This is a genomic window from Collimonas sp. OK412, assembly GCF_900112135.1.
In the GTDB taxonomy this organism is placed as follows: Bacteria; Pseudomonadota; Gammaproteobacteria; order Burkholderiales; family Burkholderiaceae_D; genus Collimonas; species Collimonas rhizosphaerae.
In genome coordinates, this window is sequence record NZ_FOLC01000001.1 from 57,672 (window position 1) to 113,961 (window position 56,290).

Sequence of the window (56,290 nt, forward strand, 5' to 3'; positions counted from 1 at the left end):
AAGCCGCAGTGGCACGTTGTGTCGAGCTGGTCCGGCCTGATTTACTACCTGAGATAGCCCCCTGAATCACCCGGCACAGCCTATGCGATATTCTCATCGTAAATGGCTAAAACAGAAAAGAACGAAGATGGAACTTGGAAACACCTTGCATTGCAAACCGAGCATATCTTAAGCCGTTTGATTATCGCTCGATGAGCAAAGGCGAATCTGCAAGCCACATTTTAGAGAGATGTTCAGGGATACTTTCAGGGATAGTTAGGGGTATTTCAGGGGGGGGGCGCGGGCGAGACTTCTCTATGACGCCTGCCCTTGAGTTCCCCCTGAAATCCCTTTAATACGGGTTCGAAACTTGTACTTCCCACCAGAATTCCTGTTTTAAATCAATAAGTTAAGCCGGTCATGAAAGTCCCGAGGATATTCCGTCGGAATTTTCATCGATCCGAGCGTCGATTTTATTCATTTCCCGCTCGTCGTCCAGGCGATTGAGCCGCCCCATATAGTCCCCGTAAAATACATCCGGGCCGCGCCAGGCTGCGGGGTCATGTATGCTGCTTGTGCGCCCCGCGTCAATCTTGCACTTCGTACGTCGTCCTTGCCCCTCCAGTCCCCAACCATTCCAAGGGAGTGTTGCATATGGCAGTCAAGCGTGCACTGGAACCAGCGCCAACCCAATCCCTGCATTCGACGAGTGAAGAGCATGATAGCCAGGCGCCGGTAAGCGAAGGTGTATTTACCGCGCCGTTCGGCAATTACAATTACTCGCCAAGTCCTTTGCGGCGCCGCCAGGTTGACGACGATGACGGCGCGCGATGGTCCGCCGTGGCCGGCCATGGCCGCGCCGGGCTTCCGCATCAGTCCGGCAATACCGGCTTGCCGGACCAACTGAAGTCTGGCGTCGAGAATCTGTCCGGCCTCTCGCTGGATAACGTCAAAGTCCATTACAACTCGCCTCAGCCTCTCCAGTTGAATGCCCTGGCTTATACGCAAGGGACGGAGATTCATGTCGCGCCGGGACAAGAGCGGCATTTGCCGCATGAGGTCTGGCATGTGGTGCAGCAGAAGCAGGGACGGGTTAAGCCGACGGCGCAGATGAAAGGCGGGGCGGATATCAACGACGATACTGGATTGGAGAAGGAGGCGGATTTGATGGGGGCTAGAACCCTGCAAATGATCGCTGGAAAAAATACTCCTCCTTCGACCAAGCAGGCGGCATCACCACGTTTTTTGAATGTTGGCCTTCCCAATTTTGGGACCGTTCAACGCATGAAATTTAATGATGCAGGCGATGCAATAGCTGATGCTTGGGATGATGAAGAGGAATTTTCACATGACACTGAAGATGCTCAACAATTTGACGCATGGCTGCAAACCTTGGATGTACCCGCCAGCAGAAAAGTATTTGACGCTTTAGATGCATTGGACGCACCGCAACGCAACGAGGCTATAGCGAAAAGCAAAGCCATGTTAAAGATAAGCAGCGGCGAAACCCAAAATTTCAATAATCCGCTTCTGCGAACTATCCCGGAAACCCAATGGTGGAAGCTGTTTATTGATAAAGGGGCTCAAAATGCGGACGAGTCGAATTCAGTCAACGCATTGCGCTTCGATAATGAAAGTTCACCTGGATACCTGTCTGCCATGGTGAAATCGTTTGGGGAACATGTTGCTACCGCGGTGCCTGGAAATAGAGATCCGATAGGCGCGGCCGAGTACGCAGAAATGCATCGGCAAGTGGCCGCGGGAACCTTGAAGCAGGAAGACGATGGTTTCATCCAGATGCCTCAAGCCAGGAGTGGAATGAACACTTCGTTCGGGGTTTTAAGTTCACCCGGAGATTACGTGCATGAGCATGAGTTGAACCTGCCGTCACTCAGGGGGTTTCGGGAAATGGTGGCTGAAGGTTTAACCGGCACGCGGGTGGATGTGCCGCAAGGGGCGGCACCTGCCGCCGATGCACCAAGTATTGGTAAATATAATTACAAGGCAAGGAGTTCCACTGATGCGCGAGGGGCCGGCTATCGTCCGATCACGCGGATCAATAGCCTGGGAGATAACTTCAGGGCAAATACAAATTATGCTCAAGACGGCGGCGCCGCTTTAATCCAGGGGATTCTTGATCGCTACTATGTCGAGATAGCTGCTTCAGACACTCCAGAGAGGAAACTTCAATCAATTGTCAAAGCCATCCGGGCTCTCCATGTAGGGCATTTTTTCGAAGATGCAAATGGACGGCTCAATACGATGACGTTGTTAAACAGGTTCTTGATTGAAGAAGGGCTCCAACCCGTCATCATGGACAGCACCGCCATATTCGGAGGCGGTTTCAGCATTGATCAACTGGTTGGGCAAGTTGTCAGGGGGATGAGAACATTCGGGGCAGTCGCGGGAGTCGGCGAGGGTTATTTGCCTGCTGTGGATGTGCGGCGGGTTTACCAGAATGGCGGCGCAGGATTCGTGTTTGCCGACGAGATGGTAGATGAGGGAATTGGCTTCCATGTTTCCGAGGTAAGGAAATACACTATTGGCTACACCAACTTGCCCGGGAAAGCGCAAGAAATTATCCATCACTACGTTGCATTGGCCGAGAGCCAGGCGGGAAACGACACAACTGGAAAATTATTCTTCCTGGATCCAAAAATTGCTGAGCGCCTGGAACATCAGCTTGAAGCGCAAATTCTTTAGATGGTTCCTGTTAACCCAGCTCAGGGGCTGCTTGCGCGTATCCGCCATGGCGGCACCGGCCCGAACTGCCGGATCGCATATTCGATGAATTTCTTCGCCCGTGCCGACATGCCCTTGCGCTGCGGCACCAGCGCGATGACATCGGCCGGCGCCAGGTTCCATTGCGGGAGAAGGGCGACCAGCTTGCCGCGCCGGATATTTTCCGCGACGTCCCATTCGGAACGGATCATGATGCCTTTTCCCATCAGGGCCCATTGATGCACCACTTCGCCATCGTTGGAGCTCAGGATCGGATCTACGCGCACGCTATGCTGAAGCGCTCCCTTGGAAAACTTCCACAAGCCCACGTCTTCGTCGTTCTCCTGCAGCACCAGGCATTGATGCCGGGCCAGCGACTGCGGATCGGCCGGCGATCCCGCGCGCCGGATATAAGATGGGGACGCGCACAGGATCCTGGCGTTGGCGCCGATCTTGTAGCGCACCAGGCTGGAATCGGCCAGGGCGCCGATGTGGAACGTGATGTCGGCCTTGTGTGCCTCGCCGGCGCTGATGCGGTCGAGCAGGGTCAGTGAAACCTTGACGCCGGGATGGTCGCTCTGGAACTGCGCCACCAGCGGCGTCAGGTAGCGGCGGCCAAAGCCGAACGGGGCGTTGATGCGCAGGTGCCCGGCAACAATGCCTTGCCGTGCTTTCAGTTTTTCAAACAGGATATCGTTCTGCTCGCAAATCGCCGCGCCTTCTTCCGCCAGCAGCTGGCCCTCGTCGGTGAGGCACATGTTCCGCGTGGAGCGGTCGACCAGGCGCACTCCCAGCCTGGCTTCGAGCTGCTGCAGGCGCTGGGTCACGGCCGAAGCGGTCACGTTGATCTCGCGCGCGGCGGCGGCAAGGCTGCCGGTTCTCACCACGATCATGAAAAAGCGGATATCGTCGATCGGTATCATTATTAAGTAAAACTTAAGTTAGCCATGTATTTCATTTAACCACAGTCTTGAAAATACGATCGATAATTTCGCCATACCAACTGGATCGAGGCTGACATGGCGAAAAAATATCAGGCAATCTTGTTTGACCTGCTGACCGCATTGCTGGATTCCTGGTCGGTCTGGGACCGTGCCGCCGGATCGGAACAGGCGGGGCGCGCCTGGCGTGCCGAATACCTGCGGCTGACCTACGGCTGCGGCGCTTACCAGCCGTATGAAGAGCTGGTGGCGCAGGCTGCGCAGAACGTCGGGCTGACGGCGGACCTGGCGCAGCAGCTAGAACAGAACTGGCTCGATCTCCAGCCTTGGCCGGATGCCGCCGCGACACTGGTCCGCCTGCGGCAGGATTATCGGCTGGGCGTGGTGACCAATTGCTCCGCCAGGCTTGGCCGGCTGGCGGCCGACAGGGTCGGCGTTCCGTTCGAGGTGGTCGTGACGTCGGAGCAGGCCGGGTTTTACAAGCCTGACCCGCGGCCGTATCGGCTGGCGCTGGAGAAACTGGGCCTGCCGGCAGAGCGCGTGCTGTTTGTCGCCGGCTCAGCCTATGACATGTTCGGCACGGCGCAAGTCGGCCTCGATACCTTCTGGCATAACCGTATCGGCCTGGCCGCGCCGGCCGGCGCGCCGGCGCCGCTGGCAGAGTCGGCGCGGATAACAGACCTGCTTGAGTTTGTCGATATCAAATAAATCGGGGAAATGACATGAATGACGCCACAATAAACCTGCCGCGCCGCCTGAGCGATCTTGAAACCCCGGCGCTGGTGCTCGACCAGGACCGCATGGAGCAGAACATCGCCCGCATGCGCGCCAGCCTGGCCCGTTTCGACGTGGCGTTCAGGCCGCACGTCAAGACCAGCAAATCGATCCAGGTAACGCGCGCCACGCTAGGCCAGGCCAGCGGGCCGATCACGGTGTCGACCCTCAAGGAAGCGGAATATTTCGCAGCCAATGGCTTCACGGATATCCTGTATGCGGTCGGCATTGTGCCGGGAAAATTCGATCATGTGACCAGGCTGCGGCAGCAGGGAATAAAGTTGACGGTCGTGCTGGACAGCCTGGAAATGGCCCAGGCCCTGTGCGACAGGGCGCGCCGGGAAAATACGCGCTTCGACGTGATGATCGAGATCGACTCCGACGGCCACCGCTCGGGCGTGGTGCCCGATGCGCCGGAACTGCTGGATATCGGACGTTGCCTGGCCGCTGGCGGCCAGCACCTGGCCGGCGTCATTACCCATGCCGGCAATTCCTACAACTGCCGCTCGATACCTGCCATCAGGCAGATGGCGCAGCAGGAGCGCGATGCAGCCGTCGGCTGCGCAGAACGCTTGCGCGCGGCCGGCATCGCCTGTCCTGCGGTCAGCATCGGTTCGACCCCGACCGCCATGTTTGCCGGCAACCTGGATGGCGTCAGCGAAGTGCGCGCGGGCGTGTTTGTGTTCGGCGACCTGGTCATGGCCGGCCTCGGCGTTTGCCGCCAGCAGGACATCGCGCTATCCGTGCTCACCACGGTGATCGGGCACCAGAAGGAAAAAGGCTGGATCATCACCGACGCCGGCTGGATGGCCATGTCGCGCGACCGCGGCACCAGCAGGCAGGCGGTGGACCAGGGTTATGGCCTGGTCTGCGATCTCGGCGGGGCACTGCTGCCCGATGTGCTGATGGTGGACGCCAACCAGGAACACGGCGTGATCGCGCACCGCTCCGGCGATCCTGCGCAAACACCGGACCTGCCCATCGGCACCATGCTGCGCATCGTGCCGAACCACGCCTGCGCAACCGGCGCGCAGCATTCCCGCTACCATGTCGTCAGCCGGGATGCCGCGGATATCCTGGATGTCTGGGAACGATTCCGCGGCTGGTAGCAACGGTTCTTGTCCCATCACGTACCTCTACAACACAAATCGACCATGAAAATCATCCATGCCCCAGCCGTGCCGGCGCCGCGCGGCCACTATTCGCAAGCAGTCGAGCAGAGCGGTTTTATCTTTTTGTCAGGCATGCTGCCGGCATCCGATACGATCGATCCCGCCACCCACGATTTCCGGCAGCAGTGTGAAGCAGTGTTCAGCCAGTGCCAGGAAGTCCTGCGAGCCGCAGGCTGCGGCTTTGGCGATGTAGTCCAGGCGACGGCGTATCTGGTCGGGGTTGAAAACTGGGGGTTGTTCAACGAGATCTACGCCAGCTACCTGGGCGCGCACAAGCCGGCGCGCGCCGTGGTGCCGGTGCCGGCCCTGCATCACGGCTATGCGGTCGAGCTGCAGCTGGTTGCTTTCGTTCCCGGCGGGGTTCAGGCATGCTAAATTAGCGTTTCGCAATTGATGCCTCCTTAGACAACAAGGAAAAACCATGTGGACTCATGAAGAGAGCATTGAAACCAGCGCCACGCCGGCGCGGATCTGGCAGCTGTTTGCAGACGTGGAAGGCTGGAAGAAGTGGAACCAGGGAATCGACAACATCCAGATCCATGGCGCATTTGCGAATGGCACGACATTCACGATGCAGCCACCCGGTGAAGACGTGTTTACCACTACCTTGATCGACGTCAAGGAGAACCAGGGTTTTACCGACGAAACGATCATAGACGGCACCCGCGTGCTGGTGCACCACAAGATCGTGCCGCTGGCGTCGGGCGGCTGCAAGGTCATCTACAGCACGGAAATCACCGGGCCGGCCGCGGCGGATTTCGGGCCGATGGTGACCGCGGACTTTCCCGATGTGCTGGGCGCGCTGAAGAATATCGCAGAAGCTTAGCCGGCGGCCAGGGCTAGCAGCTTGCTTACCGTATTGATGTTGCGGACGGTAGCGATGCCGGTCGATGCGGGCAGCTTCAGCTTCGATCTGCCCATGCCTTCGGGATAGTGGATATAGATTTCTTTTTTCCCCGGCCGGACTTGTTCTGCGCCGGGAATCAGCAATAGCTCAAGCCAGCCCTTGGGCAGGCTTGAACTGCAAAAAACCACGGCGACTTTCGACGGCTCCGCATCCGGGAAAGGATTGGCTTTCAAGATGGCGTGCAGCTCTGCCGTTGTGCGCAGCAAGACATCGACCGGTTTGCCCATCTTTTTTGCCAGCGCCTGCGCCAGTTCCTGGCCGACGGCGTCCTTGCCTAGCGTACTGTCGAAGACTACGTTGCCGCTCTGGATGTAGGTGCGGACATTGCCGAAGCCCAGTCCGCTGCACAGCGCGGCCAGTTCTTTCATCGGCAAGACGCTGTTGCCGCCGACATTCACCGCGCGCAGAAGCGCCGCATAAACCGTCATTCTCATGCTCCCGTCAATAGAGGGTGGCTTTGACCCGCGCCGGCAGTTCGCGGTCGTAAGCATCGGCATCGAAACCACCGCTGCTCAGGCGTTTCAGCATGGCGCCAGGGCTGGGGAAGCTGGTGCGTTCAATTTGCTGCGCGGGGTCCCACAGTTTCGAGCGCACCAGCGCTTTTGAACAATGGAAGTAGGTCGCTTCTATCTTGACGGTGATGACAGTGCGCGGCAACTTGCCATCTATCGCGAATTGCTGGAGCAGGGCCGGCTCCGCTGAAATCTCGGCGCGGCCGTTGACGCGCAGGGTTTCACCGATGCCGGGCACGATGAACAGCAGGGCGATGCGTGGATCGGCGATCAAGTTGCGCAGGGTGTCGATACGGTTGTTGCCGGGACGGTCGGGGATCGCCAGCGTACGGTCGTCGAGGATCTTGACGAAGCCCGGCGCATCTCCCTTGGGCGAGCAATCCATTCCTCCCGGACCGTGAGAGGAAAACACTACAAATGGCGAGGCTTTGACGAAGGACCGGTAGTCCTCGTTCAGATGATCGATTTCTTTCCACAAGGACCGCTCATGCGGTTTGCCGTAGATTTCCTCGAGCTGCTCGACGGTGGTAAGCATATCTGTTCCCGGACGTTGGTTTGACGCCGATTTTACCGGGAAACCATCGCCTTCGCAGGCCCCAATGGCGTCCATGGATAGCAGCCGCGTCGCCGCAATCGTCAGAACAGCAGGGTCGAGGCGTCTGCCTGCGCGCCGATCCAGGCGCAAGCGTCTTGTACCTCGGTACGCCTGGCTTCCGGATACACCAGGTAGAAGGCATAGTTGCTGAGCACCGGACCGAACGGCTGCACCAGCAAGCCGCTTTGCAATTCCGGCTCGATCAATGCCGTGCTCAGCAGGGCCACGCCTTGTCCGGCGATCGCCGCCGAGATGGCATGGCTTTCGTCCGAGAACACGATGCCGCCTTGGCTGTCCAGGCTGCTGAATTTGGCGCGCTTTGCCCAGGCGCGCCAGGTCGAGGCATTACGCAGCGAAGCCTGCCATTCGTTATGGATCAAGGTGTGCTTGAGCAGGTCCTTGGGTTTCTTCACTTTCAGCAAAGGACTGCAAACCGGCGCGATGCGGTCATCGAACAATTTTTCCGCCACCAGTCCCGGCCAGGAACCGAGGCCGTAGCGTATCGCGATATCCGCGGTATGGCCGTCCAGCGGCGCGATTTCCACTGAAGTGTGGAGCCGCAGGTCCTGTTCCGGATGCGCGTTCCTGAACGCGCCTAGCCTGGGCAGCAGCCAGCGTGCTGCAAACGCCGGCGTAGTGGTGATGGTGAGCAGGCGCGCTGCATCGCGCGGCCGGATGCGGCCGATGGCTGCGGCAAACAGGTCGAAGCCGTCGCGCAGCGCCACATACAGTTCCGATCCGGCAGACGTCAGGCGCAATTGCCGGGGCAGGCGCTGGAACACGGCGACACCGAGGCTGTCTTCGAGGCGCCTGATCTGGTGGCTCACCGCAGTCGGCGTGACGGACAGTTCTGCCGCCGCAGACTTGATGCTCAGGTGGCGCGCCGCGGCCTCGAACGCTTTCAGCGCGGCGAGCGGAGGCAGGCGGCGTGCGGCCTGGTTATCCAATGGATGAGTTTTATTTTCCATGAACAGGCAAAACTTGTCGTTTGTCCAAAAAATATATGGGGATTACAGTTTATCCGGAAAGCTGATGCATGAATTTAATTCACAAGGATAACTGAAATGACTACCTTGCTACACCTGGACGCCAGCGCGCGCGAAGGACAATCCGGCCTGCAGCCGCACGGCTCCCATACGCGCAGGCTGACGCATCGTTTCATCCAGCAGTGGCTGCAGCAGCGGCCAGGCGACCTGGTCCGCGTACGCGATGTCGGCCTCAATCCGCCGTCGCCGGTGAGCAGTGCATGGATACACGCCGCCTTTACCGCGCCTTCGTCGCGCGAAGACTGGATGCACAAGGCGCTGGCGGAAAGCGATACGCTGGTCGATGAAATCCTGGCGGCCGATATCCTGGTGCTAGGCGTGCCCATGTATAACTTCAACGTGCCGGCGCAATTCAAGTCCTGGATCGACAATATCGTCAGGGTGGGCCGCACCTTCGGCTTTGATCGCCAGCGCCAGGGCGAGCCTTACTGGCCGATGCTGAAGGACGCCGGCAAGCGCGCGGTGGTGCTGTCGTCCAGGGGCGACCACGGTTACGGGGCGGGGCAGAGGATCGCCGCCATGAACCATGTCGAGCCCAGCATCCGCAGCGCCTTGGCGTACATCGGCATTGGTGAGCTGCACAGCATCGCGGTCGAATACGATGAGTTCGGCGACGAACGCCTCGCGGCGTCCATTGCCGCGGCGGAGGAGGAGATTGCCAGCCTGGTCAGGCGGATGGCAAGCGAGATAGCTTAGGTTGCGGATTGCCGGCAGGCGCCCTCGACTGCGTTGTGATGGCGAACATGATTGCTGCATAATAATTGCGGGCGCAAGGATTTATGCCTTGCCAAAAAAAATAAAGGAAATCCATGCAATTGTCGAAAGCGCAGGTGAGTGCCGCCATCCTGTATTCCCTGCTTCTGTTTGCGTCATCTGCAACAACAGCCCTGGCTCAAGACGGGCAAGAGGCGGCCCCGGCCTGTCTCACCGGGGCCTACCGCTCGCCCGCCGGCGAGATCGTGACGCTGACGCAGCGGCCCGGATTTCCGGCCACCCTGCTGGCCAGCAGCTTCGATGGCCGTATCGGCACCTTCGAGACCGATGCGGAAAATGCCATGAGCGCGGCAGCAGATGCCAACGACCGGTCCAGGCTAGCGGGCCACTTGCGTTACGCCGGGTGCCAGGATAAGCCTGTCGTTTTCCAGTTCGAGGGTGGTCCGGAGCAGCAATGGTCGCGCCTGCCGTTGCGCATTACCCGCACCCGGTTCATATCCGGTGTCCTCAGGCTGAATGGCGAATTGATCGAGCCTCTGACGCCTGTGGACAAGCCGCCGCTGTTCGTGCTGGTGCACGGTTCCGAATCGACCGCGGCGGTAGATGCAAGCAATCGCGCTTTCCTGATGGCGAGCCAGGGTATCGCCGCATTCGTGTTCGACAAGCGCGGCACCGGGCAGTCGGAAGGCGCCTATACCCAGGATTTCGTGAAGCTTGCGGATGATGTTGCAGCTGCCGTGGTCGAGGCGCGCCGGCTCAGCGCAGGGCGCGTCGGCCGCGTCGGCGTGGCCGGGTTCAGCCAGGGCGGCTGGGTGGCGCCGCTTGCGGCGACCAAGGCGCCGGTCGATTTCATGGTGGTGGGTTACGGTGTCATAGGCACGCCGATAGAGCAGGACCAGTGGCAGGTCGACTATCAGCTGCGTAACCTCGGTTACGGCGAGGATGTGGTCGGCAAGGCGCGTTCGCTGACGGCGCTGGCCGGCACGGTAGCGGCGTCGAATTTCCGCGCCGGCCTGCCGCAGCTGCAGCAAGCCAAAGGCAAATACGCAAGCGAGCCGTGGCTGGACAAGGTTGACGGCCAGTACACGGGCGAGCTGCTGCGCGGCGAAGTGGAAAGGGCGCGCGGTGAAAGTCCCGGCGTGATCTGGCATTACGATTCGGAGGCGGCCTTGCAGCGTCTTGCGATTCCACAGTTATGGATATTTGCGCAAGATGACTCGGTAGCGCCGAGTGCGCCGTCGATTGCGCGCCTGGAGCGTTTCAGGGTTAGCCGCAAAGCGATCGATATCGCTGTCTTTCCCGGTTCCGACCACGGTATAAGGACCTTTACGGCCAAGCCTGACGGCAGCCGCAAATATGGCGGTTATGCTGCGGGATACAACAGCCTGATGGCCGGCTGGATGAAGGGCCAGCCGCCGGCGCCTGACGCCCGGGACAAAATGCTCGGGGCGCAGGATTTCCGCTGAGGTCAGGCCTTGAACTTGTTCTTGAGGGCATCAAGTTTCGAGCTTGATGCGGCTTGTGCCGGGGTGTCGTCGGCCTCGGCGTCCTGCTCGTCGGCAAATTCGTCGGCGAGGTTTTTCCAGCCCTTGCTTGCCGCGAAGTCATTGAATTCTTCCGGCGCTTCCAGCACAATCAGCTTGTCATCTTGCAAACCAAGGTCGCCGTGGCCGAAATCCGGGCCGGCATAGCCGCTGCGGCGCAACTGGGCCAGGACCTGGGCGATCAGCACCTTGTCTTCGTACAGCCGGTCCTTGCCGACCGCTGCGGCGAAATCGACATAGACGTCGATGATGCCGTAACCTTCGTCGAAGATGCGGATTGCTTTAATGTTATGAGTACGCCCGGCAGCGTCGGTGACGCTGAATGGCCCGCTGAGTTGGATGTCGGTTTCGCTGTTCATCCGAGGAGGATACACCAAATGCGGCTGAACCTAAGGCCCTGGCTAGCGTCAGAACAGTGACATCAGGTGCGAATCACCGGTAGACTGACGGATAGCAAATTTGGTTGAGAGGCGCTGCAGCGTCCGCAGAGAGAGGTTCGCAAAACCGGCCCGAAGGAGACAAAATGCGTGATATCTCATACAACAGGTCGAACAGGTCGGCGGAGCAATTTTCCTGCGATCCCGCGGTGATTGAAAAATCGCACCAAAGATCGAGCGCCTACGGCCTGGGGCAGCACGACAAGCCGGACATCATGCCGCTGGACCGCAGCTCCCTGTCGCTGCTGCTGGAGCAGAACAGGGTCTTGCATACGCATGCCTTGCCGGTCATGGAAACTTTGTACGAGCAGATCGTCAACACCCATAACATGGTGATCCTGACCGACGCCAACGGCGTGATCGTGCACGCGCTCGGCGACGACGATTTCCTGGTCAAGGCCAATCGCGTGGCCCTGAATCCGGGCGTGGCCTGGTCCGAGCAAAGCAAGGGCACCAATGCGATCGGCACCGCCATCGCGGAGGGCGCGCCGACCACGGTGCATGCCGACGCCCATTATCTTTCAGCCAATCATTTCCTGACCTGTTCGGCAGCGCCGATTTTCGACTACCAGGGCAATATCCTCGGCGTGCTGGATGTCAGCGGCGACCGCGGCAGCTATCACAAGCACACCATGGCGCTGGTGCGCATGTCGGCGCAGATGATCGAGAACCAGTTGTTTACGGCGGCATTCGAGAATGCCGTCACGCTGCATTTCCATAGCCGGCCCGAATTCATCGGCACGCTGGTGGAAGGCATCGCCTGCTTCACCCCCGGCGGCCGTTTCCTGTCGGCCAACCGCAGCGCCTTGTTCCAGCTGGGTTTGTCGCAGGCGGCGTTGCAGTCGCATACCTTCAGCTCGCTGTTCGGCTTGCCGCTGTCGACCTTGTTCGACCACTACCGTGCTGCCGCTCCGGGCCTGCTCAGCCTGTGCCTGCACAGCGGCGTCAAGGTCTATGCCCGCGCTGAATTGAGGCTGGCCAACAGCGTGTTCCAGCATTACAGCGAACAGCCGCCCCTGCCGGCGGCTGCTGCGCCGAAAACGGCGCCGCGCCGCCTGTCCAGCTTGCGTTACCTGAATACCGGCGATCCGCACATGGCGACCCTGATCGGCAAGCTCGAGAAGGTGGCGGGGCGCGACATCCCGGTCCTGATTACCGGCGAGACCGGCACCGGCAAGGAATTGCTGGCGCAGGCGATCCATAACGACTCGCCGCGCAAGGACAATGCTTTCGTCGCCGTCAACTGTGCTTCGATTCCGGAAACGCTGATCGAATCAGAACTGTTCGGTTACGAAGAAGGGGCGTTTACCGGCGCCCGCAAAAAGGGCGGGAAGGGCAAGCTGTTGCAAGCCAACGGCGGTACGCTGTTCCTGGATGAGATCGGCGACATGCCGCTCGGCCTGCAAGCGCGCTTGTTGCGCGTGTTGCAGGAGCGGGTGGTGACGCCGCTGGGCAGCACCAAGGCGATCCCGGTCAACCTCGCGGTGATTTGCGCCACCAACCGCAACCTGCGCGAATTGATCGCGGCCAATCTGTTTCGTGAAGACCTCTATTATCGTTTGAACGGCCTGGTGGTCAAGCTGCCGGCCTTGCGCGAACGCAGCGATCTCGATGTCATCGTCGACCGGCTGCTGGCGGAAGCCGGCAGCGAGGGCCGCAGCTGCAGCGTCGCGCCCGACATCATGGACCTGTTTCGCAGGCACAGCTGGCCGGGGAATTTCCGCCAGCTGAGCAACCTGCTGCGGACCGCGGTAGTCATGGCCGAGGATGGCGGACTGATCCGGCTGGAGCACCTGCCCGACGACTTCCTGGAGGATGTGCAGCCTCAGCCGCCGGTCGCGGTTGCCGTGGCCCCGGATAGCGGCGCCGGCAGCCTGGAAGACCTGGCGCAGGCCGCAGTCAGGAAAGCCTTTGCCGCCAGCGGCGGCAACGTCTCCGCTACCGCCAAGGCGCTGGGAGTTTCGCGCAATACCGTGTATCGCAAATTGAACTTGCGTTAGAAGGTGAGTTAGAAGGTGACAGTGGCGACGACGGTGTCGGTATATGTCGTGGCGACACCGGTTTGTCCCGACGGCACGCGGGCGTATATCGTCAGCGGCGTCGCCGTGCCTGTGGCGCTCACGGCTGCCGGCGCGGTGGCTGCGGTGTTGCCCCAGGTCGTGGTGCGTCCGGAATCCGAGAACAGCGAATAATTGAGATAGGTCGGCGTGCCGCCGCCGCTGGATACCCGCCGCAACGGTGCGGCGTCGGTGGAGCCGGTATTGGCGTTGGCGCCTTGCCCCAGCGTAATGACGGGCGCGGCGCCGGGAGTGCAGGTGGTGGTGACGCTGGCGGTCACGTCCTGGTTGGTCGTGGCGTTGGTCACGATCGGATCGTAGGTGGTGGTAAAGCCGAGGGTGGCGATGCTGCAGTTGCTGGCGACGGTGACCGTGTTGGTCATGGTCGCGGTGGCTGTCGCGGCAAAAGCGCTGGCTGCGCTGCATGCCGATGCGACAAGCAAGATCAAACCCTGAGTAGTATTTTTCATGACGAATCTCCCGATTGCCACTGCCTGGTTATCCGGGACGGACCACGCTTGACCTGCGTTTGCTAGCTGTATCTATAGCACATAAATTTCTTTATGGAAATATTTATTTGCCGATTCCAGCCATCTGCAACTTGCACGGCAAGGCCGTGCAAGTTGTCATCAAGGCATTACAGCGTTGGTAAAACCAGCGTCGATTGCTGGCTAGGGCTGAATTCAAAGCGCACGCCAAACCGTTCGCCCAGGTTCACCGGCGAAGCGTACAGGCTGTCGGCGGTATCCAGCACCACGCCGATGTGATGGCCGGCCGGCACGTCATAGGCGGTAGCCGAGAACTCGATCGGGAAATCCACGGTCTGGCCGGGCGTTGCCCAGTGCAGGGTAGTGGCGCCATGAGTGATCAGGATCCCGGTGCCGATCGCATCCACGTCATACAGGTAAGCCACCACCTGGGCGCGCGCCTGCGACGGCGTGGCGCGCAAATTCAGCTTCGGGATGCCGCGGATTTTCTGCGTGGCGCTGAGCGCCGGCGCTTCGTAGCGGACGCCGGCAGCGAGGCTGACCGTGAGCAGTGAATTGATCACCGGCAGGTTGACGGTTTCGCCCAAGGTGGAGAGGATCGGGATCAGGCCGCTGCTGGCGGTAGTGTCGAACAGGTTCTGGATCAGGTCGGAGCCGGCGTTCTGGTTTGGCGTGGCAGAGATGTAGCCTTTGTCGCCTTTGCCGCAGAAGCAGCTGAGATCGAAACGGACTGCGCCGCGCGGCGCCAGGTAATAAGTCTTGTTGCTCAGTTCAGGAGCGGGCCAGGTGGCAAACGATTCGCGGCGGTCGCTGAACTTGATCTGCATGGAAACCTGCGGTTCGGTATCGACACCGTTTTTCTCGCCTTTCAGCCAGCGGTTGAACCAGCGGTGAGCCTGGTCGTAAGGATAGTTGGGAGCGCCCAGCAGGGCGCCGGTCAGTTCTGCCGAAGCGTGGATGCCGGCATTGAGCAGTATCTTCTTGGGCCCGGTCAGCGCAGCGAACATCGCCAGCGAAGAGTTCGGCGTGAACATGTCGTCCTGGAAGTTCTTGCTGAGGAACACAGGCGCGTTGCGCTTGTTGATGGCGGCGACATAAGTGGATGGCGAGCGCGGTTTTGCCCAGGCGGTGATTTCGGCAATCCTGGCGGCGCTGGTATTGGGATCAAGCAGGGCCAGTATGTTCTGGTTCACCTCGGGCGCAGGGCGGCCGGTGACGCTGCCGGCCAGGCCGAGTACTGTGGCCCAGGTCAGGTTGGGCGAACCGGACGTGTACAGCTGATCCGCCAGGGTGGCCCAGCCGGATAGCGCAACCGCGGTCTTGAAGCGCGGATCTTGCCCGAGCGCGATCAGCGACAGTCCGGCGCCGTAGGAAATGCCGCTGGCGGCGACATTGTTGATATCGATAGGCGCATTCGCTTGCAGCCAGTCGAGCACCGACGAGACATCGCGCGCATCTTCCGGCGCGGCGACGTCGACCTGGCCTTCGGACAGGTAGAAGCCGCGCGCGGTATAGCTAGCCACGACATAACCGTCTTGCGCCAGCTTCTGCTGCTGGCCGATATATTCGACGCGGCCGGGCGCCGCCCAGCTGGCGATCATGACGATCGCGGGAAATTTCTGGTCGCTGCTGCTGCGTTTCGGCAGGAACAGGTTGGCCGCCAGTTTGGTGCCGTCGAAACTGGTGATGGTCATGGCGGGGATCCAGCAGGTGCCGTCGACGGGCGAGACGATCCCCGGCGATTGCATGGGAGTGGTGTAGCCGGCCGCTTCCGCCGCACTGGCGCTGCGGCACAGTTCGGCATTGGCGGCGGAGGAAGCCAGCCCTAGCGTCAGGATGATTCCGGACAGGGTAAGCAGAGACGAGATGCGCATGCGACGTTCTCCTGAATTTATGGTTGAATGTTTTGTGCCAAAACAAGGCGGGGGACTGGCAAGGTTTGAAGCAAGGAACTGCTGGATGATGATTGCAGCGGTAGTCAAGACTGCTTGCTTCGGGAAAGCGCGGAAAGCGAATGATCGTTATCTTGCGAGCCGTTTTCCCAAGGCGTTTGAGGCAGTGGAAAGTGCGTTAATGCATAAGTGAACGATCGTTCTTTTTCTGTCTTTTATTAACCCACGCATCGCGTTGCAGCATCAACGAAAAGATTAGAAGATAGCGACTAATGATCAATGTGCACTGGCGATAGCGAAAGAGAATCGGAGGACGGCGATGTTAAAACGGGTTGATGCGGGCGTTCTTAATGTTACCTACGAGGAGAGCGGCGATGCCGGCGGCCGCGCGGTTTTCCTGATGCATGGCTTTCCATACGATATCCACGCTTACGATGAAGTGAGTGCATTGCTGGCAGCGGCCGGCTGTCGCGTCATCGTGCCGTATTTGCGTGGCTACGGCCCGACCCGCTTCCTGTCGCCCGATACGCCGCGCTCCGGCCAGCAGGCCGCGCTCGCCCACGATCTGTTATCGCTGATGGATGCGCTGGCGATCCCCGATGCGGTGCTGGCCGGCTACGACTGGGGCGGCCGTGCCGCCTGCATCGTTGCCGCGCTGTGGCCGGCGCGCGTGCGCGGCCTGGTGTCGGCGGGCGGTTACAACATTCAGGATATCGCCGCATCGGCAGCGCCGCAGGCGCCGGAAAACGAATGGCGCTACTGGTACCAGTATTATTTCCATGGCGAGCGCGGCAGGGCCGGGCTGGCGCAAGACCGCTACGCATTTTGCAAACTGCTGTGGCGCCTTTGGTCGCCGAACTGGCGCTTTGACGAAGAGACCTACCGGCGCAGCGCCGCCTCTTTCGATAATCCCGATTTTGTCGATGTCGTCATCCATTCCTATCGCCACCGGTTTGGGCTGGCGCCAGGCGATCCTGCGTACGAGGACACCGAATCATTGCTGGCCGCGCAGCCGCGGATCAGCGTGCCGGCCATCGCGCTGGACGGCGGCGGCGACGGCGTCAGCCCGATCGGCGGTTCGGAAGGGCATGGCAGGTTTTTCAGCGGACCGTACCAGCGCCGGGTGATCCCGGTTGCCGGACACAACTTGCCGCAAGAAGCTGCGCAGGATTTTGCCGGTGCTATATTGGCGCTGCCCTGATCATTTTTTGAAAGGCTGCCTTATGCTGCGTCTGGTGCTGCTGCTGTTGGGTGTCGATTACTTGCGCGACCGCTGGCGCGGATTGCGGATCATCGGCTGGATATGGGCGGTCGCCGGGGTCGTGATTTTTGTCGACGCCCTGGATAATGCACTGTATTTCCCGATCAGTTTTTTCGCCTATTTCTTGCTGGCCGAAGGAATCGCGACGTTGGCGGTGGCGTGGACCGGGGTCGCCGGGCAGCGCATCTTGCGCAACATCAAAGGCGCGGCGTTTATCGTCGCCGCGCTGCTGATCCTGGCGGGGCACCATCACGGCAATTTCATCCTGTCGATGATTTTCGGCACGCTGTTCCTGGCGGACGGATTGCTGCAATCGATCTCGGCGGCGGTGGTGCGTTATCCGCGCTGGCGGCTGGCGTTCGCCGGCGGCATCGTCGAGTGCGGCATCGCGATTTTTTTCTACCAGCCTTATCCGACCCACTACGTAGGCACCGTGCCTTACTGCATCGGGCTGGGCCTGGCGTTCGGCGGCTGGCAGATGCTGCTGCTGGCGTACCGGGTGCGCCGCTTGTCGGCCAAGGCGACGGTCGAGTCGGTGCTGCAGAGGGCGGAGACCGGCTCGGCCCAGCAGTATGCGGGAGAGGCCGCCGAGAACGCCGCGCGGGAATGGGACGGGCCGCCCGCTGCCGGCGAAAAAGCCTTGACCGTCCATGTCTGGACGCCGGTCGGTTCGTCAAGGGCGCCGGCGCAGCGGCTGCCGATCATCGACCGTTATATTGCCGCGGTTGATTCGGAAGGTGTCATTTCAACCGGCCATGCGGCGCTTGAGACGCCCGAAGGCGTCTACATCAGCCTCTATCCCGGCGTTGAAATCGACAGGTCTCCGGATGAATTCGGGCGCCTGCTGCGGGCGACGCATGACAACGATGTGCCGGGACTGTTCCAGCCGGACTATCCGACCGAATCGCGCGCATGGTGCGAATCCACCGTCAAGGTCAGGATCAGGAACTATAGCGCGCAGCGGCTGGCGGCTTTTTGGGAAAGCTACAGGCAGGACAGCACCTATAACCTGACCTACCGCAATTGCTCGAGTTCGGTAGCGCGTGCGCTGGAAGCGGCGCTTGAAGGCGCGGCCGGCAGGATCCGCGGCGGCAACGGCTGGGGCGCTTTTGTACGGTTGTTCCTGACGCCGGAATTGTGGGTCGCCGCGCAGATCCGCAAGCGCGCCAAAACCATGGCGTGGACGCCGGGGCTGACCCTGGACTATGCGCGCGCCATGAGCATGCTGGCGGACCCGAGGCCGTTCGGCTGGCTGAAGATGGCGCGCCTGGCAGTGCGGACCATGTCGCGTTCGCGCCGGACATGGCGCCAGGAGCAGGCAAAGGCCAGGAGGCCAATGCCGGGCAATCAAGAAAACCCCTATCCCTGAAAGCCTGGCGCGGTTTACTGCCTACAGCCGGCTTGCCTCTATCTTGCCTAGCAGCCACTGCAGGCCGGCCAGGTGCTGCTGGTCGTGGCTGCACAGGTAGTGCGCCAGGCTGCGCAGCGTCAACCGGCCGTACCCTTCGAATTCGGCGCTGCGCCTGAACTGTTCCTGATCCAGGCCGGACAGCAGTTCGACCGTCTTGGCGCGCGCCGCGCGGAACGACATGAAAACTTCAGCCGGATCGGCGGCGGCGTAATTGCGTTCCTTGGCAAGGATGTTGCTGTCGATCGACGCCAGCAGCGGATTGGCTTCATCCAGGGTGCGCCGGAAGCGCAAGTGATAGCCGTCGATTTCGATGTCGCGCACATGGCAGATCTGTTCGATGGCGGTGAACGGTTCGCTTGGCACGCCTTCCCAGGACGCTGGCGCCCAGTGCCGGAACTCGGCGGGAATGGCGGCGTAGTGCGCTTCCAGCTGCGGCGGAAAAGCGGCGAGGGCGGCGATCGTGATAGGGTGCATTGCTGGCGTGCCGGGAGGCATGGGTTTTCGGACAGGCAATTATATGGCAGCGCCAAAAATGCGTTGCGGCGCCGCCCTTTTTTGCCATGCCGCCGCACGGCCCGCATGGCCGGTCCCGGCTACGGGGTCTTTCTTTTGTCGCCCAGGAACGACGACAGCAGGTCCATCGGCAGCGGGAATACCACCGTGGTGTTCTTGTCGGCGCCGATCACCGTCAGCGTTTCCAGGTAGCGCAACAGGATTGCCTGCGGCTCTTGCGCCAGGACGTGGGCCGCCTGGTAGAGTTTCTCGGAAGCTTGCAGCTCACCCTCGGCGTGGATCACCTTGGCGCGCCGTTCGCGTTCTGCTTCGGCCTGGCGGGCGATGGCGCGTATCATCGATTCGGTCAGGTCGACCTGCTTGATTTCGACATTGGATACCTTGATGCCCCACGAGTCGGTTTGCGCGTCAAGCGCCTGCTGGATGGCGAGATTCAGTTTTTCGCGCTCGGCCAGCATGTCGTCCAGCTGATGTTTGCCCAGCACCGAGCGCAGCATGGTTTGCGACAGCTGGCTGGTGGCGTTGAAAAAGTTGGCGACTTCGACGATGGCCTTTTTTGGATCGACGACGCGGAAATACACCACGGCGTTTACCCGCACCGAGACGTTGTCGCGCGAGATGACGTCTTGTGTCGGCACCTCCAGCACGACGGTGCGCAGGTCGACCCTGACCAGTTGCTGGATCGCAGGAACCAGCAGCACCAGTCCCGGGCCCCTGACGCCGGAAAAGCGTCCGAGGGTGAACACTACGCAACGTTCGTATTCCCGGAAAATGTAAATTGCCGCGTTGAGCAGGATGAGCAGGACGAAGATGATTGCGGCTAGTCCGAACCAGGCGAAATTCCAGGGCATTTTGTGCCTCCTTCCTTGTCGAGGATGGCCTGCGCCGGCTGCCGCGTCACTGCGGGGCCGCGCCGACAGGCCATGCTTTCAGTATAGGTCACCGCACGCCACTTAAACATCTCCACGCTCATGAATCGCCGGTAGCCGCCATGGACCGGGCTTTCTCATTTCATAACAAACCGGCATCAGGCCGGGCGCCGCCTGAACCAGCCGGCAAGCGACATGCGGTCGCGCGTCGCGGGCAATACCTCATGCAGCATGTCGGCCGACAGGAACAGCACCAGGCGGCTGCCCAGCGGTGCAATGTCTTCGGTGCATTTCCCCAGCGGATGCAGGCGCAGGGCGCCGCCTTGTTCCGGCAGCCAGTCCTGGTTCAGGTAAATGACCACCGATACGGTGCGGCAATCGTCGTCGCGAAAGCGGTCCAGGTGGGCCTGGTAGCCGGCGCCCGGCGCGTAAAACGCGAAATGGCTTTCATATTCGTCCAGCCCCAGGTAGAGCTCGCGGTTTAACGTCATGCGCAAGTTTTCCATGATCTGCAGGTAGCGGTCGCACGCCGGCGACTGTCCCGCTTGCAGCCAGAGGATGCGATCGCCGCGGATGTCCGCGCGCAGCAATTGCGCCGCGCCTTTGCCTATGCCGGCCGGATTCAATGCGCCGCTGTCCGCCAGCACGCGGCATTCCGCGGCCAGTTCCAGCGTCAGCTCGGGCGACAGGAAAACATTGTGCTGCGACCAGCCGTGTTCGGCCAGGCCATCGGCCATGTGCGGCGGCAGCGCCGCGTTGGAGTGCTCGGGGAAGGCAGGGGACTGCATCGCTACCACTCTTGGGAAACATGCTTTAACTGCAGATCGTCAATATTCCAGGAGCGCTGTTTCAACGATGCCGCCAAACGAATCCAGACCAGCGGATTGCGGGGCTAACCGATCCATCATAACACCGCGGCGGGCGCCGCGGAGACCGGTCCTCAGGTCTCGCTCCATTGCCGCATCAGGTTGTGGTAGCAGCCGATCAAGGTGCGGCGCGCCTGTTCGTCGGCGTTGGTCTGGTTCAGTTTCTGGATGGCGTTGTCCATGTCGAACAGCAGGCTGCGCTGGGCATCGTCGCGCACCAGGCTTTGCACCCAGAAGAAACAGGCGCTGCGCACGCCGCGCGTGATCGGGGTGACCTGATGCAGGCTGGTGGCCGGATAAACCACCATGTCGCCGGCCGCCAGTTTGACCGAGTGCATGCCGTAGCTGTCTTCAATCTGCAGCTCGCCGCCGTCATACGACGCCGGGTCCGACAGGAACAGGGTGGCGGAGATATCGGTGCGCAGCTTGCGGCCGTCATGCGGATGGATCCGCACGCTGCCGTCGACGTGGGCGCCGAAGGCCATGCCCTCGCCGTAGCGGTTGAACATCGGCGGGTAAACAGTATTCGGCAGCGCCGCGCTGATAAAGCGCGGGTGGCGCTCCAATGCCTCCAGGATGATCTGCTGGCATTGCAGCGCCACTTCGGAACGTTCGTCGATCTGCTGGTTGAACTTGACCGCCGCTCCCTGGTAGCCGGCCGTGACGCGGCCATCGATCCATGCCGCGCCGGCCTGGTCCAGCAGCTGGCGCACCGCGTCCAGCTGGCGGGCGTCGAGTACCTTGGGAATGGCGATCAGCATAGGCTTCTTCTCTTACATGCGATAGTTGAGCGACAGCATGGCGGTGCGGCCGCTGCCTGGCACCGAACGGCCGCCGTCGGACTGGATCAGCGCATCGTAATACATCTTGTTGGCCAGGTTGAACAGATTCAGGCGGATGTCGTATTTCGGTTGCGTATACGCCACCGTTGCGTCCCAGCGCGTATAGCCGCCGACCTGCACGGTGTTGGTGGGGTTGGCGTAGCGTTCCGACATGTAAGTGGCGCCGCCGCCGATTTCCCAGTGCGGCGCGACCTTGTAGGTAGACCAGGTGGTCAGCGTATTCTTCGGCGTGTTGACCGGGATCTTGCCCAGCGTGCCGTCGAGCGCGGAAGACTGGATCACCTTGGCGTTCAGGTAGGTATAGCCGAGCGCGACTTGCCAGTCCTTGGTGATGTTGCCGACCGCGCCGGCACGGGCGCCGTTGACCCTGACCGTGCCGTCCAGCTCATACACGCCGGTGCTGATCTGGCTGCGCGCGTTTTCCTTCTTGATCTGGAAGATGGCCGAGTTGAGCGACAGCCTGCCGTTGGCCAGGTCCCATTTGCCGCCCAGTTCGTAGGAGCGGTTCTTTTCCGGGTCGAGGTTTTGCTGGCCGCTGGTGCCGGTCAGCTGTTCCAGCGACGGGTTGAACGAGGTGCCGTAGGACAGGTAGTACGATTGCTCTGCGCTTGGCTGCCAGATGCCGCCCAGGCGCACGCTGGTGAAGTTGACGGTCTGCTGGGCCGAGGCGAGGGTGGTGTTCTTGGCGGCAGCCGGGGCATTGGTCACGTTCAGCGAATTGGTGATGCTGGCGATGTAGCGGTCGAAGCGCAGGCCGCCGACCAGCTTGAACTGGTCGTTGAGCGTCACGGTGTCGTTGAGATAGGCGGCGATGGTATTGGCGGAGCCGCCGGCGCGGTTGCCTGCCTGGCTGGCGACACTGCTGCCGGCTGTGCTGTAGCCTGGATTGACCAGCGGCACGCAGTCGTTATAACCGGCGACCGTCGAGGTCGGATTCAAGGCCTTGCCGTTGCAGCTGCCGTTGCGGTAGTAGCCCTGGTTGTCGTAGCCGTCATGGCCGAGCTCGAAGCCGGCCAGCAGCTCATGCTTGATGCTGCCGGTGCTGAGTTTGGCCGACAGTTCGGTCTGGTTGAAAATCGAATAGTCGCGAATGTCGCGGTCATGGCTCTGGCTGCGGACATACAGGCTGCTCAGGGGCAGCGCGCTGACTGCCGACGGCGTCAGCGCCGTAAAGCCGGCGGCGGAAACCGTGCCGATGGTGTTCGGCGCGGTTTCGACCGCGCTGGTGCGTACGTAATTGAATTGCGTCTGGTTGCGCAGCACGATGTCGGGCGTGATCTTGTGGCGCACGGTGGCGTTCAGCGACGCCACGTCCTGGTTGGTATGGTCGCTGTTGAGGCCGTAGGCGGTATTGCGGTCGACCGGCGCCGGATGGCCGTTGAGCGGCGGCAGGCCGTAGTCGGGCATGTCGTGGTTGTGCTGGACCAGGGCCGACAGGGTGATTTCGGTCGGGGTGCCGATGCCGAACACGTAAGAACCGGCCAGGCCGAAATCCTGGACATCGGTCTGGTCGCGCGTGGTGGCCTTGCCGTTTTGCGCCATTGCAGACAGGCGGAGCGCCGACGTATCCGACAGCGGATGGTTGTAGTCAGCGGTGGTGCGGACCAGGCCGTTGGTGGTGGCCGCCGCCGAGACTTCAGTGGAGGCGTGCAGATTGGCTTTTTTTGTCACCTGGTTGATCACGCCGCCGGTGGAGCCGCGGCCGAACAGCATCGACGACGGGCCCATCAGCACTTCGACCTGGTCGATGGCGAAAGTGTCGCGATAATACTGGCCGCGATCGCGGAAGCCGTCCAGGTAGATGTCGGTGCGCGCGGAAAAGCCGTTCAGGTTGATATTGTTGCCGATCTGGCCGCCTTCGGCGCCGCCCAGGGTGATGCCGGCCACGTTGCGCAGGGCGTCGGCCAGCGAAGTCGCGCCTTGCGACTGCATCAGCGCCTTGTTCACCACTACCACCGATTGCGGCACGTCATGCAGGTCGGCCGCCAATTTCGTGAGGGAAGTCGCGTTGGCGTTGAAATCGCCGCGGCTGCCTGCTACCACCACTTCCTGCAAGCTGGTCTCTGATTTCGGGGCGGGGGTTTGTTGTGCGTACAAGGGCAGGGGAGCGGCGAACACTGCGACCAGGGCAGCGGCAATCGGGTTAAGGCGGATCATTGTTTTAGTTATCAAAGGTTTGGCTTCAGGAAAGAAGCAGAAATTTTGGCTGGCTAATACGGCTATCCCCGTTTTGCTGGCTTTCAGGTATTGCAAATATTACAAATCAGGTACTGCAAATGAGAGTGATTATGTAATCGATTCTTATTTAGAGTTAATTGGCGACGCAATTATAAATGAGTCCTAACGTAAATTAATAGTCGGGAATTGTAAGAAGCACTTTATAGCAACAGTTTTCCGGCTCTTCCATTGTTCTTTTAAGGGATATATCAAGGCGCCAATTATTGATGTGAGATCAAATATCATTTGAGCATATATGTATTTTTCACAATAAAAAATGCGTGCACAGTACGTCTTTCGCTAACCGGCGTAAATGTCGGCCGTTATGCCCGCGTCATACCAGCCGACTCGCACTGTCTCTTTCAAAGGAATTCCATGACTACCAGCATCCCCAACATCGGCCTCGGCACTTTCCGTCTGCAAGGCCAGGTGGTGATCGACTCGGTCCGCACCGGCATCGAAGTCGGTTATCGCCATATCGATACCGCGCAGATCTACGGCAACGAGGCCGAAGTCGGCCAGGCGATCGCCGCCAGCGGCATCGCCCGCGACGAACTGTTCGTCACCACCAAGATCTGGATCGACAACCTGGCGCCCGGCAAGCTGATCCCGAGCCTGAAGGAAAGCCTGCGCAAGCTGCGCCTGAAGCAGCTGGACCTGACCTTGATCCACTGGCCGTCGCCGAAGGATGCGATCCCGGTCGCGGACTACATGGCGGCCCTGGCCGAAGCCAAGGCGGCGGGCCTGACCAGGCTGACCGGCGTTTCCAATTTCACCAATGCCCAGCTGGCGCAGGCCATTGCAGCCGTCGGCGCCGCCGAGATCGCGACCCAGCAGGTCGAGATCCATCCGTTCCTGCAAAACCGCAAGGTGGCGGAATTTGCCCGCAGCCAGGGCATCCATGTCACGGCTTACATGCCGCTGGCGTATGGCAAGGTGATGCAGGAACCGGTGATTGTCCGCATCGCCGAGCGGCACCGGGTCAATCCGGCGCAGATCGCGCTGGCCTGGGCTTTGCAGCAGGGTTTTGCCGTGATCCCGTCGTCGACCAAGCGCGCCAACCTGGAACACAACCTGAAGCTGCAAGGCATCGTGCTGTCGGCGGACGACATGGCGCAGATCGCCACGCTGGAACGCAACGAACGCCTGGCCAATCCGGAAGGCCTGGCTCCTGCCTGGGATTGAATCATGTCATCTGCCCTGTCTGCATTGGGCGCCGGCGGTTTCAGTGCCGGCGCAATGGCTTGATCGATCAGCTGGCGGCGAAGCAGGCCGCCAAAGCCGCAACTGTTTAATCTACGAAGGAAATATCATGCGTATCAATTTACCCGGCAAAGTCGGATTCGGCACCGCTCCTTTAGGCAACATGTTCCGCGATATCCCGGCGCAGGAAGCGCTGGATACGGTAGAAGCGGCGTGGCAGAACGGCATCCGTTATTTCGACGCTGCGCCTTTTTACGGCGCCGGCCTGGCCGAACTGCGCCTGGGCGAGGCGCTGGCTGTTCGTCCGCGTGAGGAATATGCGCTGAGCACCAAGGTCGGCCGCCTGATCCTGGATGAAATCGAAGACACCGGCTCGCGCGACATGGGCGAGAAGGGCGGCCTGTTCGTGCACGGCTTGCCAAACAAGGTGGTCTACGATTACAGCGCCGACGGCACCCTGCGCTCCATCGAAGACAGCCTGAAGCGCTTGCGCACCGACCGCATCGACTATGTGTGGATCCACGACATCGCCCAGGATTTCCATGGCGAGAACTGGCTTGAAGTATTTGGCATCGCCATGAACGGCGCGGCCAAGGCGCTGACGCGTTTGCGCGAAGAAGGCGTGATCAGGGGCTGGGGCCTGGGCGTGAACAAGGTTGAACCTTGCATGCTGACCTTGCAGCAGGCCGATCCCGACGGTTTCCTGCTGGCCGGCCGCTATACCTTGCTTGACCACCAGCATGCGCTGGAGCAGCTGATGCCTGCCTGCACACAGCGCGGGGCCGGGATTGTCGTCGGCGGACCGTACAACTCCGGCATCCTGGCCGGCGGCGAGCACTTTGAGTATCAAAAGGCGACGCCGGAAATGATCAAGCGAGTCCAGCATCTGCAGGCTATCGCCGCGCAATACAAGGTCGACATCAAGGCCGCGGCCCTGCAATTCTCGCTAGCCCATCCGGCGGTGGCGGCGGTGATTCCTGGCGCCAGCCGTCCCGAACGCATCGCGGAAAACCTGGCGCTGGCGGCAGCGCCCGTTCCTGCCGAATTCTGGCTGGCGCTGCGCGAGCAAGGGCTGGTTGCAGCCAATGCGCCGCTGCCAGGCATCTGATTTTCAATCAGGAAGATCCGGCGGCCCGGCGCTATTCCAGCAGGAAATTGCGTTCGGGCTGTTGCAGTTTGCCGTGCTCGCTTGCGGTTTCGTCTTTCAATTGCACGCCGGACAATTGGCGCTGGCGCGCTTGCGCCAGCAGGTAGTGCAACTTGTAGGCCGCTTCCGCATAAGACAAGCCGGCCGGCCTGACGTTGGAAATGCAATTGCGGCTTTCATCGGTCAGGCCGACGCGCGGCGCCCAGGTCAGGTACAGGCCCATGCTGTCCGGCGAACTCAGGCCGGGCCGTTCACCGATCAGCACCACTACCATTTTTGCACCCAGCAGCTGGCCCACCTCGTCGCCGATGGCGACCCGTCCCTGGCGCACGATGGCCAGCGGCGCCAGCGTCCAGTGTTCCGGCTCCAGCCTTTGCTTGAGGGCGCTGAGGAAAGGCAGGGCGTTTTGTTCGATGGCCAGTGCGGACAGGCCGTCGGCGATGACGATGGCCAGGTCGTAACGGCGCGAGGCGCTGTGCGGCTGGTCAGTCAGCGCACTGCGCGAGGCGGCGTCGAGGCGGCGCCCCAGGTCCGGGCGCTGCAGATAGATGTCGCGCGTTTCAGCGGCGCTGGACAGGGTAATGCAGATGTCGCCGCTGTTGTTCAAGGCTTGCCTCAGCGCCTGGGTATCGAGCGCCAGGTGCACGGCATCGCGCGCCCGCGCATGGGCCAGCTGGAACTCCAGCTGCGCCGAAGTGGGCAGGCTGACGCCGCTGCGGCCCAGGGCGATCCGGGCCGCGGTGAATTGCCGCAGGGCCTGCCAGGGATTGTCTACTACAGTAGGATTCGAATCGCTCATGTGCATGCCTCAGGACAAACGCAGCAGGGCGTGCTGGAACGCCGGCGGCAGTTCGTCGCCCAGTTTGACCTGGCTGTCTTCAGTAAAGATTTTCATGGTTTTCAGCCATGCCTCGAATTCCGGCGCCGGTTTCAGCCCAAGCACGCGCCGCGCATAGAGCGCGTCATGGAAAGAGGTGGTCTGGTAATTAAGCATGATGTCGTCCGACCCCGGGATGCCCATGACGAAGGTGCAGCCGGCGGCGCCGAGCAAGGTCAGCAGGATGTCCATGTCGTTCTGGTCGGCTTCGGCATGGTTGGTGTAGCAGACATCGCAGCCCATCGGCAGGCCGAGCAGCTTGGCGCAGAAATGGTCTTCCAGGCCGGCGCGGATGATCTGCTTGCCGTCGTACAGGTATTCGGGGCCGATGAAGCCGACCACGGAATTGACCAGCAGCGGCTTGAACTCGCGCGCCACGGCATAGGCGCGCGCTTCGCAGGTCTGCTGGTCGACGCCGTGATGGGCATTGGCCGACAGCGCACTGCCCTGGCCGGTCTCGAAATACATGACGTTGTTGCCGACGGTGCCGCGCTGCAGCGACAGCGCCGCATCATGCGCTTCGGCCAGCAGCTTGAGGCTGATGCCGAAACTCTGGTTGGCGGCTTCGGTGCCGGCAATCGACTGGAACACCAGGTCCACCGGGGCCCCGCGGTTGATCGCCTCTATGGTGTTGGTGACGTGGGTCAGCACGCAGGATTGGGTAGGTATCTGGTAGCGGTCGATGATGTCGTTGAGCATGCCGACGATCTTGATTACCTGCGGCACATTGTCGGTAGCAGGATTGATGCCGATGACCGCGTCGCCGCTGCCGTACAGCAGGCCGTCGAGGATGCTGGCGGCGATGCCGGTGGCGTCGTCGGTCGGATGGTTCGGCTGCAGGCGGGTCGACAGGCTGTGCGGCAGGCCGATGGTGTTGCGGAAGCGCGTCACCACCCGGCATTTTTTCCCGACCAGGATCAGGTCTTGCACACGCATGATCTTGGATACCGCGGCCGCCATTTCAGGGGTGATGCCGGGCGCCGCCGCGGCCAGCACGATGTCGTCGACCTGGTCGCTCAGCAGCCAGTTGCGGAAATCGCCCACCGTCAAATGCCTGATGGCGGCAAAGGCGGCGGCGTCATGGCGGTCGATGATCAGGCGGCTGATTTCATCCTGTTCATACGGCACCAGCAAGTCGTTCAGGAAGGTCGACAGCGGCAGCTCGGCCAGCTTCATCTGGGCCGCTACCCTTTCCTCCGCGCTGCCGGCGGCCAGCCCTGCCAGGTAATCGCCGGAGCGGGGCGGGGTGGCCTTGGCCATCAAGTCTTTCAGGTCGCGGAACAGATAGGTCCTGGCCCCGACGATATGGCTGAACTGATGCGTTCGGTTATTCACTGACAGCGTCCTCCAGGCAGATGGCCGCACTGCTTTTTACGCAGCCCTTACGCAATATCATAGGCGCTTTGCTCGGCGCTGCGGCTGTTTTTCGTCATCAGGAACACCGCATAGCCAAAAGCCAGGAAGGCAGCGAAGATGCCGAAGATCAGCGCATTGTAATAAATCATGGTGGCCATGCAGACGCAGGCGCCGACCAGCGCAAACGCCGGGAACCATGGATACAGCGGCGCGCGGAACGGCCGCGCCATGTCGGGCGCGCTGCGGCGCAGGCGGAACAGGCTCAGCATGCTGATGATGTACATGGTGATGGCGCCGAACACCGACATGGTGACGATGTTGGCGGTCAGGGTCTGGCCGCCGAGCTTGATCAGTTCGTCGCTGTAGATGGCGGCGATGCCGATCACGCCGCCGGCCAGGATCGCCCGGTGCGGGGTCTTGAAGCGCGGATGGATCTTGGCGAAATAGCCGGGCAGGTAGCCATCCCGGGCCAGCGCGAAAATCTGCCGCGAATAACCGAGGATGATGCCGTGGAAGGAGGCGATCAGGCCGAACAGGCCGAGCCAGACCAGCATGTGCAGCCAGCTGCTGTGTTCGCCGACGATCAGTTTCATCGCCTGCGGCAGCGGATCGTTGATGTTGGCCAGCTTGGTCCAGTCGCCGGCGCCGCCGGCAAACACCATGACGCCGATGGCCAGCAGCACCAGGGTGATGATGCCGGTGATGTAGGCGATCGGGATCGAACGCTTCGGATCCTTGGCTTCTTCGGCCGCCATCGCCACGCCTTCGATCGCCAGGAAAAACCAGATGGCGAACGGGATCGCGGCAAACATGCCGGGAATGGCGGCCAGGCTGAAACTGTCCTGGCCGGACCAGCCGCCCTTGACGAAATGCGCCACCGAAAATCCTGGCGAGACCACGCCCATGAACACCAGCAGTTCGAAAATCGCCAGCAGGGTCACGCACAGCTCAAACATGGCGGCAATCTGCACGCCGACGATATTGAGCGCCATGAACACCACATAGGCGCCGACCGCGGCGGTCTTGGGATCGAGCGACGGGAACTGCACGTTGAGATAGGCGCCGATCGCCAGCGCAATCGCCGGCGGCGCAAACACGAATTCGATCAGGGTGGCGGCGCCGGCAAAGTAGCCGCCCAACGGTCCGAAGGCTTTTTTGCTGTAGGCGAACGGCCCGCCGGCATGCGGGATGGAAGTGGTCAGTTCGGTGAAGCTGAAGATGAACGCGGTGTACATGGCGGCGATAAACAGCGCCGTCACGGTAAAGCCCAGCGTGCCGGCCGAAGCCCAGCCATAACTCCAGCCGAAATATTCGCCCGAAATCACCAGGCCGACGGCGATCCCCCAAAGCTGTATCGTGCCCAGGGTCTGTTTCAAGGCGGGGGCGGCGCTGGCGCCTGAGCCGGTTTTTGCATTCATGAGGCTTCTCCACGGGATAGGTGCACGTAAATCGAAAGGAAATGCGTCGCTCCGCGTTCCGCTGCGCCACTTTGGACAGCTTGCAGGCGAAAGCGGTGCATCTCTGTTGCCGGGTCGGCAGGCAGCGATTGCGGCCTGGTCTTGAAGGCAGGCAAGGGCAAAACAAAAGCAAAATGTGTGCCTTTGTGGTGCACAATCATTTAGCGGCTTGTTTGCCCAACAATAGCGGGACCTCGTCCAGCAGCGCATACTCATCGTCGCTGAACAGGCGCGAACGGCTCAGGAAGCGCCTGCCGCTGCCGTTATCGACAGAAAACATGCCGCCGTTGCCTGCCACTACATCAATGATCAGCTGGGTGTGTTTCCAGTATTCAAACTGGTCGGCGCCGATATAAAACGGTGCGCCGTCCAGGTCGCCCAGATAGACATCGGCATCGCCGACCTGGAAATCGCCGATGGCGTAGCACATGGGCGAGCTGCCGTCGCAGCAGCCGCCGGATTGAAAGAACATGAGCGGGCCGTGCTTTTGCCTGAGCTGCTGCAGGAATTCCAGTGCGGCGCCGGTGGCGCTGACGCGGGCGGGGATGGCGGGCATGATGTATGGTCGCTGGTGACGGGATAGCGGAATGCCGGCTCCTGCCCCGGTGCAGACGGAGCAGGAGCCGGTGCGTTTAGAAAAAGCCCAGGGCGTTCGGGCTGTAGCTGACCAGCAGGTTCTTGGTTTGCTGGTAGTGGTCCAGCATCATCTTGTGGTTTTCGCGGCCTATGCCGGACTGCTTGTAGCCGCCGAATGCCGCATGGGCCGGATACAGGTGGTAGCAGTTGGTCCATACCCGGCCGGCCTGGATCCCGCGTCCCATGCGGAAGGCGCGCGAGCCGTCGCGGGTCCACAAGCCTGCGCCCAGGCCGTACAAGGTGTCGTTCGCCAGGGCCAGCGCTTCTTCCTCGTCCTTGAAGGTGGTGACAGACAGCACCGGGCCGAAGATTTCTTCCTGGAAGATGCGCATCTTGTTATTGCCTTCAAAGACTGTCGGCTCGACGTAGTAGCCGGCGTCGAAGTCGCCGCCCAGCTGCTTGCGCGTGCCGCCGGTGAGCAGCTTTGCGCCTTCCTGCTTGCCGATGTCGATGTAGGACAGGATTTTTTCCAGCTGTTCCTGCGAAGCCTGGGCGCCGATCATGGTGGCGCTGTCGAGCGGGTTGCCTTGCTTGATGGCCTTGACCCGTTTCAGCGCGCGCTCCATGAAGCGGTCGTAGATCGATTCCTGGATCAGCGCGCGCGATGGACAGGTGCAGACTTCGCCCTGGTTCAAGGCGAACATGGCGAAACCTTCCAGGCACTTGTCGAAAAACGCATCGTCCTGGTCCATGACGTCGGCAAAAAATACGTTAGGCGATTTGCCGCCCAGTTCCAGCGTCACCGGAATGATGTTTTGCGAAGCGTATTGCATGATCAGGCGGCCGGTGGTGGTTTCGCCGGTGAAGGCGATCTTGGCGATGCGCTTGCTGGAGGCCAGCGGCTTGCCGGCTTCCAGGCCGAAGCCGTTGACGATGTTGAGCACGCCGGGCGGCAGCAGGTCCTGCACCAGCTCGACCCAGACCATGATCGATGCCGGCGTCTGCTCGGCCGGTTTCAACACGACGCAATTGCCCGCGGCCAGCGCCGGCGCCAGTTTCCAGACCGCCATCAGGATCGGGAAATTCCATGGGATGATCTGGCCTACGACGCCCAGCGGTTCGTGGAAGTGATAGGCGTAGGTCTGGTCGTCGATGGTGGCGACCGAGCCTTCCTGGGCTCGGATGCAGGCGGCGAAATAGCGGAAATGGTCGATCGCCAGCGGGATGTCGGCGGCGGTGGTTTCGCGTATCGGTTTGCCGTTGTCGATGGTTTCGGCGATCGCCAGCAGTTCCAGGTTGGCCTCCATGCGGTCGGCGATCTTGTTGAGGATGTTGGCGCGTTCCGCCGGCGAGGTCTTGCCCCAGGCGACTTTGGCGGCGTGCGCCGCATCCAGCGCCAGTTCGATGTCTTCGGCGCCGGAGCGGGCGATTTCACAAAAGGTCTTGCCGATCACCGGGCTGACGTTCTCGAAATATTCGCCCTTGACCGGCGCCACGAACTTGCCGCCGATGAAATTGTCATAACGTTGCTTGAATGGATTGCGCGTGGCTAGCTTGCTGATGTCTGCGAGATTCATGTCGTCCTCTGGCTTGGAATGAGTGAGTGGGATTCAGCGCTACAAACTGCATCTGTTATTGCGCAACGAATGTGCCAGTGCCGCGCCAATGCCGCGGCAGCACCGCCAGGATCGCCGAGAGTCAGGCCTGGCGCGGCTTGCGGAGGAGCGGAAAGTTGGCGATGGCGGTTTGGACGGCAGTCTGGTATTTTAAAAACACGCAACAACTGTTCCGTTACTGAACAATGGCCGGGTACAGTTGCTGCAAAATGTGCCAGGGCTGGCGCCAGCGCCGTTGCCGATCATGAACCCCCGGGAAAATACACCCGGCACACAAAGCCAAAGATTGGTAAATTAGCAGCACAGGAGACTGTGGTCAGGCCTTGTCACCGACATGAAATTGCGGGCAAGAACCCATTTCAACCGATAGCAATCTTCAGGAATATTTTTCATGCAGAACAAGATAATGACTTTGGCGTTGCAGGGCGGCGGTTCGCATGGAGCATTCACCTGGGGCGCCCTGGATCGCCTGCTGGAAGATCCCCGGATCGAGATCGAAGGCATCAGCGGCGCTAGCGCCGGCGCCATGAATGCGGTGGCGATGAGCTACGGCCTGGCGATCGGCGGCCGCGACGGCGCGCGCCAGGCGCTGGCCGATTTCTGGGATAGCGTCAGCACGCGGGATCTCTACAGTTTCATGCGGCCGGACGCCTTGAGCGAAGCCGGCATCGCGTCGCAGGCGACATCGTCGGCGCTGCTGAAACACATGTTCTCGGTGACCAGGATGTTCTCGCCGTACCAGCTCAATCCGTTTGACCTGAACCCCTTGCGCGACATCCTCAGCAAGCAGATCGACTTTGAACGCCTGCGGGCGGAAGGCAAGGTCAAGCTGTTCATCGCGGCCACCCAGGTCAGCACCGGCCGCCTGCGCATCTTCCGCAATGACGACCTGACGCAGGACGCCTTGCTGGCGTCGGCTTGCCTGCCGTCGATGCACCATGCGGTGGAGATTGACGGCGAAGCCTACTGGGACGGCGGCCTGACTGCCAACCCGCCGATTTTCCCGCTGCTGCATCTGTGCAACTCGCCCGATATCCTGGCGGTGCTGCTGCATCCGTTTCGCCGGCCGCTGACGCCGACCGGCACCGACGAGATTGGCCAGCGTCTGAGCGAAATCAGTTTCAGCTCAACCTTCTTTACCGAACTGGGCGGCCTGGCGCTGGCCAAGCGCGAAACCGAAGCCGATCCCGACGCGCGCGGCAAGATGCATGAGCGGCTCAAGGAACTGCGCATCCACGTGATCGATTCGGATGCCCTGATGAGCCAGCTGAGCGTGGCCAGCAAGCTCAATACCAAGGCGTCTTTCATCCACGCCTTGCGCGACGCCGGCCGGACGCGCGCCGAACTATGGCTGACCGAGAAATTTGCCGGCGCCGAGCTGATATCGAATTTCGACCTCGACCAATTCCTGGCTTGATACCGATGAAACTATCCCGTTCAGAATTCCTTTCCTTGCGCGGCTTGCGTTATCACATACGTCATTGGGGCCGCGCCGGTGCCCCGAAAATTTTCATGATGCACGGCTGGATGGATGTTTCGGCTTCGTTCCAATTCGTGGTCGATTGCCTGCAGCGCGACTGGCATGTGATCGCGCCGGACTGGCGCGGCTTCGGCCTGACCGAAGGGCCGCCGGTGGAGAGTTACTGGTTTCCCGATTACCTGGCCGACCTCGACGCCATCTTGCAGCATTATTCAGCCGAGGCGCCGGTCAGCCTGCTGGGGCATAGCATGGGCGGTTACGCCGTGGGCCTGTATGCCGGCACGCGGCCGCAACGGATCAAGGCGCTGATCAACCTGGAGGGCTTCGGCGGCGAACACCTGTCAGCCGACCTGGCGCCGGTGCGTTACGCCAAATGGCTGGACCAGCTGGTTGAAGCGGCTGCCTTGCTGAGTTATCCGGACCTGGCGGCGGTCGCTGCGCGGCTGCAAAAAACCAATCCGCGCCTGGACGACCAGCGGGCGGCATTCCTGGCCCAGCACTGGTCGCGCCAGAACGACCTGGGACGCTGGGAGATACTGGCCGATCCCGCGCACAAGATCATCAACCCGGTGCTGCCGCGGGTCGAAGAAATGCTGGCCTGCTGGCGCGCCACCACGGCGCCGGTGCTGTGCGTCGAGGCGGAATTTACCAATATGTGGCAGTGGATGGGCGGCAAGGACGTGATGCGCGGCGAGATCGACAGCCGCATCGCCAAGCTGCCGCATGCCAGGACCGCGGTCATCGCGAACGCGGGACACATGCTGCATCACGACCAGCCGCAGGCGCTGGCGGCATTGATTGAACAGTTCCTGCAAGAAGGGCAGGGCTAGCTCCTTTCCAGCCCGCAAGGCTAGCAGTGGCTTTCCTCGAAGGCGTTGATCAGCCTGATCATGTCGTCCATGCGGCTCTGTTCCTGTTGTGTGGTGCGGCGGTTCCAGAGGATGTCGAATTCGACCACGGTCAGGTGGTATTCGATTTCGCTCAGCTCGTCTATCTCGACGATAGCGCCTGCGTTCATTTCTTGCTCAAACATGTGCACCTCCTGGCATGCGGACCGACGTCAGATTTTCGACAACAGCTTATGCAGCAATTCCTTCAGTTTCCTGGTCTCGTCCTGGGTGAAATCCACCAGGACCTGCTCCAGGACACGGGTGATGCAGGCGATCAGCTTCGGGTAGATAGACCAGCCGGCCGCGGTCAGTTCGAGGGTGAATGCGCGGCTGTTCGCCGGCGAGCGCAGCCGTGTCACCAGGCCTTTCCGTTCCAGCCGCCTGACCATGCGGCTCATGGCGCCAGGATCGTATGCCAGCAGCTTGCAGAGCGCCGCGATCGACTCCGGGCGCGCGTTGGCCAGGTTGACGATGATGACGTACTGCGCCGCCGTGATATCCAGCACTTGCAATTCCTGGTTCAACCCATCAAGGATGACGGCGTGCGCCTGCTCCATCAAGGTATCCAGGCCGGCGGCGGATGGCTGTTCTCGCCGCATGAGATGACTGGTCGCCATGGCTGGTCAGTAATGTCGTCAGTGCGCTGCCGAGGTGTCGGCAATGCGTTTCGGTTTGGGCGCGAACCATACCGCGGTCGCCGCCAGCAGGAATGACAGCGCCGCCATCATGAAAATGTGGTTGGTCGACAGCATGATGCTTTGCGACTGTACGGTTTGCTCGATGCTGAGCCGGGCCTGTTCGGCGCTCAGGCCGGACTGCACCAGGGTATTGCCGGCGTTGCCGGCCTGGTCGACCAGGCCCGACAGTTCGGCGTGATAATAAATCGCCTTGTTTTCCCAGCTGGTGTTAACCAGCGAAGTGGCGATGGCGCCCGACATGGTGCGGCAAAAACTCATCAGGCCGGCGGCCGACGCCGTCTCGGAAAAGTCGACGCTGCTCAGCGCCAGCCCGGTCAGCGGCACAAAGAACAAGGGCATGCCTATGCCTTGCAGCAGCAGCGGCCAGCCGATCTGGAAGGTGGTCATGTCGGTGCTGTTGAAGCTGCGCAGCAAGGTCACCGAACCGAGCCACAGCACCCCCAGGCACACCAGCTTGCGCGGATCGACCTTGGTCGACAGCTTGGCGACGAAGGGCGCGGTCATGACCGCCAGGATGCCGCTCAGGGCGGTGGTCTGGCCCGAGTGGGTGGCGGTGTAGCCCATGTAGCCCTGCAGCCACAGCGGCGTCAGCACGGTGGCGCCGAAGAAGGCGCCGAACGCCAGGCAGATGGTGATCACGCTGGCCGAATAGCCGCGGTGCCGGAACACGCGCAGGTCGACCACCGGATTGCGTTCGGTCAGTTCCCAGATCAGGAAGGCGATGAAACCGACGATGGCGACCAGCGCCAGGGCGATGATTTCAGGCGAGGCGAACCAGTCTTTTTCCTTGCCCTGGTCCAGCATCAGCTGCAAGGCGGCGACCCAGACGATCATCAGTCCCATGCCGACCTTGTCGATAGGCACTTTCGCCAGCGGCGACTCGTAGCGCTTGAACATTTTCCAGCCGAGATAGCCGCAGATCAGCGCCACCGGCACGTTGATGTAGAAGATGTAGGGCCAGCTGTACTGGTCGCACAATACGCCGCCCAGGATCGGGCCGGCGATCGGTGCGATCAGTGTGGTCATGGCCCACAGCCCGACCGCGGTCGGCGCTTTCTCCTTGGGGAAAACGCGCAGCAGCAAAGTCTGCGACAGCGGGATCAGCGGGCCGCCGGCCAGTCCCTGGAACACGCGGAATGCGATCAGCAGCCCCAGCGAGTTGGCCAGGCCGCACAAGGCCGAGAATACGCCGAACATGACCATCGACGTGATGAACACGCGCACTGCGCCGAACCGGTTGGCGAGCCAGCCGGTCAGCGGCACGGTGATCGCTTCCGCCACCGCGTAGGAGGTGATGACGTAGGTGCCCTGGCTGGAGGAGGCGCCGAGCGCGCCGGAGATGGTCGATACCGAGACGTTGGCGATGGTAGTGTCGAGCACCGCGATGAAGTTGGCGGCGGCCAGCAGCAGGCCGGCGCCGATCAGCTGCGCTCCCGCCAAAGGCTTGATCGGCAGCTCTGAAGAAATGGATGGCATGGTCTGCTTTCCTGTTGCTTACATGCGCGCAGCCGGGGCGCTCTTGCCGCCGCGCGTATCAATCGACACTTCCATCGACAGGCCGACGCTCAAGGGCTTGGCGGCCAGTTCCTGGCGATCTATCGAAATCCGCACCGGCAGCCGCTGCACCACCTTGATCCAGTTGCCGGTGGCGTTTTGCGCCGGAATCACGGCAAACGCCGAACCGGTGCCGCCCGACAGGCCGACCACGGTGCCGTGGTATTCGACCGCGCCGCCGTAGATGTCGGCGCTCATGGTGACCGGTTGTCCCAGCTGCACCTGGGTCAGCTGGCCTTCCTTGAAGTTGGCGTCGACGTGCATCGACCGGGTCGGCACCACGGTCATCAAGGCGGTGCCGGCCTGCACCCGCTGGCCGACCTGGACCTGGCGCCGCGCCACCACGCCGTCGACCGGGGCGCGCAATACGGTGCGTTCCAGGTCGAGCTTGGCCTGGTCGCGCTTGGCCCGCGCCAGTTCAACTTCGGGATTGGTGGCGACGGTGGTGTTGGCGGTCAGCACGGTGCTGGCTTGCTGCGCGCCGATGGTGGCGCTGCGGTTGCTTTTGGCCTGTATGGCGCCGGCTTCGGCGACTTTCATGTTGGCTTGCGCGGTCAGCAGCGCGGTGCGGGCATTGGTCAGTTCTTCGCCGGAGACCGAGCCGGATTTGGCCAGCGCTTCGCGCCGGTGCAAGTCGAGCTCGGTGCGTTGCAAGTCGGCCTGGGCAGACAATACCTGGGCGGCGGCGCGGCTCTGTTCCGCATCGCGCGCCAGCACCTGGGCCGCCAGCCCGGCGTCATTGGCGAAGTAGCTTTGCACGCGGCGCTGGGAGCGGTCCAGGTCCGCTTCTGCCTGCAGCAGCGCCAGCTTGGCGTCGCTGTTGTCGATCACGACCAGCACGTCGCCTTGCTTGACGTATTGGGTGTCGACTACCTTGACGTCGGCGACGATGCCGTTGATGGCCGGCGTGATCTGGGAAATTTCGGCTGCGGTATAGGCGTTATCGGTGCTGATGTAGCGCGAGCCGATGAAATGCCAGTAAGTGGCGTAGGAAAGGCCGCCGAGCAGGATGGCGCCGCCCAGGATGGCGAACAGCTTCTTGCGTTTTTTTGCGGTGGCCGCCTGTTCCGCCTTGAGCGCGGTTTCGGTGGATGCGAGTTCTTGGACTGCCTGGGAATCGGAATGTGACATGTTGTTCTTACCTGGTTAGTTTGATCAGATTGCAGCCTGGCGGTAGCCACCGCCCAGCGCCCGCACCAGTTGCACATCCAGCGCGAACATGCGTGAGCGCAGCGTCGACAGGTCGCGCTGGCTGGTGAGCAGAGTGTCTTGCGCGTTGAGCACGTCGAGGTAGGTCGCCAGTCCGCCTGCATAACGGTTCTGGGCGATCTGGGCCGCGGCGGCGGCGGCATCGACCGCTTCCTGCACCTTGCCCAGGCGCCCCGACAGGGCTTTTTCGCTGACGGCGGCATCGGCGACATCCTGCAATGCCTGCGTCACGGCGCCATCGTAGTTGGCGACAGCTTCGTCATAGCTGCCGCTGGCCTGGCGGTACTGGCCACGCAGGCGGCCGCCTTCGAAGATCGGCAGCGAGATGGCCGGGCCGATGCTGCTGATATCGGAACCGGCCTTGGTCAGCATGCCCAGTCCCAGCGACTGGAAGCCGAGGTAGGCCGTCAGGTTGACGTTCGGATAGAACTGCGCCTTGGCGACCTTGATCTGCTTGGCGGCGGCCTCGGCGCGCAGGCGCGCGGCAACCACGTCCGGCCGCCGGCCCAGCAGGTTAACGGGCAATTGCGACGGCAAGACAAACGGCTTGGACAGGTCGAGCACCGGCCGCTGCAATGACAGGCCGCGGTCCGGTCCGGCGCCGACCAGGGCGGCCAGCTTGTTGCGTTGCAGGGCTATCGATTCGTCCAGGCTCAGCAGGTCGGCTTCGGCGCTTGCCTTGCGCGCCAGCACCTGCTTGACGCTGCCCAGCGTTTCCAGGCCGTTGAGGCGGCGCTGTTCAAACAGGTCCAGCGTCTGTATCCGTACCTGCAGCGCTTCCTGCGCCGTATCGTGCTGGCTCAGCAGGCGCTCGAATTCGGCGTAGGCGGCGGCGATCGAAGTCGCCAGCGCGATGCGGGCCTGGGCGGCGTCGGCCCTGGCGGCTTCCAGGTCGGAAGTGGCGGCGGCCAAGGCGGCGCGGTTCTTGCCCCAGAAATCGATTTCATAACTGAGGTTGAGCGTGGCCTTGCCCTCGACGTTGTAGTTCTGCGGCACGAACTCTGGCGGCACGCCGTTGTTGTAGCTCTGCTTCATGTAGTCGGCCGAGGCATTCGCGCTGACTTGCGGCAGCAGGGCTGCGCCTTGCTGCTGGGCCACGCCTTGCGCTTTCATCAAGCGCGCCTGGGCTGCCGCCAGCGACGGCGCGCCTTTCAAGCCTTCGGCGATCAGGGCATCCAGTTGCCGGTCGCCGTAAATCGTCCACCAGTTGTCATCCGGCCATTTGACGGCGTTGCCCGCCAGCAGGTGTCCGCTTTGATAACTGCTGATGTCCTTGGGCTCGGCGCGCGGGCCGATTTCGGAAAACGAGGCGCAGCCGCTGATGCTCAGCGCCAGAACGCACATGCTGGCGATGCCGCGCAGGCTGAGGGCGGCGGAGGGTGGGAAATAAGGGTGTGGCATAGGAAATATCCTGTTGTAGATCGGTATGGTCAGAATTTATAACTGAACTGTACGGTATAGTATAGTATTGACTTTTCGGCGTCGTCAAGTAAAACTGTTGGCCCTAACGAGGGTAGGTTTTTTACAACAATGGCGCGGCAATTTGCCGCCGGCGCCACAGGCAGGCAAGGACAAGGAACCAGCGATGCGCAAGAAAAGTGAAGAACGACGACAGGCGATCCTGGATATCGCGGCGCAGATGTTCAATGAATCGGGATTCGAGGGGACTTCGATGTCGGAAATATCGGTGCGCCTGGGCGGATCGAAGGCGACGCTGTACAACTATTTTTCGTCGAAAGAAGAAATCTTCATCGAAGTCTTGCTGCAGCAGGCCGGGGACCAGTTCAACCTGACTTTCGCCAGCCTGGTCGAATCCGACGATTTGCGCGCCACCCTGCAGCGTTTCGGCGCGATGTACCTGCAGGCCATATTGCGGCCGGAGATCATTGCCGCGCGCCGTCTCATCCTTTACCACGCCGAGCGTTCCAAGATGGGGCAGGTGATGTACGAGCGCGGGCCGAAAAGGGGCTGGACCATGGTGGCCGAATTCCTGAAAACGGCGATGGCCAGGAAACAGATACGCGAAACCGATGCCTGGATCGCGGCTTTGCAGCTGCGCGGACTGCTGGAAGCGGAGTGGATGGAAACCAGGATGCTGGGCGTCGCCACCAGCGTGACGGCGCCCAAGATACGCGATTCGGTGGAGCGCGCCACCGATGCCTTCATGCGCATCCTTGCCCCATGAGAAAAGCCGCTTGCCTGCCGGTATTTCAGGGGGAGCGAAATGTGCGTTCGCAGCATGAGGCGGTCAAGGAGCGTACAATCGCGGCATGACGGTTGCTTTCCCTGTATGGACTAATGATGTTGAACGTTGATCTCCATTGCCATTCCAATGTTTCCGACGGCACCTTGACGCCGGCGGCCGTGGCTGCGCGCGCCAAGGCCAATGGCGTCGATATCTGGGCCCTCACCGACCACGATGAAATAGGTGGCGTCGCCGCGGCGCGGGCGGCGGCGGCGGCGCTTGGCTTGCCATATGTCGCAGGTGTCGAGATCTCGATCACCTGGGCCGGGCAGACCATCCATATCGTCGGCCTGCAAATCGATGAGACCAATCTTGAACTGATGCAAGGACTGGCTGCCACGCGCGGCGGCCGCGAACGGCGTGCGCGCGAAATGTCGGAACAGCTGGCGGCGGCGGGAATTCCCGGCGCTTTCGAAGGCGCCTTGAAACATGTCGGCAATCCCGACCTGATATCGCGTACCCATTTTGCTCGCTACCTGGTGGAGATCGGCCGCTGCGCCGACACCAGCGAAGTATTCCGCAATTTCCTGACGGAAGGCAACCCTGGCTATGTCCCGCACCGCTGGGCCTCGCTGGAACAATCGGTGCGCTGGATCCACGGCGCCGGGGGGGTAGCGGTAGTGGCGCATCCGGGGCGCTACAAGCTGAGCGACCTGGCGTTCGACGCTTTTTTCAACGAGTTCAAACAGCTGGGCGGCAGCGCGATCGAAGTCGTTACCGGCAGCCACACGCCGGACCAGTACGGCTACTACGCCAAGGTTGCAACCGACTACGGTTTCCTGGCGTCGCGCGGTTCCGATTTCCACAGCCCGAGCGAATCGCGCATCGATCTCGGCGCTTTGCCGCCGCTGCCTGACGGCTTGACGCCGGTGTGGCACAACTGGTAGCCCGCGCGACGTTTCCTGCGCAATAATCCTTCCGCCAAGCCTTGAAAAGGCTAGCTTTGCTGCTGCGTCGCAGCATAGTTACTGCCTTTGCATGTCCATGATTCTGTACTACTCTGAATTAGAGTCTGCTGCAGTGTTCTTCCGCAGGGTCTTGTCATATCTGTAGCAACGATGTGGCTGTTGCTTATCGTTTTCAGGAGGTCATCATGGAACTTCACATGCATTCGCATCACCTGGAGCGTCGCTTGCCGGACTGGCCGGCGGCAGCCGTTTCCGGTTTTGCCGCCGGTGCGGTCGTGATGGTGCTGGAACTGGTCTGGTCAAGCCTGTTCATGGATACCAGTCCCTGGGTCACTTCGCGCATGGTTGCCGCCATCGTCCTCGGACCGGATACGATGCAATCGAGCACATTCAGCGTCGGCGTGGTTGCGGTGGCGCTTGCCACTCACTATGTGCTGGGCATCGTTCTCGGACTGATCCTGGCCGCCATCGTCGCGCCTTTCCACTTTGACTCCAGCATCGGCATGATACTGCTGACCGGCGCTGTGTTCGGCCTGGCTGTCTACCTGTTCAATTTTTACGGCATGGTCCGCTTCTTCTCGTGGTTCAACGACATGCGCGGCTGGGCGACCCTGGTGGCCCACCTGATCTTCGGTATGTCGGCAGCGATCATCTATTGGAAGCTGGAACGGCCGCTGGGGCAATAACGGCCTGCAGTAACGGCCTGCATCGGCCAGGGGTTGTCGGCGGAGCGGGACTGCGGTCCCGCTCCGCCGCGGACGGGTTTCGCTTCGCTGCTGCCTGCAGCGATCAAGGGTAGTCTTCATTGCGTCTAAATCACTGCACCAGGCGTGCAGGAGAGGATAGCTATGGCCATGGCTGTTGCGCTCGTCTTGATGGTTGTCGCCTCGCTGCTGTTTCATTTTCTCAGCCCGTGGTGGGCAACGCCGCTGGCGTCTAACTGGCGCCAGATGGACGATACGCTCACCATCACGCTGGTTGTCACTGCCGTTTTCTTCGTTGCCATCAATCTGTTCATCGTCTACACGCTGCTGCGCTTTCGCCATCGCGAGGGGCGGCGCGCTGCCTATCAGCCCGACAACAAGAAACTCGAACACTGGCTGATCGTCGCCACCAGCATCGCCATCATGGGTTTGCTGGCGCCTGGCTTGTTTGTCTACGCCGCTTATGTCACGGTGCCGGCGAATGCGCTGGATGTAGAAGTGATCGGCCAGCAGTGGCAATGGCGCTTTCGTTATCCGGGAGCCGGCGGCAAGCTGGGGCGTTCCAGCATCGACCTGGTCAGCGCCGCCAATCCGTTCGGCATCGATCCGCGCGATCCTGCCGGCCAGGACAATATCCTGGTCAACAACAACGAACTGCACCTGCAGATCAACCAGCCGGTCAGGATGCTGCTGCGTTCGCAGGATGTGCTGCACGATTTTTACGTGCCGCCGTTCCGCGCCCGCATGAACATGGTGCCAGGCATGGTGACCTCGTTCTGGTTCACGCCGAACAAGCTCGGCCGCTATGAAGTCTTGTGCGCGCAGCTGTGCGGCGTCGGCCATTCGGGCATGCGCGGTTATGTGGTGGTGGAGGACGCCGCCGGTTTTCAGAAATGGCTGAAGGCGCAGCCGACGTTTGCCCAGACCATGGCGCCGCCGGCGCCGGTGGCAGCCGCGGCTGCAGCGCCGGCAGCCGGAGCCGCAACTGGCGAAGCCCTGGTGGCGCAGGGCAAGGCGCTGGCGGAATCCAAGGCTTGCGTCGCCTGCCATACGGTGGACGGCAGTCCGCGCGTCGGCCCGACCTGGAAAGGACTGTTCGGCAAGACCGAAACCATGGAAAACGGCTCCACCGCGACAGTGGATGAAACCTACCTCAAGGATTTCATCCGCAATCCGCAGGCGCGCGTGGTCAAGGGTTTTGCGCCGATGATGCCGAAGATAGAGATGAGCGACGCCGAACTGGAGGCGCTGGTGGCCTACATCAAATCCTACGGCACGCCGGCGGCGACCCAGCAGGCGCAGCAGCAATCCGCACCATCCCGCTAACCGAGGAACGCCATGGCATACACCGAGCACAACGCAGAGCATGCGCAACATGATCATGGCCCCCAAGGCTTCTTCCGGAAATACGTCTGGAGCCAGGACCACAAGGTGATTGCGGTCCAGTACGCCAGCGTCGCCATCCTGGCCGGCCTGGTGGGGGTCGGGCTGTCCAACCTGATGCGCCTGCAGCTGGGTTTCCCCGGCAAGTTTGCTTTCATCGATGCGCCGCATTATTACCAGTTCATGACCATGCACGGCATGATCATGGTGATCTACCTGCTTACCGCGCTGTTCCTCGGCGGTTTCGGCAACTACCTGATTCCATTGATGGTGGGCGCGCGCGACATGGTTTTTCCTTACCTGAACATGCTGAGTTTCTGGGTTTACCTGCTCTCCGTGATCGTGCTGATGGCGAGTTTTTTCGTGCCGGGCGGGCCGACCGGCGCCGGCTGGACGCTTTACCCGCCGCAGGCGATCTTGCCGGGCACGCCGGGTTACGAGTGGGGCATCATCCTGATGCTGGTGTCGCTGCTGATTTTCATCGTCGCCGCCACCATGGGCGGCCTGAACTACGTCACTACCGTGCTGCAGGCGCGTACCCGCGGCATGACGCTGCTGCGCATGCCGCTCACGGTGTGGGGGATTTTTGTCGCCACCATCCTGGCGCTGCTGGCTTTCCCCGCGCTGTTCGTGAGCGGCATCATGATGCTGCTGGACCGCACGCTGGGCACCAGCTTCTTCATGCCCGCGCTGGTGTCGATGGGGCAGGTCAGCGGCTACAAGGGCGGCAGCCCTTTGCTGTTCCAGCACCTGTTCTGGTTTTTCGGCCATCCCGAGGTATATATCGTTGCCTTGCCGGCGTTCGGCATCGTGTCGGACCTGATCAGCGTACACGCGCGCAAAAGCATCTTCGGCTACCGCACCATGGTGTGGGCGATCCTGGCGATCGGGGTGCTGAGCGTAGTGGTGTGGGCGCACCATATGTTCGTCAGCGGCATGAATCCGTATTTCGGATTCTTCTTCGCCACCACCACGCTGATCATTGCGGTGCCTACCGCCATCAAGGTCTATAACTGGGTGCTGACCTTGTGGAACGGCGATATCCACCTGTCGGTGCCGATGCTGTTTGCGCTGGCTTTCATCAGCACTTTCCTGATCGGCGGCCTGACCGGGCTGTTCCTGGGCAACGTCAGCGTCGATATTCCTTTGTCCAATACCTATTTCGTGGTGGCGCATTTCCATATGGTGATGGGTGTGGCGCCATTGCTGGTGGTGTTTGGCGGGATCTATCACTGGTATCCGAAGGTAAGCGGCCGCATGCTTAACGAAGTGCTGGGAAAAATCCATTTCTGGGCCACGTTTCTCGGCACTTACGCCATCTTTTTCCCCATGCATTACCTGGGCATCCTCGGCATGCCGCGCCGCTATTACGCCTTCGACGGCTATAAATTCATCCCCGATTCGGCCCACGCGCTCAACGCCTTCATCAGCGTGGTGGCGCTGACCGTGGCGACGGCGCAACTGGTTTTCATCTTCAACCTGGTCTGGAGCGTGTTCCGCGGCAAGCCGGCTGCGGCGAATCCATGGCGGGCTGCATCGCTGGAGTGGCAGACGCCTGAGACGCCGCCCGCCCATGGCAACTGGGGCGAGCAGCTGCCGGTGGTGTATCGCGGCGCTTATACCTATAGCGTGCCCGGCGCCAAGGAAGATTTCATCGCGCAAAACGTGCCGCCGGTAGCCGGCGACGCCGAGTCGCTGGTGGTCAAGGAGACCTACGCATGAGGACGCTCGATTCAAATTCGGCCGCCATCCTGAAACCGCCGGCTGCCGGCTACGTGCGTTATGGCTTTGGCGGCGAGGGCATGCCGCCTGACTTGCACGATGCGGCTGTCAGCGCAGCCTTGTGGGTATTCATCGGGGTCGCCACATCGCTGTTCCTGCTTTTCCTTGCAGCCTATGGCATGCGGATGGATGCCGGCGACTGGTCGCCGCTGGCGATGCCTTGGCAGCTCTGGCTGAGCAGCGGCTTGCTGCTGCTTGCCAGCGTGCTGTTGCAGCTGGCGGCAACGGCGGCCGGCACGCTTCATCTGCGACGCGCCCGTTCCTTGCTGGCGGCGGCCGGCGTGTGCGGTTTCGCTTTCCTCGGCGTGCAGCTATGGGGATGGCAAGCGCTGCTGGCCATCCATGTGACGGCCAGCGGCAACCCGGCCGCCAGTTTCTTTTATCTGCTGACAGCCATGCATGGCTTGCACGTCGCGGGCGGGCTGGTCGGCTGGGGCATGGCCGCGCATGGCGCCTGGCGCCAGGATGCCAGCCGCCTGGCCCGGCGCATCCGCTTGTGCGCGCGTTACTGGCATTTCTTGCTGGCGCTGTGGGTGTTGCTGTTTGCTGCATTGGGCTGGCTGACGCCGGAGCTGGTGCGGATGGTCTGCGGTACGCGCTAAGGAGGACATATGAACACGACAACTGCACCATCGCCTGCAGCAGCGCCGGCCACCGGACGCTGGCGGCAGCTGGTGGCGGACTGGTCGTCGGACCAGCAGGCATTCCATGTGTCGTGGGGCAAAGCCATGATGTGGATTTTCCTGCTGTCGGACACCTTCATCTTCAGCTGTTTCCTGACCGGCTACATGACGGTGCGCATGGCCAACACCGTTCCCTGGCCGAATCCGAGCCTGGTGTTCAGTCTCAATATCGGCGGCGTCGAAGTGCCCTTGCTGCTGATCGCGATCATGACTTTCGTTTTGATCAGCAGCAGCGGCACCATGGCGATGGCGGTCAATTTCGCCTATCGCCGCGAGCGCGTGCGCGCAGCCATCCTGATGTTCGTCACTGCCGGATTCGGCGTGTGTTTCGTCAGCATGCAGGTGTTCGAATGGAGCAAGCTGATTTTGCAGGAAGGAGTGCGGCCCTGGGGCAACCCGATGGGCGCGGCGCAATTCGGTTCGACTTTTTTCATGATCACCGGTTTCCACGGCTTGCACGTTACCGCCGGCGTGATCTACCTGATTACGGTGGCGGTGCGCCTGCTGCGCGGCCGTTATGACGCAGTCGGCAAGACCGGCGGGAATTACCAGATCGTCGAAATCGCCGGCCTCTACTGGCACTTCGTCGACCTGGTCTGGGTTTTCATTTTTGCCTTGTTCTATCTTTGGTAGGTGCGCTCATGACTTCCGCCACAGGACAACAACATCCGATCAGCCTGTACCTGAAGATATGGGGCCTGCTGTTCGTGCTCAGCACGCTTTCCTATCTGGTCGACTACTTCAATTTCCACAGCTACCTGCGCTGGACCCTGATCCTGGCCCTGATGCTGATGAAGGCGGGACTGATCGTCGCCTTCTTCATGCACATGGCCTGGGAGCGCCTGGCGCTGGTGTTCGCCATCCTGATACCGCCGCTGTGCCTGCTGGTGCTGGTGGGGCTGATGGCGACCGAAGCCGACTACACTTTCCTGACCAGGCTTTCGTTCTTTCGCTGAAGTTTGAGTCAAAGTTTGAGTCAAAGTTTTATATACCAGCGCTGCCTGTCCATCGCATACACGATCAGCCACCAGGCAGCGACAAACGTCGCCGCGAACACCAGCGAGGCAACGTAAGGACCGGCCAGCGGCGTGATCCAGCCGGCGAACCATCGTTGATACAGTGCTTCCTGGCCGAGGCCGGGCAGCACGATCTGCATCAGCTCCGAACCGGCATACGCGGCCACGGCATTGAGGCCGAAGCGGCGCCCCAGTGCCGGCCAGTTGCGCTGGTCCACCAGCCAGTGGAACAGCAGCAGCGCCAACGTCGCCCATCCGGCGCACCACAGCACAAACGATGAAGTCCACAGATTCTTGTTGAGCGGCAGCGCCAGCGACCACAGCGCACCTAGCGCCAGCGCTGCGGCCGCCCCGATCAGCAGCCGCTGCAACCGGTCCTCGCGCAGCCAGCGGCCGACGCACAAGCCGAGCAGGCTGGTCGCCAGCGACGGCAATGTGCCGAGCAAGCCTTCGGGATCATGGCCACGGCCGCTGGCGGCGTCGACCTGGTAGACGAAATGGCCGAACAGGGCGCTGTCGCTGCGGCTGGCCAGGTTGATCCATGGCTCCAGCGAACCTCCCAGCGCCAGCAAGCCCCAGTAGCCGAGCAAGATCGCGGCGACCAGGTTCCATTGCGTGCGCGGCCTGGTGTAGATCGAGCACAGGGCGGTAGCGGCGAAGCACAGCCCGATGCGCTGCAGCACGCCCGGCAAGCGCAGGTGGGCGCCGGGCATGATGAGCCAGGCCAGCATATTGATCAGCAAGCCCAGGGCCACGATGCGCAGCGCCCGCAGCATGGCGGCGCGCGCCAGCGCCGATGGCGCGGCGCCTTGCGCCAGGCGCGGTTCGATGCCTAGCGCGGTCGATACGCCGACCACGAACAGGAAGAACGGAAACACCAGGTCGGTCGGGGTGCAGCCGTGCCAGGCCGAATGTTCCAGCGGGGCGTAGACATGGCCCCAGTCGCCGGGGTCGTTAACCAGCAGCATCGCGGCCACGGTGCAGCCGCGCAATGCATCAACCGACGCCAGGCGGCGCGTCATGGAGCGGCAAACCGTTGTAATGGGCAAGGCATGATGTCCCCGAGTGTTTTTATCCGGCAAAGATAGCAGAGTTCAAAGCAGCAGCAGCCAGGCAATCAAGGCCGATATGGCAAGGAAGGGAAAGGAATACAGGTGGAAGCGCAGCCAGAGGTGGCGTTCGGGCGCCATGCGCAGCGCGATGATGTTGGCCAGCGAGCCGGTCGCCAGGCCGAAGCCGCCGGCGTTGACGCCGTATGCGATCACCTTGTAGGCATCGGAATAATTGACCAGCAGGATTGTCGCCGGCACGTTGCTGATGGCCTGGGAGCCGAGCAGGGCTGTCATGAACAGTTCAAGCCGGGAAAACTGCGGGATCGCCGCCACCCAGTCCTGGATCAGATGCCATTGCGTCAGCAGGCGGATATCGATGAACATCAGGATGAAGACCAGGATCAGGCTCCAGTCGACTTTGGTGATGATCTCCCGGCAAAACAGCAGCGCCGCGGCCGCCACGCCAAGCAGGCCCCAGCCCGCGTGTCCCAGTTCCACCGAGGCCAGGAACGCCAGGTAGAGCAGCCCGCAAATGCGCAGCAGCCCGACCCGGTAGGAAGCCGGATTGTCTTCCAGCTCGACATGTATGGTTTGTTTGGGAAAGCAGAACCAGGCCGTCAGCAGCAACAGCAGGAAAACCGCCAGCGCCAGCGGCGCCATCTGCCAGGTGAAACTGGCAAAGGACAGGTGCGAACGCTGCCAGAGCAGGATGTTTTGCGGATTGCCGATCGGCGTCAGCAGGGAGCCGGCGTTGACCGCCAGCGCCTCGAAGATCACCAGGCGGCCAATCGGCAAGCCGCTGATGCTGCCCAGGCCGATGGTCAGCGGGACCATGATGAACAGCGCGATATCGTTGGTCAGCACGGTGGACAGCAGCGCGGATGCCGACACCAGGAAGATCGCCAGCACGCGTTCCTGCTGCAGCCGGTTGATGACGGTCCGTCCCAGGTGTTCCAGGTAGCCGCTGACTTCGATGCCCGTGGTCAGCAGCAGCATGCCGGCCAGCGTGGCGATGGTGTTCCAGTCGACCCAGCGGCGGTATTCCGCCGGCGGCTGCGGCGACAGGATGGAGAGGATGATCGCGATGGCCAGCAGCAGATGCATCAATCGATCGCGCAGGAACGGCAGGCAGATTTGCTGGATGAAAGTTGGCGCCGTGGTCGGCTCGGTGATTGCAGGCATGGATGTTTTCTGAAATGGGGGCAGATCGGCTGTTTTTGTTGTGAAAATATTATGCGGGCGTGGCGTTTTACGAGGCCGGCACTCTGGCATAATTGCTTCCCGCGCCCTTGAAATTTGCAGCGGCGACCTTATTTTAAATGCACTTCCTTCCCATTCCGGAGTTTTCTACATGAAACGTATTTTCTTGTTCCTTGCTACCAATATTGCGGTGATGGTTGTGATGAGCATCGTGCTGTCGCTGCTGGGCGTAGACCGTTTCCTCACGCGCAGCGGCTTGAACCTGCCGATGCTGATGGTGTTTTCGCTGGTGGTCGGGTTCACCGGTTCGATTTTCTCGCTGCTGATCAGCAAGCAGATGGCGAAATGGTCGACCGGCGCGCGCGTCATCACGTCGCCTTCCAATTCGACCGAGCTGTGGCTGGTGGATACGGTCGCCAAGCTGGCGCAGCGCGCCGGCATCGGCATGCCTGAGGTGGCAGTCTACCAGGGCGATCCGAATGCGTTTGCCACCGGTGCTTTCAAGAATTCGGCGCTGGTCGCGGTGTCCACCGGCCTGCTGGAAAGCATGACCAAGGAAGAAGTGGAAGCGGTGCTGGGCCATGAAATCGCTCATATCGCCAACGGCGACATGGTGACCATGACCCTGATCCAGGGCGTGGTCAACACCTTTGTGGTGTTCCTGTCGCGCGTCATCGGTTATGCTGTCGATCGCGCTTTGTCGCGCGGCAATAACGACGGCCCTGGCATCGGCTATATGGCCACGGTGCTGGTGTCGCAGATCGTGCTGGGGATAGGCGCATCGCTGATCGTCGCCTGGTTCTCGCGCCATCGCGAATTCCGCGCCGACGCCGGCTCCGCCAAGCTGCTGGGCAGCGCCTTGCCGATGCAAAGGGCGCTGGCGCGGCTGGGCGGGGTTGAGCCGGCGACATTGCCGGAATCGATGGCGGCATTGGGCATCAACGACAAGCCGGGTTTCATGGCGCTGTTTTCCAGCCATCCGCCGATCGAACAACGCATAGCTGCGCTGCGCGATCCGCAAGCAACAGCCTTGTAATCTTAATTTGCATGCAAGGCGGCGCTGGCCTTCGGTCAGCGCCGTTTTTCATTTTCCAGAATAGCGAGCCATGAGCCAGTTTTTCCAGATTCATCCGGATAATCCGCAGCTGCGCCTGATCAAGCAAGCGGTGCAGATCATCCAGTCCGGCGGCATCGTCGCCTTGCCGACCGACTGCTGTTATGCGCTGGTCTGCCAGCTGGACAACAAGGACGCGGTAGACCGGGTGCGGCGCATCCGCGGCGTCGATGACAAGCACCACCTGACCATGCTATGCCGCGACCTGAGCGAAATCTCGCTGTACGCCAAGGTCGACAACCGCCAGTTCCGCCTGTTGAAAAACGCGACGCCGGGGGCCTATACCTTCATTCTCGAAGCGACCAAGGAAGTGCCGCGCAGGCTCAGCCATCCTGCGCGCAAGACCATCGGCCTGCGCGTGCCGGAGCACAGCATCGTCAACGCCGTGCTGGAAGAACTCGGGCAGCCGCTGATCGGCACCACCCTGATCCTGCCGGGCGCGGAACAGGCGCTGACCGATCCGGAAGAAGTACGCGACCAGCTGGAAAAACAGATCGAGCTGGTGATCGACGGCGGCGCCTGCAGCCTGGAGCCGACCACGGTCATCGACCTTACCAGCGACGAACCCGAGCTGATACGCCAAGGGCGCGGAGACGCCGGCCTGTTTGGTTTGTAATGCTGCATGTGTGGGGCGGCCATCCGCGGGGCGGCCATCCGCGGGGCGGCCATCCGCGGGGCGGCAGTCCCACGCATGCGCATTGCTTGTCTTTTTGTAATTTTCCGCCAGCGATACAGTCCGATACAGTTCTTTTGTCAGATGCTGCATCGAGCTTTAACGCCCCTCTGATAGAATCCCGCCCATGAATGATCTTATCCAAACCGTCGCAGTGTATGCCTTGCCCGTGCTGTTCGCCATTACGCTGCATGAAGCCGCGCATGCTTACGCCGCCAAGTATTTCGGCGATTCGACCGCCGCCATGCTGGGCCGCATGAGCCTTAACCCGGTCAAGCACATCGATCCTTTCGGCACTATCCTGATTCCGATACTGCTGTATTTTTCCACCGGCGGCGCCTTCCTGTTCGGTTATGCCAAGCCGGTGCCGATCAATTTCGGCCAGCTGCGCAAACCGAAGCGCGACATGGCCTGGGTGGCGCTGGCGGGGCCGGCGGCGAATTTCGCGATGGCGCTGATCTGGCTGTTGATGTTGATCGGATTGAACGTGTTTCTTCAGCAAGGAGAACACGATTTCTTTGTCCTGATGGCGCGCGCCGGTATCCTGACCAATCTGGTGATGTTCGCCTTCAACCTGTTTCCGGTGCCGCCGCTGGACGGCGGCCGCATCCTGACCAGTTTGCTGCCGAATAAATATGCCTACAAATTTGCCCAGATCGAGCCGTATGGTTTCTTTATCGTGATGGCGCTGGTGCTGTTGAAAGTCTTGTATTTCTGGATGACCCCGGTAATGGCGATCGCCAGCGGCGCCCTGCAATTACTGGTGTCGCCGCTGTTATTCTTGTTAAACTGAAATTGCTCCCTCTTTTCTGACCGCTCACACTGACTATGTACCCTGACCGTGTTGTCTCTGGCATGCGCCCCACAGGCGCCTTGCATCTTGGCCACTACCACGGCGCCCTGAAGAACTGGGTAAGGCTGCAATCCGAACTGCCTTGCCTGTTCTTCGTCGCCGACTGGCATGCGCTGACCACGCACTACGACGATCCGAGCATGATCGAAACCAGTACCTGGGACATGCTGATCGACTGGCTGGCGGCAGGCGTCGATCCTTCGCAGGCGACCTTGTTCATCCAGTCCAAGGTGCCGGAGCATGCTGAATTGCACCTGTTGCTGTCGATGGCGACGCCGCTCGGCTGGCTGGAGCGGGTGCCGACCTACAAGGACCAGCAGGAAAAACTGACCGACCGCGACCTGGCGACCTACGGTTTCCTCGGCTACCCGCTGCTGCAGGCGGCCGACGTCCTGATTTACCGCGCCAGCCAGGTGCCGGTGGGCGACGACCAGGTGCCGCACATCGAAATGATGCGCGAAATCGCGCGCCGTTTTAACCACCTGTACGGCAAGGAAAAGGGCTTTGAAGAGAAAGCCCAGGAAGCCGTCAAGAAGCTGGGCAGCAAACGCGCCAAGCTCTACAACGAGCTGCGCACCGAATTCCAGCAGCGGGGCAGCGAAGACGCCCTGGGGCAGGCCAAGGCCATGCTGGACGACGCCCAGAACCTGTCGATGATCGATCGTGAGCGCCTGTTCGGTTTCCTGGAAGGCAGCCGCAAGCTGATCCTGTCTGAGCCGCAGGCGCTGCTGACCGAAGCGTCGCGTTTGCCGGGGCTGGATGGGCAGAAAATGTCCAAGAGTTATGGCAATGCCATCGCCCTGCGCGAAGACAAGGATGTCGTCAGCAAGAAGGTGCGCACCATGCCGACCGATCCGGCGCGCGTACGCCGCACCGATCCCGGCGATCCCGATAAATGTCCGGTATGGCAGTTCCACCTGGTGTATTCCGACGATGCAACCCGCCAGTGGGTGGGCAAAGGTTGCCGCAGCGCCGGCATCGGCTGCCTCGAATGCAAGCAGCCGGTGATCGACGCCATCATCCGGGAACAGGAGCCCATGCACGAGCGCGCCCAGCAATACCTGGACGATCCGTCGCTGGTGCGGGCGATTGTGGCGGACGGCTGCGATCACGCGCGCAAGCTGGCGCAGGACACGATGCGCGACGTGCGCGAGGCGATGGGCCTGAGCTATAGCTGAGCCCGGATCCCATCAAATTGAATCAATGCAACCGATAAGCGGGCAAGCGTGCCGATAAGTCCGGTATCTCCCTGGGTCAGACGCTTCGGCGGCCTGCTGCCTGCCGGCCTGGTGCTGGACCTGGCTTGCGGCAACGGCCGTCATGCCGCGTGGCTGGCGCAGCGCGGCCTGGAGGTGCTGGCGGTCGACCGCAATCCCGAGCTGCTGGCGGAGATAACGGCGCCGGGCGTACAGACCCAGCAGATCGATCTGGAAACCGGTCCTTCGGAGCCGCTGTCGTCGCTGTTCCTGCCGCAGCGCTTCAGCGCCGTGGTGGTGACCAACTACCTGCACCGGCCCTTGTTTCCCCTGATACTGGCCAGCGTGGCAAGGCAGGGCGTCTTGCTATATGAAACGTTTGCCGCCGGTAATGAGCAATTCGGCAAGCCGTCCAGCCCCGATTTCCTGCTGCAGCCCGGCGAATTGCTGGCGCTGCTGGCAGCCGATGCCGCAAGCAGCTGGCGCGTGCTGGCTTTCGAAGACGGTTACCTGGCAGGGCCGAAACCGGCCATGGTGCAGCGGATTTGCGCCGTCAAGCAAGCCGGGGCCAGCGTTTCAGCCTTGCGCATCGCATGAGGAATCCGGCGCAGCTTATGGATAAATTGCCAAATGGCAATTGTATTTGTAACCTGTTTTACAAGCGGAAATACCCACAGCCACTGTGATCCGCTACAATCAGTCTTTTATTTTTTCGCATTTACGATCATGATCAAGGGCAGCATTGTTGCAATCGTTACTCCCATGCATACCGACGGCAGCCTCGACTTGCCAGGTTTGCGCAAGCTGATCGACTGGCACATCGCGGAAGGGACCGACGCTATCGTCATCGTCGGCACTTCCGGAGAATCGCCGACAGTCACCGTGGAAGAGCACTGTGCCTTGATCAAGCTGGCGGTCGACCATGCGGCCAAACGGATTCCCATCATCGCCGGCAGCGGCGGCAATTCCACCGCGGAAGCGATCCAGTTGACCCGCTTCGCCAAGGAAGCCGGCGCCGACGCATCGCTGCAGGTGGTGCCTTACTACAACCGGCCGACGCAAGAAGGCATGTACCAGCACTTCAAGAAGATCGCCGAATCGGTCGACTTGCCTATCATCCTGTACAACGTGCCCGGCCGCACCGTGGCCGACATGAGCAACGAGACCATCCTGCGCCTGGCGCAGGTGCCGGGCATCATCGGCGTCAAGGACGCCACCGGCAACATCGGCCGCGGTTCCGACCTGATCCGCCTGGCGCCGCCTGAATTCGCCATCTATTCCGGCGATGATGCGACCGCCATGGCGCTGATGTTCTGCGGCGGCAAGGGTAATATTTCGGTGACGGCCAACGTCGCTCCGCGCGACATGCACCTGCTGTGCGTGGCGGCAATGGATGGCAATGTCGCCGAAGCAGTCAAACTGAACAACAAGCTTTTGCCGCTGCATAATAAATTATTTGTTGAGCCGAATCCTTTGCCTGTGAAATGGGCTCTCACGGAGATGGGCATGATGTCTGACGGGATCCGTCTGCCGTTGGTGCCGCTGGCTGCCGAGTACCACGCAACGGTACGGGCCGCGCTGCGTGAATCGGGTGTATTACAATAAACTGCGCTGACAGGCGTTTCCATTTCTCTCGTTTTTTTGATCCTGTATCCACATGACTATTCGCAAGAACATTTCATCGACTCAAATCAGTCTCACACAACGTGGCGTTGTCATCGCTTTGGCGCTCGCCGGTCTGGCAGGATGTTCGTCGATCAGTTCGGTGCTTGAGCCGGATCGCATCGATTACAAAAGCGCAGGCAAGGTAACCGCGCCGAAACTGGATATCCCGCCTGACCTGACCCAGCTGCAGCGCGAGAATCGTTATGCGATTCCTGAATCCAACGCAGGCACCGCCACCGCTTCCGGCTACAACCTGGAGCAGGGCGTGACGCGCCCCGCCGAAGCTGCCGCGGCAGTCGCGCCGAATGCCGCGCCGGACATGCACATCGAACGCGACGGTTCGCAGCGCTGGCTGGTGGTCAACGCCACTCCTGACAGCCTGTGGCCTAAGGTCAAGGATTTCTGGCAGGATTCGGGTTTCCTGATCAATGTCGAAAATCCGTCGACCGGCGTGATGGAAACCGACTGGGCGGAAAACCGCGCCAAGATCCCGCAGGATTTCGTGCGCAACACGCTGGGCAAGGTATTCGATTCGCTGTATTCGACCGGCGAACGCGACAAGTTCCGCACCCGCCTGGAACGCGGGCCTAACGGCACCACCGAAATCTACATCAGCCACCGCGGCGCGGAAGAAGTGCTGTCCGGCGCGCAAAAAGAATCGAGCATCTGGACCGCGCGCGCTCCCGATCCACAGCTGGAAGCAGAATTCCTGTCGCGCCTGATGGGCCGCCTGGGTAATGACGAAGTGAAAGCCAAGGCAGCAGTCGCCAATGCGCCATCGCTGCAAGCACGTTCCAAGCTGGTGAAGAATGCCGCCGGCGATTACGTGCAGGTTGATGAAGGTTTCGACCGCGCATGGCGCCGTGTCGGCCTGGCGCTGGACCGCGTCGGCTTCACCGTGGAAGACCGCGACCGCACGCAAGGCTTGTACTTTGTGCGTTACGTCGACCAGGACGCGGACGCCAAGGACAAGAAATCGGACAAGGGTTTCTTCGCCAAGCTGTTCAGCAGCTCGGATAGCGACAAGGCAAAGAATGCCGCCAGCTACCGCATCCTGGTCAAAGGCTCTGACGCCGGCAGCCAGGTCGCCGTGCTGGACAAGGATGGCAAGCCTGAACTGTCGAAGACTTCCGGCAAGATCCTGGCTTTGCTCAACGAACAGCTGAAGTAAGCTGACTCGCAGTCGTAGCGCGCAATGCGGCTGTCTTCCTGTCACCAGAGCTACCCTTGAAATTCGCAAGCCTGGGTAGCGGCAGCGAAGGCAACGCATTGCTGATTTCAGCAGCGTCAGGCAGCACCGCCACCAACGTGATGCTTGACTGCGGCTTCGGCATTCGGGAAACCGAACGCCGCCTGGCCCGCCTGGGCCTGGATGGCGCCGCACTCTCTGCAATTATCGTCACCCACGAACACCAGGACCATATCGGCGGCGTTTTCAAATTCGCCCGCCGCCATCGCTTGCCTGTGTGGCTCACCTACGGTACTTATCAAGCCTTGCGCCAGGACAGCACGGACGGCGTCGCGGTCTGTTTCTGCCGTGACAGCGATCCCTTTGCCGTCGGTAATCTGCAGTTAATTCCATATACGGTCCCGCATGATGCACGCGAGCCGGTCCAGTACGTCGCCACCGACGGCGATCGCCGGCTGGGCGTGCTGACCGACGCCGGCAAGCTGACCGAGCATCTGGTGCAAGCCCTGGGCGGCAGCGATGCGCTGGTGCTGGAATGTAATCATGATAGGAAGATGCTGAGCGATTCCGCTTATCCGCCATCGCTCAAGCGCCGCATCGGCGGCGAATACGGCCATTTGTCGAACGATGCGGCGCGCGAAATCCTGGCGGCGCTGGATCAGTCGCGCTTGCGCAAGGTGGTTGGCGCGCATTTGAGTGCGCGTAACAATTTGCCTGAGCTGGCGTATGCGGCGCTGTGCGGCGCCCGCTGCAGCGAATCGGTGGAAGTGACGATAGCGTGCCAGGAAGAAGGCTTCGGCTGGATA

Annotated in this window: 55 protein-coding genes (1 of these 55 running past the window's edge); 31 read left to right on the top strand and 24 right to left on the bottom strand. The window is 61.4% G+C overall.

From position 1 onward, the window contains the following. Positions 1–633: 633 nt before the first annotated feature. Positions 634–2,682 carry an eCIS core domain-containing protein gene (locus BM062_RS00235; protein ID WP_092391916.1) on the top strand — a complete coding sequence of 683 codons (2,049 nt, stop codon included), beginning with the start codon at positions 634–636 and terminating at the stop codon, positions 2,680–2,682. 20 nt (positions 2,683–2,702) lie between these two features. On the opposite strand, the gene BM062_RS00240 is transcribed toward BM062_RS00235, so the two are convergent. Beyond that, complete coding sequence (locus BM062_RS00240; RefSeq protein ID WP_092391918.1) at positions 2,703–3,623, bottom strand: LysR family transcriptional regulator; 921 nt, start codon at positions 3,621–3,623, stop codon at positions 2,703–2,705. Between the two features lie 96 nt (positions 3,624–3,719). Here BM062_RS00240 and BM062_RS00245 point away from each other — a divergent pair, with 96 nt between their 5' ends. Genes BM062_RS00245 through BM062_RS00260 form a run of 4 tightly spaced genes read left to right on the top strand, consistent with a single transcriptional unit; the run spans position 3,720 to position 6,413 of the window. Beyond that, on the top strand, positions 3,720–4,349 hold the full coding sequence (locus tag BM062_RS00245; protein ID WP_092391920.1) for an HAD-IA family hydrolase: 630 nt from the start codon (positions 3,720–3,722) through the stop codon (positions 4,347–4,349). 14 nt (positions 4,350–4,363) lie between these two features. After that, on the top strand, positions 4,364–5,524 hold the full coding sequence (locus tag BM062_RS00250; protein WP_092391922.1) for a DSD1 family PLP-dependent enzyme: 1,161 nt from the start codon (positions 4,364–4,366) through the stop codon (positions 5,522–5,524). Between the two features lie 45 nt (positions 5,525–5,569). After that, the gene (locus BM062_RS00255) at positions 5,570–5,962 is read left to right on the top strand and encodes a RidA family protein (protein ID WP_092391924.1); all 393 of its coding nucleotides are present in this window, start codon (positions 5,570–5,572) and stop codon (positions 5,960–5,962) included. A gap of 46 nt (positions 5,963–6,008) precedes the next feature. Beyond that, positions 6,009–6,413, top strand: coding sequence for an SRPBCC family protein (locus BM062_RS00260; protein ID WP_092391926.1), 405 nt, complete (start codon positions 6,009–6,011; stop codon positions 6,411–6,413). Here BM062_RS00260 and BM062_RS00265 read toward each other — a convergent pair. The 3 genes from BM062_RS00265 to gcvA form a co-directional block, all read right to left on the bottom strand. Then, positions 6,410–6,928 carry a DUF1697 domain-containing protein gene (locus BM062_RS00265; RefSeq protein WP_254784840.1) on the bottom strand — a complete coding sequence of 173 codons (519 nt, stop codon included), beginning with the start codon at positions 6,926–6,928 and terminating at the stop codon, positions 6,410–6,412. The genes BM062_RS00260 and BM062_RS00265 overlap by 4 nt on opposite strands. 7 nt (positions 6,929–6,935) lie before the next feature. Continuing rightward, the gene (locus BM062_RS00270) at positions 6,936–7,541 is read right to left on the bottom strand and encodes a pyridoxamine 5'-phosphate oxidase family protein (RefSeq protein WP_092392677.1); all 606 of its coding nucleotides are present in this window, start codon (positions 7,539–7,541) and stop codon (positions 6,936–6,938) included. Positions 7,542–7,642: 101 nt separating this feature from the next. Next, positions 7,643–8,569 carry a transcriptional regulator GcvA gene (gene gcvA / locus BM062_RS00275; protein WP_254784841.1) on the bottom strand — a complete coding sequence of 309 codons (927 nt, stop codon included), beginning with the start codon at positions 8,567–8,569 and terminating at the stop codon, positions 7,643–7,645. Between the two features lie 96 nt (positions 8,570–8,665). On the opposite strand from gcvA, the gene BM062_RS00280 reads away from it, so the two are divergent. Together BM062_RS00280 and BM062_RS00285 are read left to right on the top strand one after the other, a co-directional pair. Further along, positions 8,666–9,343, top strand: a complete 678-nt coding sequence (locus BM062_RS00280) for an FMN-dependent NADH-azoreductase (RefSeq protein WP_092391932.1) — start codon at positions 8,666–8,668, stop codon at positions 9,341–9,343. Between the two features lie 113 nt (positions 9,344–9,456). After that, positions 9,457–10,827, top strand: coding sequence for an alpha/beta hydrolase family protein (locus BM062_RS00285; protein ID WP_092391934.1), 1,371 nt, complete (start codon positions 9,457–9,459; stop codon positions 10,825–10,827). Between the two features lie 2 nt (positions 10,828–10,829). Here BM062_RS00285 and BM062_RS00290 read toward each other — a convergent pair whose 3' ends face one another. After that, entirely contained in the window at positions 10,830–11,264 is a 435-nt protein-coding gene (locus tag BM062_RS00290) for a hypothetical protein (RefSeq protein ID WP_092391936.1), read from the bottom strand. Between the two features lie 164 nt (positions 11,265–11,428). Between BM062_RS00290 and BM062_RS00295 the strand changes: the two genes are divergently transcribed. Beyond that, a complete protein-coding gene (locus tag BM062_RS00295) occupies positions 11,429–13,342 on the top strand; it encodes a sigma-54-dependent Fis family transcriptional regulator (RefSeq protein ID WP_175500832.1) in 1,914 nt (637 codons plus the stop codon). An 8-nt stretch (positions 13,343–13,350) separates the two neighbouring features. Here the strand turns inward: BM062_RS00295 and BM062_RS00300 are convergent, their stop codons facing one another. Both BM062_RS00300 and BM062_RS00305 read right to left on the bottom strand, forming a co-directional pair. Further along, positions 13,351–13,869: a spore coat protein U domain-containing protein gene (locus BM062_RS00300; RefSeq protein WP_092391940.1), complete on the bottom strand. Its 519-nt coding sequence runs from the start codon at positions 13,867–13,869 to the stop codon at positions 13,351–13,353. Between the two features lie 167 nt (positions 13,870–14,036). Further along, complete coding sequence (locus BM062_RS00305; RefSeq protein ID WP_092391942.1) at positions 14,037–15,761, bottom strand: CocE/NonD family hydrolase; 1,725 nt, start codon at positions 15,759–15,761, stop codon at positions 14,037–14,039. On the opposite strand from BM062_RS00305, the gene BM062_RS24885 reads away from it, so the two are divergent. From BM062_RS24885 to BM062_RS00315, 3 genes are all read left to right on the top strand, one after another. Continuing rightward, positions 15,760–15,972, top strand: a complete 213-nt coding sequence (locus BM062_RS24885; RefSeq protein ID WP_139219954.1) for a hypothetical protein — start codon at positions 15,760–15,762, stop codon at positions 15,970–15,972. The genes BM062_RS00305 and BM062_RS24885 overlap by 2 nt on opposite strands. Positions 15,973–16,098: 126 nt before the next feature. Continuing rightward, positions 16,099–16,980 carry an alpha/beta fold hydrolase gene (locus BM062_RS00310; RefSeq protein WP_092391943.1) on the top strand — a complete coding sequence of 294 codons (882 nt, stop codon included), beginning with the start codon at positions 16,099–16,101 and terminating at the stop codon, positions 16,978–16,980. 22 nt (positions 16,981–17,002) lie between these two features. After that, positions 17,003–18,409 carry an HdeD family acid-resistance protein gene (locus tag BM062_RS00315; protein WP_092391945.1) on the top strand — a complete coding sequence of 469 codons (1,407 nt, stop codon included), beginning with the start codon at positions 17,003–17,005 and terminating at the stop codon, positions 18,407–18,409. A 21-nt stretch (positions 18,410–18,430) separates the two neighbouring features. On the opposite strand, the gene BM062_RS00320 is transcribed toward BM062_RS00315, so the two are convergent. The 5 genes from BM062_RS00320 to BM062_RS00340 all read right to left on the bottom strand — a co-directional run bounded on the left by BM062_RS00320 (position 18,431) and on the right by BM062_RS00340 (position 23,698). Then, positions 18,431–18,925 carry a DinB family protein gene (locus BM062_RS00320; RefSeq protein WP_092391947.1) on the bottom strand — a complete coding sequence of 165 codons (495 nt, stop codon included), beginning with the start codon at positions 18,923–18,925 and terminating at the stop codon, positions 18,431–18,433. A gap of 119 nt (positions 18,926–19,044) precedes the next feature. Beyond that, complete coding sequence (locus tag BM062_RS00325; RefSeq protein ID WP_092391949.1) at positions 19,045–19,815, bottom strand: slipin family protein; 771 nt, start codon at positions 19,813–19,815, stop codon at positions 19,045–19,047. A 176-nt stretch (positions 19,816–19,991) separates the two neighbouring features. Then, the gene (locus BM062_RS00330; protein ID WP_092391951.1) at positions 19,992–20,621 is read right to left on the bottom strand and encodes a 2OG-Fe(II) oxygenase; all 630 of its coding nucleotides are present in this window, start codon (positions 20,619–20,621) and stop codon (positions 19,992–19,994) included. A 152-nt stretch (positions 20,622–20,773) separates the two neighbouring features. After that, on the bottom strand, positions 20,774–21,460 hold the full coding sequence (locus tag BM062_RS00335) for a Fe2+-dependent dioxygenase (protein ID WP_092391952.1): 687 nt from the start codon (positions 21,458–21,460) through the stop codon (positions 20,774–20,776). A 12-nt stretch (positions 21,461–21,472) separates the two neighbouring features. Then, positions 21,473–23,698: a TonB-dependent receptor gene (locus tag BM062_RS00340; RefSeq protein WP_175500854.1), complete on the bottom strand. Its 2,226-nt coding sequence runs from the start codon at positions 23,696–23,698 to the stop codon at positions 21,473–21,475. 435 nt (positions 23,699–24,133) lie between these two features. Between BM062_RS00340 and dkgB the strand changes: the two genes are divergently transcribed. Both dkgB and BM062_RS00350 read left to right on the top strand, forming a co-directional pair. Next, complete coding sequence (gene dkgB / locus BM062_RS00345) at positions 24,134–24,943, top strand: 2,5-didehydrogluconate reductase DkgB (RefSeq protein ID WP_092391954.1); 810 nt, start codon at positions 24,134–24,136, stop codon at positions 24,941–24,943. Positions 24,944–25,070: 127 nt separating this feature from the next. Then, on the top strand, positions 25,071–26,069 hold the full coding sequence (locus BM062_RS00350) for an aldo/keto reductase (protein WP_092391956.1): 999 nt from the start codon (positions 25,071–25,073) through the stop codon (positions 26,067–26,069). A 31-nt stretch (positions 26,070–26,100) separates the two neighbouring features. Here the strand turns inward: BM062_RS00350 and eutC are convergent, their stop codons facing one another. From eutC to adh, 5 genes are all read right to left on the bottom strand, one after another. Next, entirely contained in the window at positions 26,101–26,907 is an 807-nt protein-coding gene (gene eutC / locus BM062_RS00355; RefSeq protein WP_092391958.1) for an ethanolamine ammonia-lyase subunit EutC, read from the bottom strand. A 9-nt stretch (positions 26,908–26,916) separates the two neighbouring features. Further along, entirely contained in the window at positions 26,917–28,320 is a 1,404-nt protein-coding gene (locus BM062_RS00360) for an ethanolamine ammonia-lyase subunit EutB (protein ID WP_092391960.1), read from the bottom strand. A gap of 47 nt (positions 28,321–28,367) precedes the next feature. Then, positions 28,368–29,759, bottom strand: coding sequence for an ethanolamine permease (gene eat, locus BM062_RS00365; RefSeq protein ID WP_092391962.1), 1,392 nt, complete (start codon positions 29,757–29,759; stop codon positions 28,368–28,370). A gap of 196 nt (positions 29,760–29,955) precedes the next feature. Next, on the bottom strand, positions 29,956–30,354 hold the full coding sequence (locus BM062_RS00370) for a DUF779 domain-containing protein (protein WP_092391964.1): 399 nt from the start codon (positions 30,352–30,354) through the stop codon (positions 29,956–29,958). Positions 30,355–30,430: 76 nt separating this feature from the next. Next, positions 30,431–31,951 carry an aldehyde dehydrogenase gene (gene adh / locus BM062_RS00375; protein ID WP_092391966.1) on the bottom strand — a complete coding sequence of 507 codons (1,521 nt, stop codon included), beginning with the start codon at positions 31,949–31,951 and terminating at the stop codon, positions 30,431–30,433. A gap of 430 nt (positions 31,952–32,381) precedes the next feature. Between adh and BM062_RS00380 the strand changes: the two genes are divergently transcribed. Further along, on the top strand, positions 32,382–33,407 hold the full coding sequence (locus BM062_RS00380) for a patatin-like phospholipase family protein (protein WP_092391968.1): 1,026 nt from the start codon (positions 32,382–32,384) through the stop codon (positions 33,405–33,407). A 5-nt stretch (positions 33,408–33,412) separates the two neighbouring features. Continuing rightward, the gene (locus tag BM062_RS00385; RefSeq protein WP_092391970.1) at positions 33,413–34,300 is read left to right on the top strand and encodes an alpha/beta fold hydrolase; all 888 of its coding nucleotides are present in this window, start codon (positions 33,413–33,415) and stop codon (positions 34,298–34,300) included. A gap of 20 nt (positions 34,301–34,320) precedes the next feature. Here BM062_RS00385 and BM062_RS00390 read toward each other — a convergent pair whose 3' ends face one another. From BM062_RS00390 to BM062_RS00410, 5 genes are read right to left on the bottom strand one after another with little or no spacing between them, the layout of a single operon-like run. Continuing rightward, the gene (locus BM062_RS00390; RefSeq protein WP_092391972.1) at positions 34,321–34,503 is read right to left on the bottom strand and encodes a hypothetical protein; all 183 of its coding nucleotides are present in this window, start codon (positions 34,501–34,503) and stop codon (positions 34,321–34,323) included. Between the two features lie 27 nt (positions 34,504–34,530). Next, positions 34,531–34,977 carry a MarR family winged helix-turn-helix transcriptional regulator gene (locus tag BM062_RS00395; RefSeq protein ID WP_092391974.1) on the bottom strand — a complete coding sequence of 149 codons (447 nt, stop codon included), beginning with the start codon at positions 34,975–34,977 and terminating at the stop codon, positions 34,531–34,533. 18 nt (positions 34,978–34,995) lie between these two features. Then, positions 34,996–36,534: a DHA2 family efflux MFS transporter permease subunit gene (locus BM062_RS00400; RefSeq protein ID WP_092391976.1), complete on the bottom strand. Its 1,539-nt coding sequence runs from the start codon at positions 36,532–36,534 to the stop codon at positions 34,996–34,998. Between the two features lie 18 nt (positions 36,535–36,552). Next, a complete protein-coding gene (locus tag BM062_RS00405; protein ID WP_092391978.1) occupies positions 36,553–37,743 on the bottom strand; it encodes an HlyD family efflux transporter periplasmic adaptor subunit in 1,191 nt (396 codons plus the stop codon). A gap of 24 nt (positions 37,744–37,767) precedes the next feature. Continuing rightward, positions 37,768–39,222 (bottom strand): efflux transporter outer membrane subunit, encoded by a 1,455-nt coding sequence (locus BM062_RS00410; protein ID WP_175500833.1) that lies wholly within the window; start codon positions 39,220–39,222, stop codon positions 37,768–37,770. 184 nt (positions 39,223–39,406) lie between these two features. Here BM062_RS00410 and BM062_RS00415 point away from each other — a divergent pair, with 184 nt between their 5' ends. The 8 genes from BM062_RS00415 (at position 39,407) to BM062_RS00450 (ending at position 46,482) form a co-directional block, all read left to right on the top strand. Further along, positions 39,407–40,006: a TetR/AcrR family transcriptional regulator gene (locus tag BM062_RS00415; protein WP_092392683.1), complete on the top strand. Its 600-nt coding sequence runs from the start codon at positions 39,407–39,409 to the stop codon at positions 40,004–40,006. Positions 40,007–40,122: 116 nt separating this feature from the next. Beyond that, positions 40,123–40,953, top strand: a complete 831-nt coding sequence (locus BM062_RS00420) for a 3',5'-nucleoside bisphosphate phosphatase (RefSeq protein ID WP_092392685.1) — start codon at positions 40,123–40,125, stop codon at positions 40,951–40,953. Between the two features lie 206 nt (positions 40,954–41,159). Next, a complete protein-coding gene (locus BM062_RS00425) occupies positions 41,160–41,660 on the top strand; it encodes a hypothetical protein (RefSeq protein WP_092391980.1) in 501 nt (166 codons plus the stop codon). Positions 41,661–41,822: 162 nt separating this feature from the next. Further along, positions 41,823–43,004, top strand: a complete 1,182-nt coding sequence (locus BM062_RS00430) for a cytochrome c oxidase subunit II (RefSeq protein ID WP_092391982.1) — start codon at positions 41,823–41,825, stop codon at positions 43,002–43,004. 12 nt (positions 43,005–43,016) lie between these two features. After that, the gene (locus BM062_RS00435; RefSeq protein ID WP_092391984.1) at positions 43,017–44,783 is read left to right on the top strand and encodes a cytochrome c oxidase subunit I; all 1,767 of its coding nucleotides are present in this window, start codon (positions 43,017–43,019) and stop codon (positions 44,781–44,783) included. Then, on the top strand, positions 44,780–45,445 hold the full coding sequence (locus BM062_RS00440; protein ID WP_092391986.1) for a cytochrome c oxidase subunit 3 family protein: 666 nt from the start codon (positions 44,780–44,782) through the stop codon (positions 45,443–45,445). Before BM062_RS00435 ends, BM062_RS00440 begins: the two co-directional genes overlap by 4 nt. Positions 45,446–45,454: 9 nt before the next feature. Then, positions 45,455–46,159, top strand: a complete 705-nt coding sequence (locus BM062_RS00445; protein WP_092391988.1) for a heme-copper oxidase subunit III family protein — start codon at positions 45,455–45,457, stop codon at positions 46,157–46,159. Between the two features lie 8 nt (positions 46,160–46,167). Then, positions 46,168–46,482, top strand: a complete 315-nt coding sequence (locus BM062_RS00450; protein WP_092391990.1) for a cytochrome C oxidase subunit IV family protein — start codon at positions 46,168–46,170, stop codon at positions 46,480–46,482. A 20-nt stretch (positions 46,483–46,502) separates the two neighbouring features. On the opposite strand, the gene BM062_RS00455 is transcribed toward BM062_RS00450, so the two are convergent. Beyond that, complete coding sequence (locus BM062_RS00455; RefSeq protein ID WP_254784842.1) at positions 46,503–47,591, bottom strand: acyltransferase family protein; 1,089 nt, start codon at positions 47,589–47,591, stop codon at positions 46,503–46,505. 45 nt (positions 47,592–47,636) lie between these two features. Further along, positions 47,637–48,776, bottom strand: coding sequence for an SLC13 family permease (locus tag BM062_RS00460; protein ID WP_092391994.1), 1,140 nt, complete (start codon positions 48,774–48,776; stop codon positions 47,637–47,639). A gap of 169 nt (positions 48,777–48,945) precedes the next feature. On the opposite strand from BM062_RS00460, the gene htpX reads away from it, so the two are divergent. From htpX to BM062_RS00500, 8 genes are all read left to right on the top strand, one after another. Then, a complete protein-coding gene (gene htpX / locus BM062_RS00465) occupies positions 48,946–49,830 on the top strand; it encodes a protease HtpX (RefSeq protein WP_092391996.1) in 885 nt (294 codons plus the stop codon). A 70-nt stretch (positions 49,831–49,900) separates the two neighbouring features. Next, positions 49,901–50,524 carry an L-threonylcarbamoyladenylate synthase gene (locus tag BM062_RS00470; RefSeq protein ID WP_092391998.1) on the top strand — a complete coding sequence of 208 codons (624 nt, stop codon included), beginning with the start codon at positions 49,901–49,903 and terminating at the stop codon, positions 50,522–50,524. Between the two features lie 184 nt (positions 50,525–50,708). Then, complete coding sequence (locus BM062_RS00475; RefSeq protein ID WP_092392000.1) at positions 50,709–51,374, top strand: site-2 protease family protein; 666 nt, start codon at positions 50,709–50,711, stop codon at positions 51,372–51,374. A 35-nt stretch (positions 51,375–51,409) separates the two neighbouring features. Next, on the top strand, positions 51,410–52,612 hold the full coding sequence (locus BM062_RS00480; RefSeq protein ID WP_092392002.1) for a tryptophan--tRNA ligase: 1,203 nt from the start codon (positions 51,410–51,412) through the stop codon (positions 52,610–52,612). 48 nt (positions 52,613–52,660) lie between these two features. Beyond that, positions 52,661–53,227, top strand: coding sequence for a class I SAM-dependent methyltransferase (locus tag BM062_RS00485; protein ID WP_092392004.1), 567 nt, complete (start codon positions 52,661–52,663; stop codon positions 53,225–53,227). A gap of 129 nt (positions 53,228–53,356) precedes the next feature. Next, complete coding sequence (dapA, locus tag BM062_RS00490; protein WP_092392687.1) at positions 53,357–54,235, top strand: 4-hydroxy-tetrahydrodipicolinate synthase; 879 nt, start codon at positions 53,357–53,359, stop codon at positions 54,233–54,235. Positions 54,236–54,287: 52 nt separating this feature from the next. Further along, positions 54,288–55,466: an outer membrane protein assembly factor BamC gene (gene bamC, locus BM062_RS00495; protein WP_092392006.1), complete on the top strand. Its 1,179-nt coding sequence runs from the start codon at positions 54,288–54,290 to the stop codon at positions 55,464–55,466. Positions 55,467–55,522: 56 nt separating this feature from the next. Continuing rightward, positions 55,523–56,290 carry the 5' portion of an MBL fold metallo-hydrolase gene (locus BM062_RS00500; protein WP_092392008.1) on the top strand. 9 nt of this gene lie beyond the right edge of the window, so the window shows 768 of its 777 coding nt (coding positions 1–768); it begins with the start codon at positions 55,523–55,525; its stop codon lies beyond the right edge, outside the window.

Coding starts and splice junctions, on each gene's coding strand:
- BM062_RS00235 (WP_092391916.1), top strand. CDS start 634: ATGGCAGTCAAGCGTGCACTGGAACCAGCGCCAACCCAATCCCTGCAT.
- BM062_RS00240 (WP_092391918.1), bottom strand. CDS start 3,623: ATGATACCGATCGACGATATCCGCTTTTTCATGATCGTGGTGAGAACC.
- BM062_RS00245 (WP_092391920.1), top strand. CDS start 3,720: ATGGCGAAAAAATATCAGGCAATCTTGTTTGACCTGCTGACCGCATTG.
- BM062_RS00250 (WP_092391922.1), top strand. CDS start 4,364: ATGAATGACGCCACAATAAACCTGCCGCGCCGCCTGAGCGATCTTGAA.
- BM062_RS00255 (WP_092391924.1), top strand. CDS start 5,570: ATGAAAATCATCCATGCCCCAGCCGTGCCGGCGCCGCGCGGCCACTAT.
- BM062_RS00260 (WP_092391926.1), top strand. CDS start 6,009: ATGTGGACTCATGAAGAGAGCATTGAAACCAGCGCCACGCCGGCGCGG.
- BM062_RS00265 (WP_254784840.1), bottom strand. CDS start 6,928: ATGAGAATGACGGTTTATGCGGCGCTTCTGCGCGCGGTGAATGTCGGC.
- BM062_RS00270 (WP_092392677.1), bottom strand. CDS start 7,541: ATGCTTACCACCGTCGAGCAGCTCGAGGAAATCTACGGCAAACCGCAT.
- gcvA (WP_254784841.1), bottom strand. CDS start 8,569: ATGGAAAATAAAACTCATCCATTGGATAACCAGGCCGCACGCCGCCTG.
- BM062_RS00280 (WP_092391932.1), top strand. CDS start 8,666: ATGACTACCTTGCTACACCTGGACGCCAGCGCGCGCGAAGGACAATCC.
- BM062_RS00285 (WP_092391934.1), top strand. CDS start 9,457: ATGCAATTGTCGAAAGCGCAGGTGAGTGCCGCCATCCTGTATTCCCTG.
- BM062_RS00290 (WP_092391936.1), bottom strand. CDS start 11,264: ATGAACAGCGAAACCGACATCCAACTCAGCGGGCCATTCAGCGTCACC.
- BM062_RS00295 (WP_175500832.1), top strand. CDS start 11,429: ATGCGTGATATCTCATACAACAGGTCGAACAGGTCGGCGGAGCAATTT.
- BM062_RS00300 (WP_092391940.1), bottom strand. CDS start 13,869: ATGAAAAATACTACTCAGGGTTTGATCTTGCTTGTCGCATCGGCATGC.
- BM062_RS24885 (WP_139219954.1), top strand. CDS start 15,760: ATGCGACGTTCTCCTGAATTTATGGTTGAATGTTTTGTGCCAAAACAA.
- BM062_RS00305 (WP_092391942.1), bottom strand. CDS start 15,761: ATGCGCATCTCGTCTCTGCTTACCCTGTCCGGAATCATCCTGACGCTA.
- BM062_RS00310 (WP_092391943.1), top strand. CDS start 16,099: ATGTTAAAACGGGTTGATGCGGGCGTTCTTAATGTTACCTACGAGGAG.
- BM062_RS00315 (WP_092391945.1), top strand. CDS start 17,003: ATGCTGCGTCTGGTGCTGCTGCTGTTGGGTGTCGATTACTTGCGCGAC.
- BM062_RS00320 (WP_092391947.1), bottom strand. CDS start 18,925: ATGCACCCTATCACGATCGCCGCCCTCGCCGCTTTTCCGCCGCAGCTG.
- BM062_RS00325 (WP_092391949.1), bottom strand. CDS start 19,815: ATGCCCTGGAATTTCGCCTGGTTCGGACTAGCCGCAATCATCTTCGTC.
- BM062_RS00330 (WP_092391951.1), bottom strand. CDS start 20,621: ATGCAGTCCCCTGCCTTCCCCGAGCACTCCAACGCGGCGCTGCCGCCG.
- BM062_RS00335 (WP_092391952.1), bottom strand. CDS start 21,460: ATGCTGATCGCCATTCCCAAGGTACTCGACGCCCGCCAGCTGGACGCG.
- BM062_RS00340 (WP_175500854.1), bottom strand. CDS start 23,698: ATGATCCGCCTTAACCCGATTGCCGCTGCCCTGGTCGCAGTGTTCGCC.
- dkgB (WP_092391954.1), top strand. CDS start 24,134: ATGACTACCAGCATCCCCAACATCGGCCTCGGCACTTTCCGTCTGCAA.
- BM062_RS00350 (WP_092391956.1), top strand. CDS start 25,071: ATGCGTATCAATTTACCCGGCAAAGTCGGATTCGGCACCGCTCCTTTA.
- eutC (WP_092391958.1), bottom strand. CDS start 26,907: ATGAGCGATTCGAATCCTACTGTAGTAGACAATCCCTGGCAGGCCCTG.
- eat (WP_092391962.1), bottom strand. CDS start 29,759: ATGAATGCAAAAACCGGCTCAGGCGCCAGCGCCGCCCCCGCCTTGAAA.
- BM062_RS00370 (WP_092391964.1), bottom strand. CDS start 30,354: ATGCCCGCCATCCCCGCCCGCGTCAGCGCCACCGGCGCCGCACTGGAA.
- adh (WP_092391966.1), bottom strand. CDS start 31,951: ATGAATCTCGCAGACATCAGCAAGCTAGCCACGCGCAATCCATTCAAG.
- BM062_RS00380 (WP_092391968.1), top strand. CDS start 32,382: ATGCAGAACAAGATAATGACTTTGGCGTTGCAGGGCGGCGGTTCGCAT.
- BM062_RS00385 (WP_092391970.1), top strand. CDS start 33,413: ATGAAACTATCCCGTTCAGAATTCCTTTCCTTGCGCGGCTTGCGTTAT.
- BM062_RS00390 (WP_092391972.1), bottom strand. CDS start 34,503: ATGTTTGAGCAAGAAATGAACGCAGGCGCTATCGTCGAGATAGACGAG.
- BM062_RS00395 (WP_092391974.1), bottom strand. CDS start 34,977: ATGGCGACCAGTCATCTCATGCGGCGAGAACAGCCATCCGCCGCCGGC.
- BM062_RS00400 (WP_092391976.1), bottom strand. CDS start 36,534: ATGCCATCCATTTCTTCAGAGCTGCCGATCAAGCCTTTGGCGGGAGCG.
- BM062_RS00405 (WP_092391978.1), bottom strand. CDS start 37,743: ATGTCACATTCCGATTCCCAGGCAGTCCAAGAACTCGCATCCACCGAA.
- BM062_RS00410 (WP_175500833.1), bottom strand. CDS start 39,222: ATGCCACACCCTTATTTCCCACCCTCCGCCGCCCTCAGCCTGCGCGGC.
- BM062_RS00415 (WP_092392683.1), top strand. CDS start 39,407: ATGCGCAAGAAAAGTGAAGAACGACGACAGGCGATCCTGGATATCGCG.
- BM062_RS00420 (WP_092392685.1), top strand. CDS start 40,123: ATGTTGAACGTTGATCTCCATTGCCATTCCAATGTTTCCGACGGCACC.
- BM062_RS00425 (WP_092391980.1), top strand. CDS start 41,160: ATGGAACTTCACATGCATTCGCATCACCTGGAGCGTCGCTTGCCGGAC.
- BM062_RS00430 (WP_092391982.1), top strand. CDS start 41,823: ATGGCCATGGCTGTTGCGCTCGTCTTGATGGTTGTCGCCTCGCTGCTG.
- BM062_RS00435 (WP_092391984.1), top strand. CDS start 43,017: ATGGCATACACCGAGCACAACGCAGAGCATGCGCAACATGATCATGGC.
- BM062_RS00440 (WP_092391986.1), top strand. CDS start 44,780: ATGAGGACGCTCGATTCAAATTCGGCCGCCATCCTGAAACCGCCGGCT.
- BM062_RS00445 (WP_092391988.1), top strand. CDS start 45,455: ATGAACACGACAACTGCACCATCGCCTGCAGCAGCGCCGGCCACCGGA.
- BM062_RS00450 (WP_092391990.1), top strand. CDS start 46,168: ATGACTTCCGCCACAGGACAACAACATCCGATCAGCCTGTACCTGAAG.
- BM062_RS00460 (WP_092391994.1), bottom strand. CDS start 48,776: ATGCCTGCAATCACCGAGCCGACCACGGCGCCAACTTTCATCCAGCAA.
- htpX (WP_092391996.1), top strand. CDS start 48,946: ATGAAACGTATTTTCTTGTTCCTTGCTACCAATATTGCGGTGATGGTT.
- BM062_RS00470 (WP_092391998.1), top strand. CDS start 49,901: ATGAGCCAGTTTTTCCAGATTCATCCGGATAATCCGCAGCTGCGCCTG.
- BM062_RS00475 (WP_092392000.1), top strand. CDS start 50,709: ATGAATGATCTTATCCAAACCGTCGCAGTGTATGCCTTGCCCGTGCTG.
- BM062_RS00480 (WP_092392002.1), top strand. CDS start 51,410: ATGTACCCTGACCGTGTTGTCTCTGGCATGCGCCCCACAGGCGCCTTG.
- dapA (WP_092392687.1), top strand. CDS start 53,357: ATGATCAAGGGCAGCATTGTTGCAATCGTTACTCCCATGCATACCGAC.
- bamC (WP_092392006.1), top strand. CDS start 54,288: ATGACTATTCGCAAGAACATTTCATCGACTCAAATCAGTCTCACACAA.